Raw genomic sequence first — 57,545 nt, 5'->3', positions numbered from 1 at the left:
CCGGTGGCCTTGCCGTTCTTTGCCAAGAGGCCCATCAGCGCCAGCACAGTTTGCGATTTGCCGGAGCCGGACTCGCCGACGATGCCCAGCGTTTCACCGCGGCCCAGCGAGAAGTTCAGATTGTTGACGGCAAAGACCGGACCATCGTTGGTCTGGAATTGCACGTTCAGGTCCTTGACCTGAAGAAGTTTGTTGGTTGTGTTCATGGCGGGCCAGTCTTAACGGTCTTTGGGGTCCAGCGCATCGCGCATGCCCTCGCCGATGAAGTTGAAGCAGTACAGCGCAATCGACAGAGCGGCACAAGGGAAGAGGATCATCCAGGGCGTTGCGGCCATCACGGCGGCACCGTCGTGGATCAACACGCCCCAGCTGGTGTTGGGCTCTTGCACGCCCAGGCCCAAGAAGGACAGCACGGACTCGGTCAGGATCACGCCAGGCAGCGTGATCGAGGTGTAGATCACCACAATGCCCAGCAAGTTGGGAACCACGTGCTGGAAGATGATGCGCCAGGTAGGGACACCAATCGCACGCGCAGCTTCCACGTACTCCTTGGACTTGATCGACAGCGTTTGGCCGCGCACCACGCGCGCCATATCCATCCACGAGAACGCGGAAATGGTCAGCACCACCAGATAGAAATCGCGACCCAGGATGGTCACCATCAGGATGGCGATCAGCAAGTAAGGAACGGCGTACAGCATGTCGACCACGCGCATCAGGAAGGCGTCGATCTTGCCTCCCATGAAGCCCGCAGTCGCGCCCCAGACGATGCCCAGTGCGACCGACACCAGCGTTGCCAAGAGTCCGACCATCAGCGAGACGCGCCCGCCAATCAGCGTGCGCACCAGCAGGTCGCGGCCCAGTTCGTCGGTGCCGAACAGATGCCAGGAGGCCCAGGTGGGCGCAATGCCCATCAGTTCGAAGTCTGTGTCTTCATAGGAATGCGGCAACACCAGCGGGCCAAAAATGCAGGCCAGTGTGATCAACGTCAGGATCACCATGCTGGCGACCGCAGCGCGGTTGCGCATGAAGCGGATGCGTGCATCCAGCCAGGGGCTGCGGCCCTTGACTGGCGCGGCGGCCAGGGCGGCGCCCTGGCTCAGAGTAGCTTGTTTGGTGTTCATATCAATACCGGATCTTGGGGTCGAGCACGGCGTAGGCCAGGTCCACCAGCAAATTGAGCGTGACGGCCACGATGGTGACCAGAATCACCAGGCCCAACACCAGCGTGTAGTCGCGATTGGAGGCACCGTTGACGATCAGACGGCCTAGGCCGGGCAACTGGAACCACGACTCGGTCACCACCGCCGCGGTGATGGAAGAAATCGCCAGTGGGCCCAATACCGATACCACAGGCAACAGCGCAGGGCGCATCGCATGGCGCAGCACCACGGTGCGCAGCGGCAGGCCTTTTGCCTTGGCGGTACGAATGAAGTTGGAGCTCAGCACTTCGATCAGGCTGCCGCGCATCACACGACCGATGGTCGAGACGTTGATGAAGGTGAGCAGCGCGATCGGCATGATCATGTATTTGGTGTCAAAGTCGTTCCAGCCGCCCGAGGGCAGCCAGGGCAACCAGATGGCAAACACCAGCACCAGCACCGGGCCGATCACAAAGGACGGAAATGCGCTGCCGATGTTGGCGATCAACATCACCGCGTGGTCAAAGTGGCTGTTTTGTTTGAGCGCCGCGACAATCCCCAATGCAACACCTACCACGATGGAAATCAGCATGGAGACGCCGCCAATCAGCAACGACACGGGCAAGGCATCGGCCACCAAGTCATTGACGGACCAGTCGGCGTAGCGGAAAGAGGCGCCCAGGTCGCCATGGGCCAGGCTGTTGAGGTAATACAGGTACTGCTGCCAGGGCGGCAAGTCCAGGTGGTACTTGGCCTCCAGGTTGGCCAGCACCGCGGCCGAGACCTTGCGTTCGGTGTCGAACGGGCCGCCCGGCGTGGCGTGCAGCATGAAATAGCAAATCGTGATGACCGCCAGTACCGTCGGTATGGTGGCGAGGATACGGCGTATGGTGTAGGACCACATATTGGGCTCCGTTAAAAAAGCGGCAAGACAAGGCTGCAGAACAAGGCCGGGCAATCCGGTTGGAATTGCACGGCCTGTTTGCGGGAAGCAGCCAGCCTGGACTAGGTTTTAGTCAGGCTTAGTGCTTGATGATGTACATGTCCTTGCTGCGGAAACGGTCCATCGGGTTGGACTCGTAGTAGCCGCCGACATAGGACTTCAGCAGGCGCGGCAGCGTGTACTGCACCAGCGGGATCATGGGGTAGTCATCCATGATCAGCTTGGCGGCCTGGGTCATCAGCTCGGTGCGCTTGGCCACATCCTTGGCATTGTTGGCCTGGTCGATCAGGGCTTCGCCCTTGCGGTTGCAGTTCTTGTTGTCGTTGGCATCGTTGTCGCACTGGATCAGTGCGAGGAAGGTGGTCACGTCGTTGTAATCGGCAACCCAGCCATGGCGGGCGATCTGGTAGTCGGCGTCATGGCGCTTCTTGATCAGTACCTTGAATTCCAGGTTTTCCAGTTCGGTGTCCAGGCCCAGCTTGGTCTTCCACTCGGATGCGGCATAGATCGCCATCTTCTTGTGGTATTCGCTGGTGTTGTAGGTCAGCTTGACCTTGGTGCCGGGCTTCACGCCAGCGTCGGAGAGCAGCTTCTTGGCTTCGGCGATTTTCTTGGCCATGGACCAGTCGGCCCAGTCGTAGCGGGTGACATTGCCGCCAAACAGTCCCTTGACGATCACGCCGTACGCTGGCACTTGGCCATCGGCAGTGACCTTGTCGGCCAAGATGTCGCGGTCAATCACCATCGACAGCGCCTTGCGCACGCGCATGTCCTTCATCAGGGCATCGTTGTTGTTCAGTGCAAAGAAACGCAGACCCAGCATCGGGCCGTTCTTGATTTCCTTGGGGTTGGATTTTTTCAGCGATTCGAAGGTGCCCGGGGGCAACTGGTACACCATCTCGTTTTCACCAGACTGGAACAGCTTGATGTCGGCATAGCCGTCTTCGACGGGCAGATAGGTCACCTTGTTCAGCGTGACATTGCCTGCATCCCAATACTTGGCGTTCTTTTCAACAACGATCTTGCTGTTGACTTGCCATTCCTTGATCACATAGGCGCCGTTGCCGACGTTGTTGGCGACCTTGGTCCAGTCTTTGCCGAACTTGTCGACGATCTTCTTGTTGATGGGCGCAAACTGGGTGTTGGACATCAGGTCGGGCATGAAGGCCACCGCGCTGGGCGACTTCACTTCCACGGTGTACTTGTCCAGTGCCTTGATGCCCAGCTCGCTGGGCGGTACCTTGCCTTCGGTGACCTTCAGGCCGTTGACCAGGAAAGGTGCGTAGGTGGTGGCGTACTGGGAGCCGGTCTTGGGGTCCAGGAAGCGGCGGGCGCCGTAGACGAAGTCATCGGCAGTGATCGGGTCGCCATTGGAGAACGTGGCGTTCTTGCGCAGCGTGAAAACCCAGGTGGTGGGGCTGGTCTGTTTCCAGGATTCCGCAACACCGGGCACTACCTTGCCTTCGGTGGTTACAGCCGTCATACCTTCGTACAGGTCACGGCAAATCTGGTTGGCGGGCACGGATTCGGCCAGGGCCGGGTCCAGAGAGTCGGGCTCAGAGCCGTTGTTGCGTGTGAATTCCTGCTTGGCGTGCAGTTGGACGCCCGGTGGGACGGCCGCTTGCGCGAGCGTTGCAAGCCCTAGGAGGATCACCCCTGCGACGGACAACGGTTTGAATTGAATTTTCATGGTGGGAAAGTTCCTGGTCGGAAAGCGAGAAGGCGCGATTTTACTGCCCGGGGTGGCCCGGTCAGCCGCGGTGAAACCCTTGCTCACAAGCAAAAACCCCGCCAGCCAGGGGCTGCGGGGTTTTTGGAGCTTGAGGTGCTATTAAAAAAGGAGCTGCTTACGCACATTCTGCGGGCGTTTCAGCCCGATTTGCCCCTGAATTTAGGCCAGCAAAGCGTTCACCCTCTTTACATAAGCCGCCGGATCGGCTGGCAAACCGCCTTCTGCGAGCAGGGCTTGGTCAAACAGGATGTGGGCCAGGTCGTTGAAATGCACTGAACCGTCCAGCTTTTTGACCAGCGCGTGTTCGGCATTCACTTCCAGTACGGGCTTTACTTCCGGCGCGGCCTGGCCAGCCTGCTTGAGCATGCGCGCCAGTTGGGTGCTCATGCCGTGGTCTTGCACCACCAGGCAGGCGGGGCTGTCGACCAGGCGTGTCGTCACGCGCACGTCTTCGGCCTTGTCCTTGAGCGCTTCCCTCAGCTTGGCCAACAGCGGCTTGAAGGCTTCGGCCGCCTCTTCAGCCGCCTTCTTCTCAGCCTCATCTTGCAGACTGCCCAAGTCGACCGCACCCTTGGCAACGGACTGCATCGGCGTGCCGTCAAAGTCGTTCAAGTAGTTCAGCGCCCACTCGTCCACGCGGTCGGTCATCAACAGAACTTCAATGCCCTTTTTCTTGAACACTTCCAGCTGCGGGCTGTTCTTGGCGGCGGCCGCGTTGTCGGCGGTGATGTAGTAGATGGCCTCCTGGCCTTCCTTCATGCGGGCCTTGTAGTCGGCCAGCGACACGCTCACGGTGTCGGTGGTGCTGCTGGCAAAGCGCAGCAGTTTGGCCAGACGGTCCTTGTTGGTGAAATCTTCACCCAAACCTTCTTTGAGCACGGCGCCAAATTCTGCGTAGAACTTGCTGTACTTTCCGGCGTTGGCTTCCTGTTCGGCCTTTTCTTCGGCGCTGAGAACGTCTGTGACCCCTTCGGTAGTCGCATCGGTCACGGGAGCCTTGTCGTTTTTGGCCAGTGTTTCCAGCATGGACAGCACGCGCTTGGTATTGCCTTCGCGGATTGCTTTCACATCGCGGCTTTCCTGCAGCAACTCGCGCGATACGTTCAGTGGCAGATCGGCAGAGTCGACTACGCCTTTCACAAAGCGCAGGTAGGTGGGTAAGAGCGCCTCAGCGTCGTCCATGATGAACACGCGTTTGACGTACAGCTTCACACCCGCCGACTTTTCGCGGTTGTACAGGTCCATCGGCGCTTTGCCGGGGATGTACAGCAGTTGCGTGTACTCGGTGCTGCCTTCGACGCGGTTGTGCGTGTGGGCCAGCGGTGCCTCAAAGTCGTGGCTGATCTGTTTGTAGAAGTCGTCGTACTGCTCTTGCGTGATGTCCTTCTTGGCGCGTGCCCAAATGGCATTGGCCTTGTTGACCGTTTCCCATTCGCCGGTCTTGACCATGGCGCCGGGCTGGCGGCCGCCATTCTCGTCGCCGGGTACCAGCAATTCGCCGTCTTTCCACTCTTCCTTTTCCATCTGGATGGGCAGGCTGATGTGGTCGGAGTACTTGTTGATGATGCCCTTGACCTTCCAGCTCTGGGCGTAGTCCTGTGCGTCGTCACGCAGGTGCAGGATGACACTGGTGCCGCGTGCTTCGCGGGTGATGCTTTCCACCTCAAACGCACCGCCGCCACTGGCACCGCCGTCGCTCACCCAGCGCACCGCCTGGTCCGCAGGCAATCCGGCACGGCGCGACTCGACGGTGATCTTGTCGGCCACGATAAAGCCGGAATAAAAGCCCACGCCAAACTGGCCGATGAGCTGGGAGTCGGCCTTCTGGTCACCGCTGAGCTTACTTACAAAGTCCTTGGTACCGCTCTTGGCGATGGTGCCCAGGTTGTCGATGGCTTCCTGTTGGGAGAGCCCAATGCCGTTGTCGGTGATGGTCAGCGTCTTGGCGTCTTTGTCGAAAGTGACCTTGACCTTCAGCTCAGGGTCGTTTTCGTACAGGCCGCTGTTGTTGATGGCCTCAAAGCGCAGCTTGTCGCAGGCGTCGGACGCATTGGAGATCAACTCGCGCAGGAAAATCTCCTTGTTGGAGTACAGCGAGTGGGTTACCAGGTGCAGCAGCTGCGCGACTTCGGCCTGGAAGGAAAGGGTTTGTTTGCTCATGGGTCAGGGGGTATCTAAAAGGGGGATCGCACCTATTTGGGGACGATCCGGGACATTTCAAGAAATGGGGATTGTGCACAAGGGAATTCCGCGGTCCGTCAGTTGCGTGTCATGGAATTCCCGTTAGTATTGAGGCAAAGAGGGATGTCGCAACAATGAAGCCGGAAAAACCGCAAAACCCAGGTGCGCCCAAAACCAGTTCAGGAAAGCCGTACGACGCTTTGCTGGATCCCTTGCCCCTGCCCGATGTAGTCGAGAGCGACTCGGACACCGCCTGGGGTCTTTGGCAGAACAGTCTGCAAACGGACGATGGCGACGATCTTCCTGCACCACCCCCCAAGGATCCGTCCTACGACGACACCGTGCCCATGGATCTGACCGATCCGGATACCAAGATATAAATAAAAAACCGACCCTAGGGTCGGTTTTTTATTGGGGCGTCGTGCCCGTTCAGACCGGGGCCAGGCCCTTGCGGCCTTGCACCTTGTTCCACAGTTTCATGACCATGCGGAACCCGAAGCGCAACAACAACAAGGTCGCGATGGCTTCGGCAAAGGTGAGTGCGAAGGCCACCAGCACATTGAGGCGTTCCGCGCGGCGGTGGAACTTGGCCACCATGCGGTCGCGCTTGATTTCAATACTGTCGTAGAAGGTCGGCACCATCAGCAGCGTCAGGATCGTCGAGGTGATCGTGCCGCCGATGATCGCGATGGCCAATGGTTGGTAGAACTCGCCGCCTTCACCCATGCCGATGGCCACTGGCAACATGCCAGCGATCAGCGCAAAGGTCGTCATCAGGATAGGCCGCAGACGCACCCGGCCCGCATGCATCAGCGCATCTTCGCGGTCCACACCTTCAGCTTCCTGCTTGCGCGCAGCGTCCAGCAGCAGGATCGCGTTCTTCGCGACCAGACCCATCAGCATGATCACGCCGATCATGCTCATCAGGTTCAGCGTGCTGCGGGCAATGATCAGGGCCACCACCACGCCGATCAGCGACAGCGGCAGCGACAGCATCACTGCCAGCGGCGCGGTGAACGAGCCGAACTGCATCACCAGAATCAGGTACATCAGGCCAATGCCGGAGATCAGCGCAATGCCCATTTGCTTGCCCAGTTCGGCCTGGTCCTGACCAGCGCCACCCAAGTCCATACCATAGCCTGGTGGGTAGGAGAAGCTCTTGGCCAGCTTGACGGCGTCATCGGTGACTTCACCGTTGGAGCGGCCCTGCACGTTGGCCGACACGGTAACCGTGCGCTTGCCATCGGTGTGGTCGATGCCGGAGGGGCCCTTGCCCATGGTCACGGTGGCGATCTGCTCCAGCGGCACCATCTGGTTGGTGCCGGTCACATTGACAGGCAGCCGTTCGATGTTTTCCTTGCTGACACGGTCATCCGGGTGCAGGCGCACCGCGACATCGCGGGTTTCGCCGCTTGGGTCGACCCAGTCGCCGACTTCAATACCGGCAAAGGCCACGCGCAGAGCTTGCGCCGCGTCATTGGCGGTAATGCCCATGGAGTTGGCCAAGCCGCGGTTCAGTTCGATCTGCAGTTCCTTCTTGGGCTCCTGCTCGGACAGGCCCACGTCCACCGCACCAGGGATCTGGCGCAGCTTGTCCATATAGGCATTGGTGATCTCCAGCAGCTTGCGCGAGTCAGGTCCGGTGAAGTCGATCTGCACCGGTTTGCGGGCGCCGTTGTTCAGGTCGTCCAGCACCGTGTATTCGGCACCGATCAAAGGCCGGATCTTTTCACGCAGGTCGGAAGCGATCTGTTTGGCGCTGCGGGCCCGCGTATTGCGCTTGCCGATATCGATATATATACGGCCGCCGCTTGGGCTGATGTTGACGTTGGTTTCCTTGGTCTCGGGCAGCGTGTGTGCAATATCGGCGGCCCGCATCATCTTCAGGCGGGCGTACTCGACTGACGACGAAGCCGGTGTGCGCACTTCAATCATGATGTTGCCGGAGTCGGATGCTGGCAGGAAGGCGGTTCCGCCCACGGTGGCTTGCAGCACGATGGCGCCGACAAAGCTGGCGATCGCAATGACACCCATCCAGATGCGGTGGTGCAGTGCCCAGGCAATCACATTGCCGTAGCGGTCGGCCTGGTGGTCAAACCAGTCGTTGAAAACCTGCAGCTTTTTGGAGATGCCTGTCTTGGGTGCAGTGTGGTGGTCTGCCGGGTCACCCCAGTAGGCCGACAGCATCGGATCCAGCGTGAACGAGATCGCCAGGCTGACCAGCACCGAGCAGGTCACTGTCAGCGCAAACGGTCGGAACCATTCGCCGGACACGCCGGGCATGAAGGCCACGGGAATGAACACCGCAATGATGGAGAACGTCGTGGCCGCCACGGCCAGACCGATTTCCGCCGTGCCTTCCAGTGCCGCAGTGCGGCGGTCGGAGCCATTTTGCATATGGCGCACGATGTTTTCCCGCACCACGATCGCATCGTCAATCAGCACACCAATCGCCAAAGAGAGGCCCAGCAGCGTCATGAAGTTCAGCGTGAAGCCGCATAACCAGACCGCAATGAATGCGGCAATCACCGATGTCGGCAGGGATAGCGCAGTAATCAGGGTGGAGCGCCAGGAGTTCAGGAAAGCGTAAACCACAAAGATGGTCAACACGGCGCCCAATACCAGCGATTCGATCACGTTGTTCAGGCTGCGCTGCGCATCCTTGCCGCCATCGCGGGTGATTTCCAGCTTGGTGCCCTGGCCTTCTTTGTCCAGGTCCTTGTTGATTTCCTCGACCATCTTGCGGATGGAGTCGGCAACACTGACCGTGGAGGCATCGCGGGCCCGGGTGATCTGGATACCGACGTTGGCTTTGCCGCTGCGCACGCTGAAAGAAGAGATGTCCGCATAGGCGTCTTCAATCGAAGCGACCTGGGCCAGGCGCACGATCTGCCCGCCCATGCGTTTGACTACTACGTTCTGGAACTCTTCCGGCGTTTCGATGCGACCAATCAGGCGAATGCTCTCTTCATCCAGCTTGCCGGTGACCTTGCCGACCGGCGCATTGGTGTTTTGCGCACGCAAAGCAGCCACCACATCGCTGGCCGAAATGTTGAATTCGCGCATCTTCTCGGCGCGCAACAACACCGACAGTTCACGCTTCAGAGAGCCGTTGATGATGACGGTGGCAACACCGGGTACAGCGCGCAGGCGATCCGACAACTGGTCCTCCGCCAGACGTGAAATCGCGGCGTGGCTTTGGCTGTTGGACGACAGCGCCATGTTCATGATGGGCTGGGCGGAAGGGTTGAAGCGGCGCAGCACCGGTTCACGCATTTCGGTCGGCAGCTTGTAGCGCAGATTGGAGATCACGCCACGCACTTCGTCCGAGGCCTCGATCATGTTCTTGGAGAACGAGAACTCGATCCAGAACGAGGCATTGCTTTCGTTGCTACTGGAGTAGACGTGCACCGCACCGGGCACGGACAGCAGCGATTTTTCCAGCCGGTTGACGATTTCGCGTTCGACCGAATCAGGCGATGCGCCGGGGTAGAGCAGCGAAACCTGTACGCCGGGCACTTCGACATCCGGGTTCTGGTTGACGCGCAGCTTGGAGAGGGCCAAGAGGCCCATCGCCATCAGCGCGATGATCAGGACGATCGTCGCGACCGGCTTCTTGATACTGAAATCTGAGAGGAACATGCTTACTTCCCTTCAGCTGCAGGAGCGGATGCGGGCTGGGCCGGCTTGGAGGTTGCCATTTCAACGTCCTGGCCGGCCTTGAGGCTGGAGCTCGGCGAGCGCATCACGACATCGCCAGCAGTCAGACCGCTCTTGACTTCGTAATAGCCGGTGCGTGCATCACGCGGGCCGACAGTCAAATCCACCTTGGCCAGCTTTTGGTCCTTCACGCGCCAGGCCGACGTCTTGTCGCCCGCCTTGACCAGTGCGCCTTCTGGCAGCGTCAGGGCTGCCACCTTGGTGGTTTCGATATTGCCTTCGGCATACAGACCGCTGACGCGGGGCTGGGCCGCATCGTTGAATGCCACCAGAATTTCCACCTGGCGTGTCACATCGTTGGCGCTGGGGTTCATGCGCATGACCTTGCCGCGGAAGTCCTGTGTGTAGCCGTTGATACGGAAATTGACGGCCTGACCGAGCTTGACTTGGCTGACCTTGTCAGCCGAGATGCGGCCTTCAAAACGCATGCTGCTGGGGTCCAGCACCTTCAGCAATTCCTTGCCGACGGATGCGGTGTCACCCGCGGAGACTTTGCGTTCGCCGACGACACCGTCAAACGGTGCGCGCACTGCGGTGCGGTCCAGCTGCTGGCGGGCGCTGGCAGCGCGGGCGTTGGAGGCGGACAGCTCACTTTGTGCGGCATTGCGGCGCACTTCGGCGTCGTCCAGTGCCTGCATGGAGGTCATGCCGGACTCACGCAATGTCTTCAGACGTTGCAGCGTACGTTCGGCCTGGTCCAGCGCCTGGGCGGCGCTGCGGGCATTGTCTTCCGCCGAGCGCAGGTTGTCGCGGATCGCGGTTTCGTCCAGCCGCACCAGCACGTCGCCCTTGCGCACCACATCGCCGTTTTCCTTCATGACCTGCAGCACGACGGCAGACACTTCGGCGCGCAAATCGGCTTTGCGCTCGGGCTGGATGGAGCCGGTGATGACCGGGCCGCTGGCCACCGTGCTGTCCTGGGTGGTGATCAGGTCTTCCGGTGCCACGACGATTTTGGTCGGCGCATTGTCACCGTCCTTCTTGTCGCTCTTGGCAGACGATTTATTGCAGGCGGACAGGCTGACGGACAGCGCGAGAATCAATATCAGGGGCAGAGTGCGCGACATCGGGGAATCTCCAGAAAGGAAGCGGTTTTTCGGCAGCATGGCGGCAAATAGGAGCAGAAGTCGCCTGCAAGGGGCCAATTATGGCGTCAGGGTGCTAATGTAAAGAAGCTTAATGACCAGCACATCCAATTTGCGACCAATTGCTGATTGGCCGGATATTTGGTGGTTTTTGGGGTGTTTTTGCGTATTGAACGGCACGCGCTCCGGACAGGCTTGGTCTAGCGGGCCAACCAATCCCGCAGTTTCTCCGCCACCGCCGTGCTGTTCAGTAATGCCATGTGGTGGGTTTGCCACGCGATCCATTGGTTGGGTTTGGGGAAAACCAGATGGAGTTTGGGGTCGTCGTGTTGCCCCAGCGCGCTTTGCAAAGGCACCAATCCGTCCCCGATCAGGCGATCCGCCAAAGCGCCGCGCCGCGCGGCAGTGGTGGCCGCGACCGTGTAACAGGCCACGCCCGCGGGCAACGGCAGGCTCTGGCGCCGGTCCGGGCTGCGTCGGAAACGGTCTTGACCCTGCCAGTCAGCATCCATTGCAAGGCCAAAGCGCAGATCGGTAATGCCTGCGCTGCGCAACTGGCCCAGTTTGGCGAACGGACGGGAGTACGGCGTGGCGCCCAGAATCACATCGACCCAGTTGCCCGCGCGTTCCAGCGGAGCGCCGTGGTGGGGCGTGCCCAGAAAGACGATGGTTTTCAGGCTTTGCGGCCATTGCATACCGGATTGCCGGGCCGTGTGGACCGCACTGCGGGTAATCAGGCCGCCCATGCTGTGGGCCACGATGGTCAAGTCTTCAATTGGCACGGGCCACAGCCTGCGCAGTTGCTCAAGCTGCTCGGCCAGTTCCTGGCCGTTGGTCGAGGTGTGCAGGCCGGTGTTGTAGCGCAGGTAGACCGGCGTGTAGCCCAGGTCTTGCAACGGCAAATCCCACGACAACTCGTTCATGCATAGGCCGTGGATGGACAACATCACTTTGCCGTTCACCTCGGTTGCGCTCGGTTTGTCTTGCGGGCTCAAAACCCGACCCGACCAGCGCAGCGTCATCGGTGTGGCCAGCGGGTTGTTGGTAGCCGCCAGCCGGTCACCCAGTACGCCATTCAGTGCAGCCAGAACGGCTGCGCGCTGGTAGGACTCGGGCGCAGATTGCTCGGCAAGCTCCAGCATCGGTTGCAGTTTGGCCAACAACACGTCCACGCTTTTGCCCACCAGCTGGGTGACGCCGCGCACGCACTGGTAAACCAATCCTGTGAGGCCACGGGTTTCGCCAGGCGCTTTGCCGCCGGGCACGCCCATGCTGCCCCAGACCGACTGGTGCACGCCCTCGGCGATGCGGGCTACACCCACCGTCGCCTGGGTCGCTAGTTGCGCTGCGCCGCGGATGTCAGTGGGGCGCAGGTGCTGCATGGGGCGTTTCAGGAGAGGTCGGGCGAAGCTTTGAGCGTGGAGAGCGGCAAGTCGCTCACTTCGGCGAGCAGCTTGGCCAATTGCACGCCCGCCGCATCCAGCAGCGCCTGGCCCTTGGCCGCGGTCGCCGCTGCGGCATTGCCGGCTGCGCCCTGCGTGTTGTAGTCCTGCATTTGCCAGCCCAGCTTCGCACTCTTGCCGTTGCCCAGAATCGGATATTTCGCGGCGCGGTCTTGCGAGCTGCTGTGAAAATTCTTGGCTTGTGCCATGTCCACGCGTTTGGATGCGAGGGCCAGCATCATCGACGTTTCCATATCACCCGCGTGCACGCCAAAGCGGTGCTCTTCCGCAGGGAACAAGCCGTTGACCGCATCGCCCAGCGGCAGGTTGTACCAACTGCTGCTGTACACAATCATGTCGTGCGCGGTGCGCAGCTCGCGCGCGACGATGTCCATCAGGCTGACCTGACCGCCATGGCTGTTGAATAGCACCAGCTTTTTGATACCGGCGCGCGCCACACTGGCACCCAGCTCGGTCCACAGCGCAATCAGCGTGGGCGCGGAAAGTGTCAGCGTGCCGGGAAAGCGGATGTGCTCGGGGCTATAGCCCACGGCCTGGGTTGGCAATACCAGCACGGGTAACTCAGCGGCCAAGTGCGGCAGGGCGGCGGCAATTACGCCGTCCACCAAAGTGCCGTCTACGCTTGTGGGCAGATGCGGGCCATGTTGCTCGGTCGCGGCCACTGGCAGGACTGCCACCGCCTTGTCCAACAACGGGCTGGCCGCCAGTTGCGCGAAGTGGTGGGTGCTGAGGTCAGCCCAGAAGCGGGAAGGGAGTTGCATTTCAGAATCGCTCATGCGGCTGCAGGTAGCGCCACTGGCCCACCGGCAGATTGCCCAGCATCACCTTGCCGACACGCACGCGCTTCAAGCCCACAACCTTCAGGCCGACCATTTCGCACATGCGGCGGATCTGCCGCTTCTTGCCTTCGGTCAGCACAAAGCGCAGTTGCTCGGGGTTTTGCCATTCGACCTTGGCGTGCTTCAGCGCCTGGCCGTCCAGGCTCAGGCCATGGCGCAGTTGTTTGAGTTTTTCCATCGGGAAGACGGACTGCACATCCTGGCTCACCGGGTCGTCGTCGTCGATGCGGCTGAGTTGGGTGACTTTGCCGCCGTACGTGGCGGCAGCCGATGTCGCCGCAGCGGCGTTTTCGTTGCCGGTGTAGACGACGCGCACCAGATACTCTTTTTCCATCACCGAGTCTTCGCCGATCAACAGGCGCGCCACTCGGCCATCCTGCGTCAGCACCAACAGGCCGGTGGAGTCAATGTCGAGCCGCCCGGCGGGCACCAGACTCTTGAGCTGGCTGCCGTGGAAGAAGAAGCGCGCGTTGTCCTCGGCCCAGCGGTTACCGGGCTGAATCAGCGTGATCGCCGGTTCGTGGCCGTCTTCGGCCTGGCCGCTGACGATGCCCAGCGGCTTGTTGAGCAGGATGGTGACTTGTTTGGCCTGTTGGCCCTCGGCCAACTTGTGGATTTCGATCTTCACATCGGGCAGGACCTGCATGCCCATCTCGGCGACGCGGCCGTTGACGGTAACCCAGCCCTTGCCAATCCACTCATCGGCCTCGCGGCGCGAGGCCATGCCCAACTCGGCCATGCGCTTGTTCAGCCGTACCGTGCCATTGGCGCCGTGGGCTGCGGTGTTGGATTGCCCGGCGGGAATAGGCGCCTTGGCAGGCGGAGGCGCTGCGCGGCGGAAGGTGGGGGTCGGTTTGGGGTCGGTCATGCGCTATAAATTTGAGAGCTGGTTGCGCACATTTTACGGGCGTTGGAGGCCGATTTTGCTCTTAACGCAGCAGACGCCCGCTCTGAGAGTGGCCGCCCACGTTGAACACGGAAACCACTTTGGACAGATGTTCGGCCTGATCGCGCATGGAAGAGGCTGCCGCAGCCGACTCTTCCACCAATGCAGCGTTTTGCTGGGTCATCTGGTCCAGGTTGGCAACGGCCTGGTTGACCTGGGCAATCCCGTCCCGCTGTTCGCCGGACGCTGCCGTGATCTCGCCGATCAGCTGCGTTACGCGCTGCACGCTGCTGACGATTTCGCCCATGGTCTTGCCGGCTTGTTCCACCTGCTGGGAGCCGGATTCCACGCTGCTGACCGACGCGCTGATCAGTCCTTTGATCTCCTTGGCCGCTTCAGCCGAGCGCTGGGCCAGGCTGCGCACCTCGGAGGCCACCACGGCAAACCCGCGACCCTGTTCACCCGCGCGAGCGGCTTCGACCGCGGCATTGAGTGCCAGGATGTTGGTCTGAAATGCGATGCCGTCAATCGTGCCGATGATGTCGCCAATCTTGCGCGATGAATCGGTGATGTGCTGCATGCTGACCACTACCTGGCCGACGACGGCGCCGCCGCGTGCCGCGATTTCTGCCGCAGCAGTGGCGAGCTGGTTGGCTTCGCGTGCGGTGTCCGCCGACTGGTTCACGGTGGCGGTCAACTCTTCCATGCTGGCGGCGGTCTCCTGCAAATTCGAGGCGGTTTGCTCAGTGCGCGCTGACAAGTCGTGGTTGCCCGATGCGATTTCGCCGGAAGCGGTGGTGACGGACTCCACGCCCGTGCGAACGTCCGAGACCAGGCTTCGGAGCTTGGTGACCATGTCAGACAGTGCGCGCATCAGCACGCCCAGCTCATCCTTGCGGTCGTCATGCACTTCGCGGGTCAGGTCTCCGTCGGTAATGGCCTGGGCCACCTTGACGGCACGGTCCAGCGGGCCAGTGATTGAGCGCACCAACAACAGTGTGAGGAAAATGCTCAACGCAAACACGGCCACGATGCTGACGATGGAAACCAGTACCAACTTTTGCCGCACTGCCTCCAGCGCGGTGACGGCCTCATCACGCTGCTTTTCCTGCACGGCCACGTATTTGTCGATAGCGTCCAGGTAGGCAGTTGCCAGCGGCTTGTATTCCTTTTCAGTGAAAGCCTGCACCCCGGCCATATCACCGGCGGCGCGCAAATCCTTGATCTTCGGCCCCACAGCCCGCAGCTCGGTGCGCGTTTTGGCGACATAGGCCAAGGCCGCCTTGTCCGCTTCCGTCACGGCGGTCTTGTTGACCTGTTCCTGCACGGGTGTGATGCGGGCTGTCAGCGCGGCAACGCGGGCGTCAAAGTCTTTTTTGAGATCCAGATCGCTGGTGCCCGCGCTGCTCATCGACATCGTGACTGCCAGTTCACCCAGGCCGCGCCAGCGCACCGCGGTGGTAATAGCCTCTTCGAATTTGGCCACGACGCGCTCAGTGTCGTCGGTTGCCTGGCGGGAGCGCAGCTGGCCCCAGATCGCTACCGAGAGCATCAGGAGCAAAAGCCCGAGGATCACTAACCACAGTTTGTGTGCTACCCGCAGATCGTTGAACATTTTGTTCGTTCTCACTTGTTATTGATGGCCCATGCGCGCGGCAAGAGCATGTATGTCAGACGATAACAAACGCCGGGCGCAACGGCAAGGTCGCGCAAGACAGCCGTAGCTATACTGCGCCGGAGCCCCGCGGGGTAGTTTTGAATTGAATAGTTGCCAACCATGGAAAAACAAACTCTCAAGCTTTTCCCGACACCGGTCAATTACTACAAGGAGGTCTTGTCGCCCGCGCAACTCAGCACCATATGCAAGCACTGTCTGGACGTGGAGGCGGGGGAGCACGGTGCATTCGTTGGAGAAACCAAGTCCTCTTTTGGACTGAATTCCCATCTGATCGAGGAATTGGAAGCCCGCTATCCGATCCTCAAGGGGCTTACGAATGGCCTATCCGCGTTGTTGAAAGATTACGCGCGTGAGTTGGGATTCAATGACGTCACGATGACCAACTCCTGGTTCAATGTGCAGTACCCCGGCAGTGTGCTCAAGCACCATGTACATCCCGAGTCCAAAGTGTCTGCGGGGCTGTATGTCCAGACAGACGAAAAGAGCAGCGATCTGTACCTTGAGAACCCAAATCCATTTTTGAACTTCGTTCGGCCAGATACCTATACCGAATACACCTTTGAGTTCGCAAAGTTCCATCCGGCGCCTGGAGATCTGGTGCTTTTCCCGTCCTGGATCAAGCACGGTTCCGGCTTTGAAACGAATCAGTCGGCGCAGCGGGTCGTTATTAGCATGAACGCCTTCTGAGGCGACAGGGGCGCACGCCCGAACGCGCGGGTCCCTATCGCGCGCTTCTTTGCGCTTACAAATTTGGTATCGGCATACAGGTTCCGGGGCGCTATAGTCACCCTACCTCTGCCAGATCAGAGGACTAAAACGTTGGCCATCCCTGTTCGTGAGGTGCGGGTTTGAAGATTCTTATCGTTGAAGACGAAGCTGATATTCGTGAAAATCTGGCGCTGCTGCTGCGCATGGAAGGCTACGAGCCGCTTGAAGCTGGCAACGGATTGACCGGCCTGGCGTTGGCGCGCCAGTATCTGCCCGATCTGATCCTGTCGGATGTGCTGATGCCCGAGCTCGACGGCTACGGTTTTCTGGAGGCGCTGCGGGCCGATCCCGTCACAGCCTCCATCCCCTTCATCTTTCTGACGGGCAAAACCGACCGCGCACAGCGTCGCCGCGGCATGAACCTGGGCGCGGACGACTATCTTGGCAAGCCCTTCACCCGCGACGAAATTCTGGATGCCGTCAATGCCCGCATGAAGCGCGTGCAGGTGATGGAGAAAACCGGCCCCAAGGCTGCTGCACAACCGACCGGCGTGCCTCCGGTCATCAAAGGCTACCGCATGCTGCGCCGTCTGGGTGCGGGCGGCATGTCAGAAGTGTTCCTGGCCAAGCGCGAGTCCGACGGTCTGGAAGTGGCCGTGAAGCTGCTCGACACCCGCATCAACCAGGACGCCAATCTGCTGGAGCGCTTTATCCAGGAATACGCACTCCTGGAACAAATCGAACACCCGAATGTGGCGCGGATTTTTGCGCACGGCTTTACCGATACGCATGCCTTCATCACGATGGAGTATTTCGCGCACGGCGACATCAAGCGCCGCCTCGCGGCGGGATTCTCTCCATTTGAGGCGCTGTCGATCGCGCTACAGGTGGCCTACGCTCTGTCGCAAATCCACGCCCTGGGCATCGTGCACCGCGACGTAAAACCCGACAACCTGATGGTGCGCGAAGATGGCAGTGTTGCGCTGATCGACTTTGGCGTGGCCAAACACGCCACTCAGAATTTGGAGCACACACAGCAAGGCGAGATCGTCGGATCGCCGTATTACCTGAGCCCGGAACAAGCGGGCGGCAAACCGGTCAGCCAGGTCAGCGATATCTACAGCTTGGGCGTGATCTTCTATGAGATGGTGACCGGCAAGCGGCCGTATGTGGCCGACAGCATGGAAGCGCTGCTGTACCAGCATGTGCATTCACCGCCACCGCGCTTCGAGCCCAAGTTCGGCGAGTTCCAGAATCTGTTGGACCAGATGATGAACAAGAACCCCAAAAAGCGCTTCCCCAGCGCGCAGGCGCTGGCCGACTACATCGTCAACATGTGGCCGACGATGCTGCGACTGATGCAGGCCCGCTCGTTACAGCACGGCGCCAAAGCGCCTTGAGGCTATAAAAAACGTAGCTTCTTGCGCACGTTCTGTGCGCTCTGCAGCCATTTTCACCACATGATGACGCGCTGCTCGGGCAGCAGATACATCTTATCGCCGGGCTTGATGTCAAACGCTTCGTAAAAGCCGGGCTGGTTGGCCACGGTGCCTTTCACGCGGAACTCGCCGGGCGAATGTGGGTCGGTCTTGATCTGCATGATGGCGGCGTCTTCGCGCTGCAGGTTGCGGTACTTGATGCCAAAGCCGATGTACAGGCGCTGCTCGCCAGTCATTCCGTCGATCACCGGCGAAGGCTTGCCACCCAGTGACTTCTTGTACGCCTTGTAGGCAATCGCCACGCCGGAGTTATCGCCAATGTTTTCGCCCAGCGTCAGCTTGCCGTTGACGAAGTAGCCCGGCACCGGGCTGAACAGCGAATACTGCTGCACCAGGCCCGCGGCGCGCAGCGTGAAGGCCTTGCGGTCTTCCGGAGTCCACCAGTTGCGCAGATTGCCCAGGCCGTCGTACTGGCTGCCCTGGTCGTCAAAGCCGTGGCTGATTTCGTGGCCGATGCTGGTGCCCACAGCGCCATAGTTCACCGCGTCTTCAGCCTTCACATTGAAGAACGGCGGCTGCAACAAGGCGGCAGGGAAGGTGATCGCATTCCTTAGCGAGCTGTACTGCGCGTTGACGGTCTGTGGCGTCATCGACCATTCGCCACGGTCCACCGGTTGGCCCAGCTTGTCGATGCCGCGCTGGTAGGCGAAGTTGCGCGCTGCGCGCACGTTGGCAACGAGGTTCTTGCGCTGGGTCTTGAGCGCCGAGTAGTCACGCCATTTGTCGGGGTAGCCAATGTTGGGGCGGAAGGTGGCCAGCTTTGCCAGCGCTTCCTTCTTGGTCTCGGGTCCCATCCACTCCAGCGTGTTGATGCCTTCGCGGAAGGTGGCGAGGAAGTTGTCCACCATGGCCTGCACGCGGGCCTTGTTCTCCGGTGGGAAGAATTTGGCAACGTAGAGCTTGCCCACTGCTTCGCCCATCGCACCGTCGACAAAGCGCTGTGCCAATTGCCACTGCGGCTCGTTCTCGGGTACGCCGCGCAGCGTCTTGCCGGTGAAGGCAAAGCGCTCGTCGACTATGGTCTGCGAAAGATAGGGCGCGTAGCTGGCGACCAGATGTGCGGTGAAGTAGCTGCGCCAAGTGTCCAGTGGTGTGGAGTCGATCAGGCTCGCCATGGCGGTGAAGTAGCTGGGTTGGCGCACCACGAGGTAGTCGGTCTTGCCTGTCAGTCCGACTGCGTTCACATAGGCATTCCAATCAAAACCGGGCGCCAGTTCGCTTAAGCGATTGAAAGGTATCGGGTTGTAGGCCTTGATCGCGTCTCTGCTTTCCACGCGTGTCCATTGGATCTTTGCCAGGGCCGTCTCCAGCGCGAGGACGGCGTCCGTATGGTCGGCTGTCAGTTTTTTGTCCCCGCCAATGGTCAGCAGCTTCTTCACATGCGCCCGGTAGGCCTTGCGTGCCGCCATCAGTCGGGCGTCATCGTCCTGCAGGTAATAGTCGCGGTCCGGCAGCCCCAGCCCGTCCTGGCTGGCGTACACCGCATAGCGCGTCGCATCCTTGGCATCCTGGGCGACGCTCAGCGATATCGGCGTGGTCACACCGATGCGGCTCAAATGGGCCATCAGCGCAGGCAAGTCCTTCTTGTCGCGCGTCGCGGTAATGCGCACGATGTCCGCCAGCAATGGCAATACGCCCTGTTGATCACGTGACTTCTGATCGAAAAACGTCTGGTACAGATCGGCAATCTTGCGCGTCTCGCTACCCGCAGGGCCTGGGTTTTTGACTGCCTCATCCAGAATGGTGCGAACCTGCTCTTGCGCTGTTTCCCGCAACTGCAGATAGGTGCCCCAGGAGGCCTTGCTGGCCGGGATCTGCGTGGACTGCATCCACTTGCCGTTGATGTAGCCGTAGAAGTCGTCCTGTACGCGCACCGACGTGTCGAATGCACTGGTGTCGATGCCGGAGGTCAGCGGCGTCGTGGTTTGGGCAAAGGCGGCAAAAGTAGTAAATGCCAGCGCGAGGCTGGCAGCGCAGATGGATTTTTTCATCTGCGAATCTTAATACTGCGGATTACTCCGCCGCGCGTACGCTGCCAATGCCCTCGGCCGATTTGATTACCCGCGCTGGCCTGCCGTAATACGACAGCGAGCCAATGCCTTCCACCTTGGCGTTCAGCGATTCAGTGGCGCGCACCTTGGCAGAACCAATGCCTTCCAGGCTGGCTTCGACAGTCTTGGCGTCCAGCTCACGCGCATCCACGCTGCCCACGCCCTCGGCCTTCAGGACGAAACGCTGCACCTTGCCATTGGCAGTCAACGTGCCTACGCCCTGGTAACGCAAAATGAATTCCTCGCCTGCCAGCTTGTTAAGCGTCGTATCGCCAACGCCCTCCATCTGAAACTTGTTGAGTTGTGCCACGCCAATCACGATGGTCAACTTGTCTTTCCAGCCGGATCGTTTCTCGTCGGGCATGGAAATAACGAGATCGTCGCCCACCACCTTGGTACTCAGCTTCGCCATCAGATCCTGCTCGCCTGACACCACCACCGATTGCGTCTGACCGGCGGTGACCACCAGCTTGTACGCGCCTTGGGTGGTGATGGATTTGAACGCCGGAAGCTCGCGCGTTTCCTGCGCCGCCATGGCCAGAGGCGCTGCAGCCGCGATCATCATTGTTATCAGTAACTTGTTCATGGTTTTCATCCTGCGTGTTTAGGTTGATGTCACTGCCTGCAGTGTGGCGCGGTCGGCTGGCTGGGCATAGTGCGGGGCGACACACTGCAGAAATGGGGGGATGGATTGCAGGATGCTCTCATTCAAGTACGCGGCGTACTCAGAGACTGTCAGTCGGAGCTCTGAGTCGTCGTTTTCTGCGATGGTTCTGCCGCTTTCCGAGGGGTAGCGATGCTTTGTGCTTCTGCCAATAGGGCAAGAACTTTGTCTCGAAACATTGGGGCCAATGCCATCGCGTCCTGTACTTTGGAAGAATTAAACAATTCATGCAGTGGGCTGCCATGAGAGGTTGCCTCCATTAAACGCAATGGAGGCTCCTCCAAGCGCGTTAGAGATGAACCGAAAAGCCTCGCAGTGAATTCCGGGTCAAGTTTTGCAGCTTCTCGACGGTAGCCTTCGTAGGCTTTTGCAATTGAGGCCTTGTAGCTATAGTCTTCTGCAAGGCGAAAGCGCTGACCAATCTGCTTTGTCGCCACCCAAGCGAACCAAAGCGGGCCTCCAACGCTCAAAAGTGACAGAGCAAAATTCAACCAAATCACACCCCACTTTGGATCGGCATCTCCCAGGTTCTTTGAAAGTAACTCGACCCGCTGTGCCCCCATGAATGCGGCACAACCTAGGGCGACTACAAGCGCAACAACCCAAAGTTGCATAGATCGACTAAGCCCAGTTGCCCGCTGGTCGAATGCCCCTGCAAGCCCCTTTGATGTAGTAACTCGGTAGGCTTCCTCGCATTGAGCAACTAGCTTTTCAGCCTCTACACGAAAAGAATCCATGACCGCGACTGTGCTAATGGCAGCTGACTGTTGTTTACTAATTTCCTCCGCGTTCTTGGATGCTTCCTTTGTTAATTCATCCAATTGGCCTTTGGCTTCATTTAGCGAAGCCAAAGTCTCGGGGAGAAGCTCCGCAGTTTCGTACGCTTCATTGATTTGCTTCATGCGATCTGTCAGCGTGTCGCGATCCACTACAACAGCGTCAAGTTCGGCAGCCACGCGCGCGACCCGTTTGGCTAGTTGAACAGGCAATGTTCGCTGATCAACCGGTGCGTACTTCGGCATTAGATGCCGAACTCGCTCTCTCATACCCTGAATTGTCGCAACGTAAGCGGGAACAGCTTGGACACCGTTCCCGCCCCAGAACTGCGGCACTGCGGTACTTCGGAATTGATCCATTTGGGCTGCAGCGGTAGTCAGCAGCACTTGCCCCTTGCTATCAACTGTGTCTGAACCGCACTCCTGAATATCCGTCGCCAATCTAGAGGCGAAACTTGCAAGATCACTTAAAGTGAGTCCCACTTGATTCCATCCGTGAGTTGCATTGAGCGTATCTGCGTGCGTCGGGCCAATTGCAGTGATTGCGGCAGCCGTCGCGTTCAGCGAATTGACAAGCGGATCGAAGGCTTTGTCCATGAACTCTCTCCCTGAGTATTTTGTAGTGTTAACTATATCGAGGGATCATCTTTCGCGTTGAGAATTTTGCATTCGAGGCAGGTGGTTCGGGTATCCGGACGCAGGCCCCATTTGCAGCTGCCACAGAGCGCGTGTGGGCCGGAGAACGGATACCCGGGCCGCATGCTTCGTCTACCCTGCAGAGCTAATAGCTATAAAAATAGTAGCTGCTTGCGCAATTCAGATGCGCTCTGCGGCCCTATTCCGCTTGAAACACCTGTGACCGCAGCGCTTGCGGATCGAGGATGCGCAGGCCGCCATACTCCACGCGAATTGAACCCTGCGCGGCCAGGTTGGTCAGTGCTTCGTTGACTCGCTGGCGTGACAGGCCGACCAGATATGCCAGCTCCTGTTGCGTGATGCGCAGTACTTCGCCCACGCCGGGGTAGAGCACCGGGTTGAACAACGCGGCCAGGCTGCGGGCAACGCGGATGTCGGGGTTGTTGAGGCGGTCGATCTCGCGCGCGGCGATGAACTGGCCCAGGCGTTCGTTGAGCTGGTTCATTACAAAGCGATTGAAGCCAATCGAGTGATCGAGCAGCCAGTGGAAGGTGTCTACATGCAGCCCCGCGACCAGGCTCTTGCGCAGCGCCTGGATGTTGTAGCGATAGGCTTCGCGCTTCAGCGCCGTGCCTTCACCAAACCAGCCGCCAGGGGGGACTCCGGTGTGCGTCATGGTCTTTCCCTGTTCGTTGTCTGCACTCATTTTCAGCAAGCCATCGACTACGCCAAACCAGTAGGTCACCGGGCGGCCGATCCGGCACACGTACTCGCCGGCGCCGGCTTCGGCCACTTGCAGATCGTCGACCGCGCGCTCGCGCTCCGCAGGCTCCAGCACGCGCAGCCAAGGAATCGTGGCCAATTCGGCCTCAGTGAGTGGGCGTCGTCGCTGGTGCAGGGGGCTGGTCGTCAGCATGGAGAAAGGCGCTCGTAAGGTAGCGATAAGTGAAGGGAAAACACCTACCGAGAAACCGTTGAATTGTCGTCCAAATGACAACTCGACGTCAAATGCGGAACTACCATTTGCGCCATACAAGAGCCCTGCCATTGATGCGGAGGCATAACGAGGTGACATGACAACTGGCGCGCAAACCACTTTTCCGCAACTGCTTCTGGGGCACGCCAAGGCGCGGCCACAGGATGCAGCCATGCGCGAAAAGGAATACGGCATCTGGCAAACGCTGACTTGGGCTGACCTGGCGACCATGGTGGAACAGCTCGCCGCCGGACTGCACCAGGCGGGTTTGCGTCAGCATGACCACATGGTGGTGGTGGGCGCCAATCGCCCCCGGCTGTACGCCACGATGCTGGCGGCGCAGTCGTTGGGCGCAGTGCCGATCCCGCTGTACCAGGATGCGGCCGCGCCGGAGTGCGTGTTCCCGATCAACAACGCTGAGGTGCGCTTCGCGTTTGCGGAAGACCAGGAGCAGGTCGACAAGCTGCTGGAGATTCGCGCACAGTGCCCGCAGTTGGCCAACATCTACTTTGACGACCCGCGTGGCTTGCGCAATTACGAAGAGCCGGGCCTGCAATCAGTCGACGCCCTGCTGGAAACCGGCAAGGCCTTTGCAGCAGCGAACCCCAGCTTCTTTGCGCAAGAGGTGGCGAAGCTCACGCCTAACGATGTGGCAGCAATGTTCTTCACGTCGGGCACCACTGGCAACCCCAAGGGCGTGGTGCACACCCACGATTCGCTGCTGGACCGCGCCCGCGCCGGTGCCGCATTTGACCACCTGACGCACGCCGAAGAAGTATTGGCTTTCATGCCGCCGGCCTGGGTGGGGCAGAACATCTTCTCGTACGCGCAATGGCTGTCGTGTGGCTATGTAGTGAGCTGCCCTGAGGCCACCGCAACGACGACGATTGATTTGAAAGAAATCGGGCCAACCTATTACTTCGCACCACCGCGCATTTTTGAAGGCCTGCTGACCAATGTGATGATACGCATGGAAGATGCGGGAGCGATCAAGCGCTATATGTTCAACGCCTTCATGGCAGTGGCCAAAAAGGTGGGGCCTGCGCTGATGGATGGCAAGCCGGTAGCCTTGGGCGACCGCGTGTTGTACGCGCTGGGCAACGCGCTCGTCTACGGGCCGCTGCGCAACAACCTGGGTTTCAGCCGCGTGCGTGTGGCCTACACCGCAGGCGAAGCGATAGGGCCGGACCTGTTCAGTTTTTACCGTTCCATCGGCATTAATCTGAAGCAGCTATATGGCTCGACGGAGACGGCAGTCTTTGTCTGCTTGCAACCCGATAACCAGGCGTGGTCTGACACCGTGGGCGTGCCCTGCGCGGGCGTGGAAATCAAGGTCGCCGACAACGGCGAAATTCTGGTGAAGTCTCCGGGCTTGCTGAAGGAGTACTACAAAAACCCCGAAGCAACGGCCGAGGTGCTGACGGCCGATGGCTGGTACCACACCAGTGACGCCGGTTTCATCGATGCCCACGGCCATTTGAAAATCATCGACCGCGTGAAAGACGTGGGTCGCATCAAGGGCGGCACGTTTGACGCGGCGATGTTTGCGCCCAAGTACGTGGAAAACAAGCTGAAGTTTTTTCCGTATATCAAGGAAGTCGTGGCCTATGGCGATGGCCGCGAGAAGGTTTGCGTGCTGATCAACATCGACATGGACGCGGTCGGCAATTGGGCCGAGCGCCGCAACCTGCCGTATGCGGGCTACACCGATCTGGCGCAAAAGCCGGAGGTCTACCAGCTGATCAAGGATTGCGTGGAAAAGGTCAACGCCGATCTGAGTGCCGATGCGCTGCTAGCGGGCAGCCAGGTCAGTCGATTCCTCGTGTTGCACAAAGAGCTGGACGCCGATGACGGTGAGCTGACGCGCACCAACAAGGTTCGTCGCGGCTTTATCGCCGACAAATACAACGTGCTGGTAGATGCGCTGTACGGCGGCAAGACCGAGCAATTCATTGAAACCATGGTCAAGTTTGAAGACGGACGCACTGGCAGCGTCAGCGCCACGCTGCGCATTGAAGACGCAAAGATCTTCGCACCGGTGAAGGCAGCAGCATGACGAAACGCAAAATTGGCGACGTCATCCTCGACGTCAAAAACATCTCGCTGAACTTCGGCGGTGTCAAAGCCCTGACCGACATCAGCTTCGATGTGCGGGAGCACGAGATCCGCGCCATCATTGGCCCGAACGGCGCGGGCAAGAGTTCGATGCTGAACTGCATCAACGGTGTCTACACGCCGCAGCAAGGTTCGATTGCATTTCGCGGGCAAACCTTTAAACACATGAACAGCCACCAGGTGGCCGTGATGGGTGTGGCGCGCACGTTCCAGAACCTGGCGCTGTTCAAAGGCATGAGCGTGCTGGACAACATCATGTCTGGGCGCAACCTGAAGATCAAAAGCAACATCCTGATGCAGGCCTTGCGCATAGGCCCGGCGCTGCGCGAAGAAATCCAACACCGCGAGGCTGTGGAGCGCATCATCGATTTTCTGGAGATTCAAGCGTATCGCAAGACGCCAGTCGGCCAGTTGCCCTACGGCCTGCAAAAGCGCGTGGACTTGGGTCGCGCACTGGCGATGGAGCCGCAGGTGCTGCTGCTGGACGAGCCCATGGCGGGCATGAACGTTGAAGAAAAACAGGATATGTGCCGCTTTGTGCTGGACGTGAACGACGAGTTCGGTACGACGGTGGTGCTGATCGAGCACGACATGGGCGTGGTGATGGACATCAGCGACCGCGTCGTCGTGCTGGACTACGGCAAAAAGATCGGCGACGGCACGCCGGACGAAGTGCGCAACAACGAAGACGTGATTGGTGCTTACTTGGGGACTTCTCACTGATGGCATTTTTCCTTGAGACATTGCTAGGCGGCCTGATGGCTGGCATGCTGTATTCGCTGGTCGCTTTGGGTTTTGTGCTGATCTACAAGGCCTCGGGTGTCTTCAACTTCGCGCAGGGCGCGATGGTGCTGTTTGCGGCGCTGGCGATGGCGCGCTTTTCGGAGTGGATTCCGGCGGGTCTGGGCATTACCGATCCGATTGCGGCCAACGTGATGGCCTTTGTCGGCGCCGGCGTTGTGATGTTTGTCGTGGCCTGGGTGATCGAACGGCTGGTGCTGCGCCATCTGGTGAACCAGGAAGGCACGACGCTCTTGATGGCCACGTTGGGCATTGCCTATTTTTTGGAAGGCCTGGGCCAGACGCTGTTTGGTAACAGCATCTACAAGATCGATATCGGCATGCCCAAGGACCCGGTAATGATTCTGGAGAGCGCGTTTGAAGGCGGCATCCTGATCAACAAGGAAGACTTCTACGCCGCCCTGATAGCCGCAGCGCTGGTGGCATTGCTCAGCGTGTTCTTTCAGAAGACCTCGACAGGCCGCGCGCTGCGCGCCGTGGCCGACGACCACCAGGCTGCGCAATCGATCGGCATTCCGCTGAACCGCATTTGGGTCATTGTCTGGTGCGTGGCGGGGGTCGTCGCGCTGGTCGCCGGAATGATTTGGGGCAGCAAGCTGGGTGTGCAGTTTTCGCTGACCACGGTGGCGCTGCGCGCGCTGCCGGTTGTGATCTTGGGTGGCCTCACCTCGGTGCCAGGTGCGATTGTGGGCGGCTTGATCATCGGTGTTGGTGAAAAGCTGTCCGAGGTCTACATTGGGCCGATGGTGGGTGGTGGTATCGAGATTTGGTTTGCCTACGTACTAGCGCTTGGATTCTTGCTGATCAGGCCGCAAGGCTTGTTTGGCGAAAAAATAATTGATCGCGTATGAAATACGCGATCAATTATTTTTCAGCGAAGACTCACTTTTGCGAAGCAAAAGTTATGTCGCAGCTAAAAGATTATTGAGATTCTTATGTTTTACAGAGAAAACGGCCAATTCAAAACCACCTACCGGGCGGATCAGCAAATCCTGCCTATCGCGCAGGATCGGCTGGCGATGCTGATCTTGCTGCTGGTGGCCTTTGTCGCCGTGCCGCTGGGCGCCAGCGACTACATGTTTCGCGCGATCCTGATTCCGTTTCTGATCTTCTCGTTGGCAGCGGTGGGTGTGAATATTCTGGTCGGCTACTGCGGCCAGATTTCGCTGGGCTCGGGCGCGTTCATGGCGGTGGGCGCCTATGCGGCCTACAACTTCTTTGTACGCATCGACGGCATGCCGTTGCTGATCGCGCTGATTCTGGGCGGCGTCTGCGCGATGCTGTTTGGCATGGTGTTTGGTCTGCCGAGCTTGCGCGTGAAAGGCTTGTATCTGGCGGTTGCCACATTGGCCGCGCAGTTCTTTGCCGACTGGATGTTTTTGCGCGTCAACTGGTTCACCAACAACTCATCCAGTGGATCGGTGTCGGTCAACAATCTGCAGGTGTTTGGCTTCTCGCTGGAAAGCCCGGTAGCGCGGTATCTGTTTTGCCTGAGCGTGCTGGCGGTGATTGCGCTCCTGGCCAAAAACCTGGTCCGCGGCGCCGTGGGGCGTGAGTGGATGGCGATTCGCGACATGGATGTGGCAGCGGCGGTGATCGGCATTCGCCCGATGTACGCCAAGCTCAGCGCGTTTGCAGTCAGCTCGTTCATCGTCGGCGTAGCCGGTGCGCTGTGGGCCTTTATCTACCTGGGCGCCTGGGAGCCTGCGGCGTTCTCGGTGGACCAGTCGTTCAAGCTGCTGTTCATGGTGATCATCGGCGGCATGGGCTCCATCATGGGCAGCTTCTTTGGCGCGGCCTTCATCGTGGTGTTGCCGATTGTGCTGGCGCGCGCGCTGCCGACGCTGGCCGGTCTGTTTGGTTTCGAGATTTCTACCGCTGGCGTGTCGCACGCCGAGCTGATGACGTTTGGCGGATTGATTGTGTGGTTCCTGATCGTCGAGCCGCATGGCTTGGCCAAGCTGTGGGCGGTGGGCAAGCAGAAGCTGCGCTTGTGGCCCTTCCCGCATTGATTCCGCATTGATGTTTTTTCCCTGTGCTTCAACAACTAACTTTTAGGAGAGACAAATGAAGCTTCGTACTTTGGTGAAAGCAACAGCGCTCGTGGTCACGGTGGCCGCTACGTTGGCGAGCAGTCCGGTATTCGCGCAAGCGAAGGAGCAGTTTTTCCCGCTGCTGTCGTACCGCACGGGTCCGTATGCGCCGAATGGCACGCCGTGGGCCAACGGCAAGCAGGACTACATCAAGATGATCAACGCCCGTGATGGCGGCATCAACGGCGTCAAGCTGACGTTTGAAGAGTGCGAGACCGGCTACGCGACCGACCGCGGCGTCGAATGCTACGAGCGCCTGAAGAGCCGCCCTGGCGTCGCCCTGTTCGATCCGCAAGCTACGGGCATCACGTTTGCGCTGACCGAAAAAGTGGTCAACGACAAAGTACCGCTGATCACGCTGGGCTACGGCCTGTCGGTGGCGCAGGACGGCATGGCCTTCAAATGGAACTTCCCGCTGATGGGCAGCTACTGGACGGGCGCCGACATCCTGATCCAGCATCTGGGCAAGAAGGAAGGCGGACTGGAGAAACTCAAGGGCAAGAAAATTGCCTTGGTCTACCACGACAGCCCGTTCGGCAAAGAGCCGATTCCGCTGCTCGATGAGCGTGCGCGTCAGCTCGGCTTTGATCTGCAGAAGATTCCAGTCACTGCGCCTGGCGTAGAACAGAAAGCCGCCTGGCTGCAAGTACGCCAGAGCAAGCCCGACTATGTGCTGCTGTGGGGCTGGGGCGTAATGAACTCCACCGCGCTGAAGGAAGCGCAAGCCACGGGCTATCCGCGCGACAAGATGTATGGCGTGTGGTGGGCCGGCGCCGAGCCGGACGTGAAGGATGTGGGCGAAGGCGCGAAGGGCTACAACGCGCTGGCGCTGAACACTTCGGGCACGCAGCCCAAAGTGATCCAGGACATCCTGAAGCTGGTGCACGAAAAGGGCCAGGGCACTGGACCGAAGGACGAAGTCGGCCAGGTGCTGTACACCCGTGGCGTGATCATCCAGATGCTGGGTGTGGAAGCCGTGCGCCGCGCGCAAGAGCGCTTTGGCAAGGGCAAGGTCATGACCGGCGAGCAAGTGCGCTGGGGTCTGGAAAACCTGGCGCTGGACCAGAAGAAGCTCGACGCACTGGGCTTCTCCGGAATCATGCGGCCGCTGTCCACCAGCTGCTCTGACCACATGGGTTCGACCTGGGCGCGCGTACAGACCTGGGACGGCAGCAAGTGGGGCTTCTCGTCCGACTGGTACCAGGCTGACGAGCAAATCATCAAGCCCATGGTCAAGGCCGGTGCAGAGAAGTACCTGTCTGATAAGAAGATGACGCGCCGCGCCCCAGCGGATTGTCAGTCTTGAGCGAACGGCGGCTCCTCGTGAGCCGCCAATCCACAGGGTTGCAGCGCAGCCTTGTCGATTGGTAAACACATAGACCTATGGAACCGAAAAACATCGTTCTCAACGTGAATGGCATCGAAGTCATTTACAACCACGTGATCCTGGTGCTCAAGGGCGTGTCGCTGCAAGTGCCCGAGGGTGGCATCGTCGCGATCCTGGGCGGCAACGGCGCGGGCAAGACGACGACTTTGCGCGCCGTGAGCAACCTGCTGGCCGGTGAGCGTGGCGCGGTGACCAAGGGCAGCATCGAGCTGCGCGGTGAGCGCATTGAAAACCTGAGCCCGGCAGACCTGGTGCAGCGCGGTGTGGTGCAGGTGATGGAGGGGCGGCACTGCTTTGCGCACCTGACCATTGAAGAGAATTTGCTGACCGGCGGCTACACGCGCAAGAGCAAGGCCGAGGTGGCGGCGAATCTGGAGAAGGTCTACACCTACTTCCCGCGCCTCAAGACCCGTGCGTCCAGCCAGGCGGCGTACACCTCCGGCGGCGAGCAGCAAATGTGCGCGATTGGCCGCGCACTGATGGCGAGCCCCAGCATGGTGTTGCTGGATGAGCCGTCGATGGGCCTTGCGCCGCAGATCGTCGAAGAAGTATTCGAGATCGTCAAAGACCTCAACACACGCGAGAAAGTCACCTTCCTGCTGGCCGAACAAAACACCAACATGGCACTGAAGTACGCCGACTACGGCTACATCATGGAAAGCGGCCGCGTGGTGATGGACGGCGCGGCGGACTACTTGCGCAGCAACGAAGACGTCAAGGAGTTCTACCTGGGCGTTGGCGGCGGCGAGCGCAAGAGCTTTAAGGACGTGAAGAGTTACAAGCGGCGCAAGCGCTGGCTGGCTTGATTTTGGAATAAAAAATGCCTGCAAGGCGCATAAAACGTGCGTAAGCAGCTATAAATTTAGTAGCAAATGGTTTGATGTGTGGAGGCTTGCCATGACTTCTCGGTATGACGCGCTGGAAACCCGCAGCCCTGCAGAGCGCGAGGCAGGGCTGCTGGCGGCCCTGCCTGCGCAGATTGCGCATGCGCAAAAGTCGTCTGCGGCGTTTGCGGCTTTGCTCGCAGGCGTAGATGCGGCGAGTGTCACAACGCGCGCTGCGCTGGCCCAGTTGCCGGTGATCCGCAAGTCCGAGCTGCAGGAGCGACAGCAAGCCGCGCGTGAAGCGGGAGGCGATGTATTTGGTGGCTTCAGCGCGATTGGCTATGGTGCGGCGATGCCACGCATCTTTGCGAGCCCCGGCCCTATCTATGAACCCGAAGGCACGGGCAAGGACTACTGGCGCATGGCGCGCGCGATGTACGCGGCGGGCTTCAGGCCCGGCGAGTTGATCCACAACTGTTTCAGCTACCACTTTGTTCCTGCCGGCTCAATGATGGAAACCGGCGCGCACGCGCTGGGTTGCACGGTGTTTGCCGGCGGTACCGGCCAGACCGAGCAGCAGGTGCAGGCGATGCGCGAGCTGCAGCCTGCGGGCTATATCGGCACGCCCAGTTTTCTGAAAATCATTGTGGAGAAAGCTGCCGAGATGGGGGTGAAGATCCCCAGCGTCAGGAAGGCCCTGTTTGGCGGCGAGGCGTTCCCGCCATCCCTGCGCGACTGGTTTGCGGAGCGCGGCATTGCGGGCTACCAGTGCTACGCCACAGCCGATCTGGGTTTGATTGCCTACGAGACCGAAGCGCGCGAAGGCCTGGTGCTGGACGAGGGCGTGATCGTGGAGATCGTGCGGCCCGGTACCGGCGATCCGGTGGCGGAAGGTGAAGTGGGGGAGTTGGTCGTTACCAGCCTCAGCCCGGCCTATCCGCTGATCCGCTTTGGTACCGGCGATCTGTCGGCCATCCTGTCCGGCGCCTGCCCAACGGGCCGCACCAATACGCGCATCAAGGGCTGGATGGGCCGCGCGGACCAGACCACCAAGATCCGCGGCATGTTCGTCCACCCCAAACAGGTGGACGCCATCGTCAAGCGTTTCCCCGAAGTCGCCAAAGCGCGCTTGGTGGTCAGCGGCGAGATGGCCAACGACGTGATGACACTGCAAGTGGAAACCGCCTGCAGCGGGCCTGATGCGCTCGCCGCAAAAATTGCCGAAGCGATCCGTGATGTCACCAAACTGCGTGGCGAAGTCACTATCATGCTGCCAGGTTCCTTGCCCAACGATGGCAAGGTCATAGAGGACGCCAGAAGCTATAAATAAAGGGATTCACCATGGTGTGGTTGAAGCGTTTGGGATGGTCGCTGGCCGCACTGTTGATACTGGTGTTCCTTGCTATAGCGATTTATGTGCAGCGCAGCATGCCCACGCTGGACGGGGCGCTGCGCGTGGAGGGCTTGCAAAAGACCGTGCAGGTACAGCGTGATGCATCCGATGTCACCCATATCAAGGCCCAATCCACCCACGACGCGCTGTTTGCGTTGGGCTACGTCCACGCTCAGGAGCGGGGCTGGCAACTGGAGTTCAACCGCCGCGTGATGCACGGTGAGCTGTCCGAAATCTTTGGGGACGCCACGCTGGACACCGACAAGCTGATGCGCACCTTGGGCATCGTTCAGGCGGCGCAAAAGCAGTGGAATGGGTTGCCGCAGAACGCAAAAGACGCTTTGCAGGCCTACGCCGATGGCATCAACGCATTCCACAGCCAGGGCAACCAGGCTCTGCCACCCGAATTCCACATCCTGCGCGTAGAGCCTGGCACATGGTTGCCGCAAGACAGCGTCGCCTGGACGCTGATGATGGCGCTGGACCTGGGTGGCAATTGGGGCACGGAGTTTGCGCGCCTGTCCGCGGCGCAGGTGATAGACACGCAGCGCGTGTGGCAGTTGCTTCCGCCCTATGCCGGAGAAAAGCCCGCGGCCACAGCCGATCTGGCGGAGATGTACCGCGAACTGGGCGTGTACCGCGATGACGGCGCAGAGCGTCCCAAGGTCATTGCTTCCGCCAAGGCGATCAACGACTCCGTGGCGCAATGGTCAGACGCATTTGCCAACCAGATCGGCAATGTGGAAGGCAAGGGCAGCAACAACTGGGTGGTGTCGGGCTCGCGTACGGTCAGTGGCAAGCCTTTGCTGGCGAACGACCCGCATCTGGGCCTGGGCGCACCGGCCATCTGGTATTTCGCACGCATCCAGTCACCCGAGTTCGACACCATAGGCGCGACGCTGCCGGGCTTTCCGTATGTGGTGCTGGGGCGCACCGCCAAGGTGGCCTGGGGCTTTACCAATACCGGGCCGGATGTGCAGGACTTGTATCTGGAACACATCCACCCCGATGACCCCACGCTGTACCAGGTGCCCGACATCAACGGCAAGATGGCCTGGCAGAGTTTCCAGACGCGCAACGAGGTTGTGAGGGTCAAGGGCAAGCCGGATGTGGAGATAGTGGTGCGCGAGACGCGCCACGGCCCAGTGCTCTCCGACGTGCAGAAGTCGCACGCAGACATTCTGGACACCAGCAGCTTTGTGATCGCATTGCGCTGGAGCGCGCTGGATACTGACAACCGCACCGTGCTGGCGGCCATCGAAGGTAGTCGCGCGCAGTCAGTGGACGATATCGTCAAGGCCTACGCTCATTACCACTCGCCGATGCAAAACCTGGTGGTGGCGGATGTCAGCGGGAAGATACTCTACAAGGCGGTTGGCAAGGTGCCGCTGCGCCGAGCCGACAACGACATCATGGGAATGGCGCCATCCCCCGGTTGGGACCCGCGCTACGACTGGTCTGGCTGGCTGGACATCGCACAAACGCCTCAGGACACTGGAGCTAAGGGTTGGGTCGCCACTGCGAACCAGCGCATCACGCCGCCTAACTACAAGCCCTTCATGGGGCAGGACTGGGCCGTGTCGTACCGCTTTGATCGCATCGAAAAACTGCTGGCAGCCACGCCACGCCACGATGTACAAAGCATGGAGCGTATCCAGGCCGACACCACATCGCAAGCCACACTGCGTTTGTTGCCCTTTCTGCAAAAAACGCAGAGCAGCCATCCCTTGGCGGCAGCGGCGCTGGCCAGTGTGGAAAAGTTTGACGGCGTGATGGGTGCGGACAAAGTTGCGCCGCTGATCTTCTCGGCGTGGGTGGATGAACTGACGCGCGGTGTGCTGGCGCCTAAATTGGGCGAAGCCAAGTTCAAGTCGCTGTACGGCAAGCGACATTTCCGCACGGCCATCGAAGGCATTCTGGAACATGACAACGCTTGGTGGTGCGCGCCTATGCGCTGCGAAGAGCAGTCGTCTGCCGCGCTGGACCGCGCGCTTGCGCGGCTGCAGATTCAGTACGGCCCCGACGTAGCGGCCTGGACCTGGGGGGGCGCACATTTTGCCAAGAGCAGCCACCAACCGTTTGACAACGTGCCGTTACTGGCGCCGTATTTCGATGTGATGGTGCCTACGGGCGGCGACTCCAACACTGTCAATGTGGGCCACTACTGGCCCAACGACAGCAAGACGCCGTTTGCCAACCGGCATGCGGCATCGATGCGTGCGGTGTACGACCTGGCGGATCTGGAGAAGTCACAGTTCATCTACCAGACAGGGCAAAGCGGGCTGGTGTGGTCAGATCGTTACCGCGACATGCGCGATACGTGGGCACAGGTGCAGTACCGGCCCTTGCAGATGAACCCCCAACAGTGGACCCATACACAGACCTTACGACCCTGATTTTCAGGAGTGAGCAGGGGTTTACCGGATGCGTAAAGCGGCGATTCTGGATAGACTTTGTTTTGCCTTTAAAAAACTACAGGAGACATCCATGAAAAAGTTGCTGGTCGTTGCAGCCGCTGCGCTGTCCGTTTTATCTGCGCATGCGGATACGTACCCCTCCAAACCCATCACCATCGTCGTGCCGTTCGCCGCCGGTGGGCCGACCGACCGCGTCGCGCGCGATCTGGCCGAAGCATTGCGCAAGCCACTGGGCGGCGTGAGCATCATCGTGGACAACTCTGCAGGCGCCGGCAGCGCGATCGGCGCCGGCAAGGTCGCCAAGGCCGCACCCGATGGCTACACGCTGCTGTTGAATCACATCGCAATGGCAACCATGCCCAACCTGTTGCGCAACATGCAGTTCAAGATCGAAACCGATTTTGAATACCTGGGCATGATCAATGACGTGCCGATGACCGTGATCACCCGCCCGACCATGCCTGCGAAGAATTACAAGGAATTTGCCGCATGGCTTGCCGCCAACAAAGGCAAGATCAACCTGGGCAATGCTGGCATCGGCTCGGCCTCGCACCTGTGCGGCCTGATGTTCCAGAACGCGCTGCAGATTGAAATGACGGCCGTTCCCTACAAAGGCACCGCGCCTGCGATGACAGATTTGATCGGCGGCCAGATCGACCTGATGTGCGACCAGACCACCAACACCAGCACGCAGATCGAAGCCAAGAAGGTCAACGCCTATGCCGTCACCACGGCCAAGCGTTTGACGACACCGGCACTGAAAGACCTGCCGACGCTGCAAGAGTCCGGCCTGAAGGGCTTTGAAGTGACGATCTGGCACGGCCTGTACGCGCCCAAGGGTACGCCAGCCGATGTGGTCGCCAAGGTCAACGCTGCACTGAAAGTCGCGCTGAAAGACCCCGAGTTCCTGAAGAAGGAAGAAGCGCTGGGTGCTGTGGTGGTCACCGACAAGCGCATGGAGCCGGCTGAACACAAGAAGTTCGTTGCTGCCGAAATCGCCAAATGGGGCCCGATCATTCAGGCCGCCAAAGAGTACATCGATTAAATGTGGCCCCCACGCTCCGCCGCAGTGCGGGTCGCTGCCCCCCGAGGGGGCTAATTTTCCTTGGGGCGGCCCTGCGGAAAATTGCCCCTTACGCTATGGCTACACCCCCCAGACGATTTCCTTGTCCGCCTGGTGGCAGCGCTTCAGCATGTCGATGAACGGCACAGCGCGCTGGCGCAGGGAAATGCCTTCTGCGCGGGCCGGGGCTTCTCCCCGTTCCTGCGCGTCCCGCTGGGCCTGCTCTTCCTGTGCCACGGCGGCCTCCAGCGCAGCGATGGCGGCTGGCATCTCGGCTGGCAGCAGAATGCCTTTGCTGCCTGACGCAGAATCAGCTTTGCCGATGATCTGGAGCACCTGGCGCCCGTTGGGTTCCAGCATGATGAGGTCACCGGCGGCTTTGGATTTGAATTTGTAGAGGCTCATGTTGGCAACCTTGAGGAGTTAGGAAGTGGCAAATCTTCATATTCAGCGGGAGCACGCTTTGGGGCTCGCCGCTGCAAGAAAAATAGCGTACCAGTGGGCCGAACAGGTAGAGCAGGAGTTTGGCATGGAATGCACCTACGAGGAAGGCAAGACCAGCGATACGGTGAGCTTTACCCGATCCGGCGTCAATGGGACGCTTGCGGTGACCAAAGACGCATTCGCGCTCGACGCCAAGCTGGGCTTCTTGCTGGGCGCGTTCAAGGACAAGATCGAGGGCGAGATTGTGAAGAACCTCGACAAGCTGCTGGCGCCTAAGGCGGGCGCCAAGGCGGCGCCCAAGAAAAAATAGCACCTTCGCGGGAGCGAGGTGCTATTGCCAAGTGCTACTAATTTAATAGCTGCTTACGCACGTTTTGTGCGCCTCCTGGCCGTATTTAGCTCAGAGATTCAATCAGATCGATGTACTGCTGCATCGCGTCTTTGTCTGACGTGCCCTTGAACCCATTCCACGCGTCCCACTTGGCGCGGCCCACCATGTCGGTGAAGCCGGGCTTCTTTTCAGTGTTGTCGCCGCTGGTAGCCTGCTTGTACAGTGCATAGATTTTCAGCAGCGTGCTGTTGTCTGGGCGTTCGGTCAGCGATTTGGAATTGGCAACGGCGGCTTCGAATTGTGCTTTGAGAGTGGCCATGGAAATCTCCTGTGGGGTTGAATGTTTCTTTGGGCTCTATCTTACGGTGCCTTTTGCCTCAAAATAGAAAAGCCCTACCCAAGCCCAGGGTCGGCAATCCTCACTGAAACCAATCCCATGGTCACCCGCGTCCACAGCCAGAATGCAGCGCCGCAAGAGCGCATGAGCAAGGTCGACACGGCCTGGCTGCGCATGGACTCGGCCACCAACCTGATGATGATTGTCGGGGTCTGGGTGATACGCCCTGGCATCCACCGCCAGGATTTGGCAGAGCGCGTGCAGGAGCGGTTGCTGAAATACCCGCGCTTCGTGCAACGCGCAGTGGAAGATGCCACGGGCGCGAGCTGGATGACGGATGCGAACTTTGATCTGGCGCGCCATCTGGTGGTGGAGACCTTGCCCACCGGATTGCCTGGGCAGGAGCAGCAAGCCTTGCAGGAACGGCTTGCGCAACTGTGTATGGAGCCACTGGACCATAACCATCCCCTATGGCAAATGCATCTGGTGGAAGATTACAAAGGTGGCTCGGCCTTGATGGTGCGGATCCACCACTGCATTGCCGACGGCATCGCGCTGATTGCGGTGATGCAGTCGCTGGTGGATGGCGGCGCGCCGCCACCTGTGCGTCCCAGGCGCATGCCGCGCGAAAGTGGAGGCGGTGCGGAGGAATGGATTGCGGAGTCGCTGCTCAAGCCTTTTGCGAACCTCGCGGTCAAGGCGCTGGCGATGGCCGGTGGTGGTGCAGCCAAATCGCTGGACATGCTGTCCGACCCGCAGGGGGGCGCCGATGCGGCGCGCATGGCCTACCAGTTGCTCGGAGATATGGCGGCGCTGGCGCTGATGCCGGACGACTCACCCACCAGTCTCAAAGGCATGCCGGGGCTGACCAAGCGCGTGGCCTGGTGCGCGCCTTTGCCACTGGATGAAGTGAAAGCCATTGGCAAGGCGCTGGGTTGCTCCATCAATGACGTACTGCTGAGTTGCGCTGCCGGGGCGATTGGCGAGTACCTGCGCGCGGGTGGTGAATCGATTGACGGCAAGGAAATCCGCGTCATGGTGCCGGTGAATCTGCGCCCGCTGGACCAGGCCCACAAGCTGGGCAACCAGTTTGGCCTGGCGCCGCTGGTGCTGCCGATTGGGCTGGACAACCCGGTAGAGCGGGTGCTGGAGGTGCGCAAGCGCATGGTGGGCCTGAAAGACAGCATGCAGCCCCTGCTCGCGTTCGGTTTGCTGGCGGTGGCCGGTGTGCTGATCAAACCGGCGCAAGAGGCGCTGTTGAATCTGTTTTCGAAAAAAGCCACCGCAGTGATGACCAATGTGCCTGGGCCGCGCGAGAAGTTGAAGATCTGCGGATCAACGATTGAGGAATCGCTGTTCTGGGTACCGCAAAGCGGCACGGTGGGGCTAGGTGTGTCGATCTTGAGTTACGGCGGCGGCGTGCAGTTTGGCATCGTGTCCGATGCGGTGCTGTGCCCCGATCCGCAGCAAATCATTGACCGGTTTGAGCCGGAGTATGCGAAGTTGTCGCTGGTGACGCTGATGCTTCCGTGGGGAGAGTAATCACACCGTGGTGGCAATTTCCCGCCGGGCCACCCCAAGGGTTCTCGAAGAGCGGCGGAGCGTGGGGGCGATTTAACTGGCGAGTTCGGCCTGTGCCATATCGACATCAAGCCGCTCCATCGCATCCATAGGCGCGGCAGCGGCAGCCCGTTCATACAGGGCTGTGGCCTCCGCGTGGCGGTTTTCGCCTTCCAGGATGGTCAGTGCGTTGGCGTATTCCATCATCGCAATCGGCGACGTGGGTTTCAGTGCCAGGCCTTGCTGGAACAACTTCAGGCTCGTGTCTTTCTTGACGCCATAGGTCATGTTGCCAATCATCGCGCCGACCTTGTCAATCACCTCCGCGTGAAACGTTCCGAGGGCGATGTGTGCATCGCCGTGTTGTGGTTCCAGCCGAATCGTGGTTTCAAACGCCGTTTTGATTTTGCCGCCGAGGCCTAGCGCCAGAGCGCGTGCCACGCTAATGCCCTGGCTGAAGCGGCCCAAGGCGTAGCCCTGCCAGTAGTGGGCATTGGCATGTTCCGGGTTGTCTGCAATCTGCTGTGCCGCGCGCAGGGCCACCTCGTTGAAGATCTCGTGCTTGAGCTTTTCCTTGGGCTCCAGGTAGTTGGCGTACATGCACGCGGCCTTGTTGGCCACGGTGATGCCATCTGGTCCGGCCTTCAGCCCTGCCTCAAAAGCCTCCTGGAACTCGCCGCGGTGGAAATGCACCCATGCCGCCAGCACCTTGGGGTCTTGGGGCAAAGGTTCCTGGTCGCCCAGGTGCAGCTTCGACCATTGCTTGCGCACAGAGTCCGCATCGAACGGATATGCGCTCACATGGGGGAATGGGGTCCAGCGATGCATGGGTTGTCAGACGGCGGGGCCATAGGCCCCCGCCAATTGCAGCAGGTGGGTGCGCTGTTCGTTTTGCAAATAGGGCACCAGCAGGTTCAACACGTGGTGCGCACCGCGCATCAGTGCAGCCTGGGCACTTTCGGGTTCCAGTGCGCGGCGCGGGTCACGCACATATTCGAAGCTCAGCCAATAGGTCAACACCACCACCATGCTGGTGGCCGTGGGCTCCATCTGGCGTGCTTCCATTTGCAACGCGCCGGAGCGGGCCATGCTTTCCAGCAAAGCGGTGATGGCGCGGGCCTTGTTCTTCAGCACGAACTGGAAATGGGTTTCCAACCGGCGGTTTTTGCTGAGCAGATCATTCAGGTCGCGGTACAGGAAGCGGTACTGCCAGATCAGTTCAAACAGCGTGTGCATGAAGAACCATGCGTCCTCAACATCGCGCACACCATCGCTGGCATTGAGCAGTTCATTGAGCGCCGCTTCGTACTTGTCGAACAGCGAGTTGATCAGCTCTTCCTTGGCAGGGTAGTGGTAATACAAGTTACCCGGGCTGATGCCCATTTCCGCAGAGATCAGCGTGGTGGAGACGTTGGGCTCGCCAAAGCGGTTGAACAGCTCCAGCGTCACCTCCAGGATGCGTTCGGCAGTGCGGCGTGGCGCTTTTTTGACCATGATGGGCTCAGTGTGCCTTGGGTCGGTTAGCGGCTTCTACTACGTCGCCCAGGTCGTCCATGACTTCCTGCAGCGTGGCTATTGCGCGACCAAGGCGGGTCGGCGCTTTTGCGGGTGCGGACAGGTGGCGTTTGGGGTCGTCCAGCACCGCGTGGTTCAGGCTGATGCCGTGGCGCGCCAGTTTGGCGGACAGACCGGTCTTGCGCGAGCGCAGCATCTGGCGGGTCTGTTGGTAGGCGTGTTCGGCCAGCTGGCGGCGCTGTGCGTAGCTGAAGGTGTTGGCGAGGTACAGCTCGGGATCACGGTGGTCGGGCTCGATCAACACGATGTCGGTGTCCGGGTAAGTGTGCTCGTAATGCTTCATGCCCAGCTCCATGCGGGAGTGGATCATCGAGCGAAAGGTTTGGGAGAGCACCGAGGTCAGTCCGCCATCGGCGATGCGCGGGATACGACGCTTTTCGGACGACAGCCCGCGCTGCATCACTTTGGCAACCTGCGGCGAGGTGGCGTTGAATGGCACCAGCGGGTTCAGGCAAATCATCAAGTCCACACCGTCGTCCAGCGCGACCGACGCGTGCATGGTCTTCTTCAAGGCGCCGTCCACGTAATACTGGTCGTCAATCTCGACGGGCGGGAACAGTCCCGGCAACGCGGAGCTCGCTTGAACGGCCTGCGAGATAGGCACGTGATCCCACCCGGGGCGGCCAAACAAGGTGGCTTCGGCGCTGTCAAGGTTGGTGGCGACCAGCGTCAGCTTGGTCTTGAGTTTGCGAAAGTCGTTGGTGCGGCCTTCGCGGCTGAACAGACGCGCCAGTTGGGTATCAATCGGCTTGTTGGAGAACATGCCGGATGGCAGCACTGGTGCCAGCTTCTCCAGCGTGCCCATCAGCGACTTGCGCCCCAGCGCCATGCCCCACAGGGCGGAGAGCAACAGGCCGGGCAGCATGATGCCGCGGCGCACAAATTCGCCATAGGCCGGCTCCATTAGCCAGGACGGATCAAAGGTATCTGCCGGAGGCGCGTCGTTTTCAATAAACGAGGCACACAGTTCGCGCGGCGTCATGCCATTGGCCAACGCAGCGACGATAAAGCCGCCCGCCGAGACGCCGATGTAGTGGTCCAGCTTGGTGAAATCCAGACCTTCCAGCGATTCCTCCAGTGCGCACATCGCGCCCACTTCATAAATCGCACCCAGTGGCCCGCCGCCAGCCAACGCCAGCGCAATCTTCGGGGGGCGATGTGTCTTTGCTTGCATAGGTGGAAAGTGTAGATGGGGGAGGATGCTGAAATTGGTGCAGCGCAGCACGAGCGGGCAGCCGGTCTGTGCAGCACAGTTGCCCAGTTGGCAAAAAGGGCGCCATTGCGCCCTTTTGTGGATGGTCGGCTAAAGCCTCAGGCCTTGCGAGCCGTGCGTTTGGCGGCAGCCTTGCGGGGTGCCGGTTTTGCTTTGGTGGTCTTGGCGGCTGCTTTGGGAGCGGCCTTAGTAACGGTGCTTTTCGCAGCAGGGGCCTTGGCCGAGAGCTTTTGCACCGCCTGGTTCAGTGCATCAATGCGAGCGATCAATGCGCTGACGTCCTTGGCAGACGGCACGCCCAGCTTGTTCAGGGCCTTGGCGACACGCTCTTCAAAGATGTTTTCCAGCTTGTCCCATTGGCCCGACGCCTTGGAAGAAATATCGGTCGCCATATGCGTCATCTTGGACGTAGCTTCGGTAATCTTCTCCTCAGCCACAGCCTGTGTTTTGCGCTGTATGCTCACGCCTTCCTTGACCAATGCCTCAAACGCCTTGGAACCCTCTGCCTGTGCTCGGGTAAATGCGCCCAGACCGGCTTGCCAGATCTGTTGTGCCGAGTCTTTGACGGAGGCGGACATGTGGGCGGTGTCAGCTTTGTTGGCGTTGTCTTTATGCAATTTTGTGACCATGGGTGCTCCAATAAGTGTGGTGACGAATACACGCAACTTTACGCGCAACCGTTCCCGCGATGTAGGGGTTGGTTTCTAATGGAATGGTAGCCAACTCCAATCCAAACCAGAAATTGCGCCGCTGGCTGTCGATTGCTGGCGTGGATTTCCACGTGCTGACAACGTTGCTGTTGCGCGGCTGGTCCATTCTGGCCGGCGGCATCACGATCCTGCTGTTGCCGCTGTACCTGAGCCCGGCGCAACAGGGCTATTACTTCACTTTCGCCAGCGTGCTCGCGTTGCAAATTTTCTTTGAATTGGGCCTGAGCCAGATTGTGATGCAATTGGTCAGCCACGAAATCGCCCACTTGGAGCCCACCGCCGATGAACGCCTTAAGGGGGGTGATAGCCACATCGGGCGGCTAGGTTCATTGGTCCGCTTACTTAGCCGCTGGTACGGTTTCGCGGCTGTTTTGTTTGGTGTTTTCGCCACGCTGGCGGGCTGGTGGTTCTTTGCACACAGGGGTTCGGAGCCTGCATCAACATGGCTTGGGGCATGGCTGTTGGTGACAACGGCGACGGCGGTCAACTTGTGGCTCAGTCCGGGCCTGGCTGTACTGGAGGGCTGCGGTAAGGTCGGCCAGGTAGCGCGGCTGCGACTGGTCCAGTCGCTGGTGGGGATGTCGATTTTTTGGGCGCTGCTGCTTTGTGGCGCGGGGTTGTGGGCCGCCGCCGCGGTACCACTGACGAACATGCTATGCACTGGGTATTGGATTCATGGGCGCGGCAACCTGCTGCGCTGGCTGGCAACACGCGAGGTGGTGCAGCAACACCGCATGCAATGGCGTCGCGATGTGCTGCCGCTGCAATGGCGCATGGCTTTGAGCTGGGCCAGTGGTTATCTGATTTTTAACTTGTTCACACCGGTAGTATTTTCCCGCTACGGTGCGATTGAAGCTGGACGGCTAGGCATGGCGCTCAACGTGTTTTCTGCAATATTGGCGGTCGGTATGAGCTGGGTTTACGCCAAAGCGCCCAACTTGACCATGCACATTGCACGCGGCGAACGCAAGGAGTTGAACGGCCTCTTTCGAGGGCTGTTCATCCGCTCCACGCTAGCAGTCGCGCTGATGTCGGCCGCCTTGGTCTTGTTGGCTTGGGCGCTCCGGCAATCTAACTTTTCAATGATTGAGCGGATAGCCTCGATCGACGTGCTGGTGGTGCTGGCTATTGTCACCGTGCTCAACGCTATGGCGTCGGCGTTGGCCACCTATATGCGCGCTCACCGCGAGGAGCCAATGATGGCCCCATCGGTGGCGATGGGGGTATTGGTTGCCAGCATCGTTTACTGGAGCGCCGGCGCTGGTATCTTCATGATGATGTTGAGCTACTTGCTGGTGGCCATTGCCTTGCTGCCCTGGACAATTCATCTTTTCCTGCGTTACTACAAAAAGGGGGGGTGATGCCCAGCCCGTTGTTGACCATTGCAATTCCCACGTTTAACCGCGCAAAGCATTTGCGCCTGTTGCTGACTGCGCTGGCCCAGGAGCTGCGCGGCCTGCAGGGCAAGGTGCTGGTGATCGTGGGCGATAACGCTTCGCAAGACGACACGCCGTTGGTTACCGCGGAATTTCTAACAGCCTGCCCGACTGCAGTCGTCGTGCGGCACCCGCACAATCTCGGTGCCGAAGAGAATTTTTGTGACTTACAAACGCGAACGCACTCTCGCTACTTCTGGATCTTTGGCGACGACGACATGCCGCAACCGGGTGTAGTTGCTCAGGTTGTCGGGCTGCTGGAGCGTGAGCGCATTGATTTGCTGTATTTGAACAGTGAATGGATGCGCGATATTTCTCTGGCAAACCCAGTCGCTGCTTATGACCATATCAGTGCACAGGCGATTGCGCGGGCCGACTTTGCAGGTCGCGTTCATGTGTGGTTTACTTTCATCTCGTCGATGGTCGTCAATCTGGAGCGCCTTCGTGAATTGAACCCCGACCTCAAGCCGGAACGCTATTTGGGATCAAACCTGGTTCAACTTGGCTGGGTGCTGCCGCTGCTGATGAAAGGCGAACAGTTTCGGTACGTGGAAAACCGCTGTGTGCTGGCAACCGCCGCAAACACCGGCGGCTATCGACCCTGTGAGGTATTCGGCACCAACTTCCCTGCAGTGGTGCGTGCGATTTGCGGACCCGATTCTCCTGAATGTAAGCAGATACTCAGAGGTTTGGCGTGGGATTACCTGCCCAAACTGTTGTGGAGTACACGATTCCAGCAGGCCGGGGCGTTCACTAAGGAAAATCCACTGCTCAGTTTGGCGCCCCTGAGGAGCAGCCTGGCATATTGGATGGTCTTTGTACCGCTTGCCAAACTACCGCGTCTGCTTGCTACGCCTTTTCTGGTGTTCTCAATGGTGATAGCGCGAGGACGCCAGGTTTGGCAATGAAGGGCAATTTGAGAGACATCGCCAAGCGATCAAGTCCACTATCAGGTGTTTGGAGTTGCGTGACTGTTGACAAAGTTCTTCTTCGAAATTTCTCTGGTGTCGGCATACACTTTCAGGGTGCGGCACAAGTCCGAAATCACCATGAAATTTATTGTGCGACTACTTCATAAACTATCCGACATTGTTCAGCGTGCGCGCCATGAGCGGGCGGTCGCTGCGGTAGTCTTTGTTGTGGCCGAGTTGGGTCGCTGGGTGGGTGGTCGCTCTGCTGCGCTGCTGGCAGGCTTTCCTTGCTCCCTGCTCGGGCCAGGCGCGCGGGTCATTGGCAGCCAGCATATCGCTGTAGGTCGCAATGCCTCTATTAAACGTTACGCGTGGATAGAGGCGGTTAACAGTTTTGGCCAGCAGCGATTTAATCCCTCCATACAGATTGGTGAGCGCTTTCTGGCCTTTGACCGGCTACACATTTCGGCCATAGGAACGGTACAGATTGGCGACGATTGCCTGTTCGGAAGTGGCGTCTATATATCCGACCACAACCACGGCGTCTATGCCGGCGCGAACCAGAGCTCCGCCAGCGAGGCGCCTGCGTCTCGGCGACTGCATGCAACTGGTCCGGTGCGTATTGGCAATCGGGTCTGGCTGGGCGACAACGTGGTCATCGCCGGCGCAGTCACCATAGGCGACGGCGCGGTGATCGGCGCCAACTGCGTGGTTACGCGCGACATTCCAGCTGGCGCTATGGCCGCTGGTTCGCCGCTGAAAATCATCAAGCAATACAACCCACAGACGCAAGTCTGGGACAAATTGTCGAACGAACTTTCCGTATGAGTCAGCGACATACCTATGAATACCAGGTCGAGACCGCCGCCGACAGCGGGCCGGCGCGAGTGGTGCGTCTGGTTGGCTGCGACAAGACGGTGCTGGAAGTGGGCTCCGGCCCGGGCTCTATCACCAGGCTGCTGTCCTCGCAGTCGCAATGCCGCGTCACCGCGCTGGACTACGACGAAAAAGCCCTAGCGCTAATCGCGCCATTTTGCGAACGCACCTTGCAAGCCGACCTGAACCAAGCCGATTGGCCATCCGTGTTGGGCAGCGCGGCGCAATTTGATGTGGTCGTGGCCGCCGATGTGCTGGAGCATGTGTATGACCCGCTGACGGTGCTGAAGACGATGTCGGGTTTGGTGGCGGACAACGGTTACGTTGTGCTGTCGCTGCCACACGGCGCGCATTCGGTATTGCACGCCTGTCTGTTGCAGGAGGATTTCGAGTATGGCGACTTTGGCCTGCTGGACCGTACCCATATCCGCTTCTTTGGGCTGAAGAACATGCAGCGCCTAGTGGCAGACGCCGGGCTCAAGATCGCCCACGCCGAGTTCGTAGTGCGCGCGCCTGAAAGCACCGAATTTGCCAACCGCTGGGCCCAGCTGTTGCCCGAAGTGCAAGCTGCGCTGAACAGCAATCCGTTTGGCCATGTCTACCAGGTCATTTTGAAGGCTGTGCCGCTGACCAGTTCCGAGGCTGCGGTGGATCTGATGAAGATGCAGGTCGTAGTTCGCCCGGCCAGCTTACGTGATCACGTGCGTGCCAGCCTGCGCCGGTTGTTGCCCGCCTCTGTCTATACCCGGCTGCGCGCCATCGCTGCGAAGTTCGGCGCGTCATACAAGGCTTGAACCGATGATGGAATCCAAGGTCAAGCCTATCGCCATCTATTTCCCGCAATTGCACGCGATTGCAGAGAACGACCAATGGTGGGGCGCCGGGTTTACAGATTGGGAAAACGTCAAGTCCGGAGAGCCGCAGTACCCGGGCCATCACCAGCCGCGAATTCCCCTGGGTGGCGTTTATTACGACCAGTCACAGCTGCAGACGCTGCGCCGCCAGACTGCGTTGGCCAAGCAATATGGCATCTACGGGTTTTGCCATTACCACTACTGGTTTGATGGCAAACAATTGTTGGAGACGCCGACCAACCTGATGCTTGCGCACGCTGATATCGATATGCCGTTTTGCCTCTCATGGGCCAACGAGACCTGGTCGCGGCGCTGGGATGGACGCGATCACCACATCCTGATTCAGCAAACCCATCCGCCACTGCCGGAACGTTGGAAGGCCCACTACGATTACCTGATTCGGGCCTGGTCCGATCCGCGTGCAATCAAGGTGGATGGCAAGCCCGTCTTCGTGATCTACCGCCCACAGCGCATTGACAAGGTTGACGAGATGCTTGCCTATTGGCGCCAGTTGGCCATTGCCGATGGCTTGCCTGGGCTGTACTTCATATTTCAAAAGCAGTACGAGCTGCCGAACCGAGCCTGCCTTCAATCTTTTGATGCTCAGTTTCAATTCCAGCCATTTGAGGCGATCAATTCACCGTCTTACGACAAAGATTCGATCAAACATTCGGTGCTGTTCAAGTTGGTGCGCAGCCTACCGGAGCGGTATCAGGATATTCTTAGAGGTCTGAGGGCTAAATTTGTCAACGAACTGACTTTCCACTCCTACGAGTCTGCTTGGCGACAAGCCGTAGAAGTGCGCGAGCAGCCTGGGCTGACAACTTTCCCCGGGGCTTTTGTAGACTGGGACAATTCATCACGCTATAAACGTCGTGCAACTATCTTCAAGGGCGCCTCGCCCGAGGTCTTTGGTAACTGGTTTACCAAGTTGATAGAAAGCATGCCGCAGAGGAATTTGCCGGAAAATTTTGTTTTTTTGAATGCCTGGAATGAATGGGCCGAGGCGGCCTACCTGGAGCCGGACGACAGGCGCGGCTACCAATACTTGGAAGCGCTGCAGCGCGCGTTGCAGCCGGATGACGCACACTAGAGGCCACAAAATGGAAAGACGATGGAACAGCAGATAGAAAAGTTTGAGAGCTACTTCCGGCACCTGAGCAAGATCTCGGTGCGGGGGCGGCTTTACAAGCGGCTGTTTGCGTCGCAGATCATCTACGTCTGCGCGCGCCGCTTTGGGCGTCGCATTGTGGAGGTTGGCTTTGGCACCGGCAGTGGCGTGATTGGCGCTTTTCCTAAAAGTGTCAGCGGCCTGGAGATTAACCAGCTCGCAGTCGCCCATTGCCGTGCGATGGGTATGCGGGTTCAAGTGATTGGCGATGACGGAGCCTACCCAGAGGCCGATGCTTCCTTCGATGCCTGTGTGCTGGACAATGTGCTGGAACACATTCAAGAGCCCCAAACCACGCTGGACGAGTGTCACCGGATCACCGGTCCGGACGGGGGCTTGGTCATCATCGTGCCTGGCCAACGCGGCTATGAGCTGGACGGCGACCATAAAAAGTTTTACGGTGCCGATGAATTGCGCGGTCTTGATCCCCGCTGGGAGATGCGCAGCCTGTTCTCGCTGCCCTTTGGGGCGGTCAACGAAGCCATGTCCAGAAGCCTGAAGCAGTACTGCCTGGTTGCGGTCTATACCAAGCGGGCCGTATCCAGCGCGACTGCGGGATAACACGCGGTGACCGTGTTGCCCGCCAAGGTTTCCATCTCCATCGTAAGTCACCAGCAGGCCCCACTTGTAGGTTCACTGCTGGGCGACTTGGCGAGGCACTGCGATCCGACACAACTGGAGGTGCTGCTCACGCTGAATTTGCCCGAGTTGCTGGACTTTGATCTGGCGCAGTTTCCGTTTCCCGTCGTGCTGATCCACAACCCGCAGCCGCTAGGTTTCGCGGCCAACCATAACCAGGCCTTCGCCCGCGCCAGCGGACAGTACTTTTGTGTACTGAACCCAGATATCCGTTTTTCCCATGACCCGTTTATGCCGCTGCTCACCGCGCTACGGCGAGAGCCTGCTGTTGGGGTGGTCGCGCCGCGCGTACTGGACGGCAACGGTCAGACCGAAGACAGCGCGCGGCGTTTTCCGAGCCCGCTGACCATCCTACAAAAGGCGTTGGGCCTGGGTGGACGCGGCATCTATGCAATGGACGATCAGCCTATCTACCCGGACTGGGCCGGAGGCATGTTTTTGCTGTTTCCGCGCGTCGTGTTTGCTAGCTTGCATGGTTTTGACACGCGCTACTTTCTGTACTACGAAGATGTGGATCTTTGCGCACGGTTGCGGCTGGCCGGCTACCGCGTGCTGGTCACGCCCGCCGCCACGGTGGTCCATGCAGCCCGGCGCGACAGCCATAGAAAGTGGCGCTACTTGCGTTGGCATGTCAGCAGCATGCTGCGCTTCTTTGCTTCACCGGTGTATTGGAAGGTCCGGGCATGAGGGTTTTGGTGACTGGGGCGAACGGCTTTGTAGGCACCGCTTTGTGCACAGCACTGCAGGCGCGTGCCGTTGCCTGTACAGCCGCGACACGCCAGAATGTCGGCAATGTCGGCCCGGCGACGAACTGGAGCCAAGTGCTGCAGGGCTGCGACGTGGTGGTGCATCTGGCCGGGCTGGCGCATCAGCCCGTGGGCGGCGATATCTCGGCCTTGCACGCGACCAATGTCGCGGGTAGCGTGCATTTGGCGCGGCAGGCAGCGGCCGCCGGCGTCCGGCGCTTCGTGTTCTTGAGTTCCATCAAGGCCTGGGGTGAGGTGAGCTTGCCCGGTGCCGCCGCCCGTGAGAGTGACGATTGCCATCCGCAAGACGCCTATGGCCATAGCAAGCGCGAAGCCGAACAGGCCTTGCAACAGCTAGCGCGGGAGACTGGTATGGAGGTTGTCATCATTCGCCCGCCGCTAGTCTATGGCCCTCACGCCAAAGCCAACTTCGCGTTGCTGATGCGTACCGTGCTTCGTGGCTGGCCGCTGCCCTTTGGCGCGGTGCGCAATGCGCGCAGTTTTGTCGCGCTGGACAACCTGGTGGATTTCGTGATTTGTTGTGCACAGCATCCTGCCGCTGCGAATCAGATTTTCCATGTCAGCGATGGCGCCGACCTATCCACTGCCGAATTGGTAAAGGGAATCGCACATGCGGCAAACGTTTCTACCCGTTTGCTGCCGGTACCCGCTGGTGTGCTGCGGGCGGCCGCTTGGATGATAGGTAAGTCGGACGTTTTGCAGCGGCTGACTGCCAATTTGCAAGTTGACATTTCCAAGGCCAGAACCCTGCTGGGCTGGACGCCGCCGTTAACAGTGGAGCAGGGCCTGCGCCAGGCAATGGCTGGGATGGAGCGGCCATGAAGCGGTTGTTTGATGTCGTGCTGGCCCTGGTGGCGCTGATCCCGTTGGCGATTCCGCTGCTGGTCGCTGCCCTCTTGGTGTGGCTGACCTCCAGGGGGCCGATGATCTACTGGTCGGACCGGATCGGCAAGAGCAACCGCATTTTCAGAATGCCCAAGTTCCGCACCATGCGGGTCGATACGCCCGCCGTGGCGACGCACCTGTTGGGCAATGCGCAAAGTTACCTGACGCCCATCGGCAGTTTTCTGCGCAAGTCCAGTCTGGACGAGTTGCCGCAACTGTGGAGCATTCTGAAGGGTGACATGAGCTTTGTCGGGCCGCGTCCGGCACTGTTCAATCAGGATGACCTGATTGCCCTGCGCACCAAGCACGGTATTGAGCAACTGACACCGGGCCTGACAGGTTGGGCCCAGATTAATGGTCGTGACGAATTGCCGATTCCGCAAAAAGTGCAACTGGACCTGTATTACCTGAAGCACCAGTCGCTGGCGTTGGATGTACGCATCATTTTCCTGACTGCCTGGAAGGTGGTACGCCGCGACGGCGTCAGCCATTAGCGACAATCAGGCTTATGCAATTGCGCGCCCCCTTCACCGTGATCAGCGAGATCCTCAACTGGCCGCGTTCGGCCAAGCGCCTAATCGTCATCGCGCTGGACATCCTGCTGGCGCTGGCGGCAACCTGGTTGGCCTTTACGCTGCGCATGGATGCGCTGCACGAACCCAGCGGTAAACAGTGGCTGGTCTATGCGTTGGCGCCTGCGCTGGCGATTCCGGTGTTTGTCCGCTTTGGTCTGTACCGCGCGATCTTCCGCTACACCGGTCAGGCCGCACTGATGGCCACTGCCAAGGCGGTAGCCGTATACGCGCTGGTGTTGTCTTCCATCCTGCTGTGGGCCGAGTGGTATCTGGTGCCGCGCAGCCTGGGTCTGTTGCAGCCCATCATCTTTTTGCTGATGGTCGGCACCAGTCGGGCCATGGCGCGCTTCTGGCTGGCGGGTCTGTCGGCGCCGGTCGGCCATACGCAGTCGCGCCTGTTGATCTACGGTGCCGGCACGGCGGGTGTGCAGACTGCAACCGCGCTGGAAGTGTCACGCCAGTTTCAGCTGATCGGTTTCGTCGACGACGACGCGGGCAAGGCCGGCCAGAGCATCAACGGCGTCTGGGTCAAGAGTTCCGAGCAGTTGCGTGAACTGGTACAGCGGGAACGCATCACCGACATACTGCTGGCCATGCCCAGCGCCGCCCGGGCTAGGCGCAACCAGATCATTGCATCGCTTGAGGGCCTGCCGGTCCACATTCGGACCCTGCCCAGCATGGGGGATCTGGCCAGTGGTCGCATCACCGTGCAGGATTTTCGGGAGCTGGACGTTGAGGACTTGTTGGGCCGCGAGCCCGTACCGCCCCGGCAGGATTTGCTGGCGCGAGACTTGTCCGGGCAAGTCGTGTTGGTCACCGGGGCCGGGGGCAGTATTGGCAGCGAGCTTTGCCGCCAGATCGTGTTGCAACAACCGCGGCAGTTGCTGTTGTTGGACCACAATGAATTTGGCCTCTACAGCATTCACCAGGAGCTGGCGGCGATCTGCACAGCGGCGGGCTTGTCTGTGGAGCTGGTGCAATTACTGGGCAGCGTGCTGGACGCCACGCGCTTGAAAGACATTTGTGGCCGCTACCGCCCTGTCACGGTTTACCACGCCGCCGCTTACAAACACGTGCCCCTGGTGGAAAGCAATGCTGGCATCGGAATCCTCAACAACGTGATCGGCACCCTGCAGATGGCGCAGGCGGCAATGGCGCACGGTGTTAGGCGCTTCGTCCTGGTCAGTACCGACAAAGCGGTGCGCCCCACCAATGTGATGGGCGCCAGCAAGCGCATGGCGGAGCTGGTGTTGCAGGCGTTGGCGGCAACGCAAAGTGCAACTGTTTTCAGTATGGTGCGCTTTGGCAATGTGCTGGATTCCAGCGGCAGCGTCGTACCACTATTTCGTCGGCAACTGGCATCGGGTGGACCGCTGACAGTGACGCACCCCGAAGTCACGCGCTACTTCATGACCATACCTGAGGCAGCGCAGCTGGTGCTGCAGGCTGGTGCGATGGGCACGGGCGGCGATGTGTTTGTGCTGGACATGGGCGAGCCCATCCGCATCATGGATTTGGCGCGACGCATGTTGCATTTGTCAGGGTTGGTCGAGCGCAACACCACTCACCCCAGCGGCGATATCGAGATTGCGATCACCGGGCTGCGCCCCGGTGAAAAGCTGTACGAAGAGCTGTTGATTGGTGACAACCCCCAGCCAACAGAACATCCGCGCATCATGAAAGCGCATGAGCCCTTTTTCCCATGGACGCAACTGGAATCTGAATTGAGGACGCTGGAGCTGGCGGCACGCAACAATGACGCCAATGCGATCCGCAGTTTTCTGTTGGCCCATGTGCATGGTTACCAGATCATCGAATCCGGCACAATTTGACACCTACCCATTTCGAGAAGCCCATGTCCTCTCCTGCACCCGCCAAGCCCGAAGTCGACTCCGGTATCAAGGCCGATATCCTGGCCCAAGCCCTGCCGTATATCCGCAAGTTCCACGGCAAGACCATGGTCATCAAGTACGGCGGCAACGCGATGACCGACCCCAGCTTGCAGAAGGCCTTCGCCGAAGATGTGGTGTTGCTCAAACTGGTGGGTATCAACCCGGTGGTGGTGCACGGCGGCGGACCTCAGATTGAAAACGCGTTGAAGCGCCTGGGTAAAACCGGCGAGTTCATCCAGGGCATGCGTGTGACTGACGCTGAAACCATGGAAGTGGTGGAGTGGGTATTGGGTGGCGAAGTGCAACAGGACATCGTCGGCCTGATCAACCAGGCCGGTGGCAAGGCCGTGGGTCTGACCGGACGCGACGGCGGCATGATTCGCGCGCAGAAACTCAAGATGGTCGACAACGCCGACCCAACCAAGGAGCATGATGTCGGCCAGGTCGGTGACATCGTTTCGGTGGACCCCAGCGTCGTCAAGGCATTGCAGGACGATGCCTTTATCCCGGTCATCAGCCCGATCGGCTTTGGTGAAAACAACGAGAGCTACAACATCAATGCCGACGTCGTCGCGGCCAAGCTGGCCACGGTGCTGAAGGCCGAGAAACTGTTGATGCTGACCAATATCAGCGGCGTGTTGGACAAGGCAGGTGCCTTGCTGACCGACCTCACCGCACGCCGCATTGACGAACTGTTTGTTGACGGCACGATCAGCGGAGGCATGCTGCCCAAGATCGCCGGCGCGCTGGACGCAGCGAAGAGTGGAGTGCAGTCCGTGCACATCATTGATGGCCGTGTACCCCACGTGTTGCTGTTGGAGATTCTGACCGACCAGGCCTACGGAACGATGATCCGCAGCCACTGAGAATATGGCCCCCACGCTCCACCGCTGTGCGGGTCGCTGCCCCCCAAGGGGGCTAATTTTGCTTGGGGCGGCCCGGCGCAAAATTGGTTGCTACATAATTCATAGCTGCTCACGCACATTCCATAAGCCCCGGATGCAAAAAACGTCATGAGAATCCTACTGGTCGAAGACGACGTGATGGTGGCCAGCGGCATCAAGCTGGGACTCACCGACGCGGGCTATGCGGTCGATTGGGTCGGCAGCGCCGAGCGGGCGCTGGAGGTGACCCGGGCCGAAAGCTTTGATCTGGCGGTGGTGGATATTGGCTTGCCCGCTATGGACGGGCTGGCCTTGACCCAACAGTTGCGCAGGAATGGTCACACCATGCCGGTCCTGATATTGACAGCGCGCGATGCGCTGCAGGACCGTGTGCAGGGGCTGGACATCGGCGCCGACGATTACATGGTCAAGCCGTTTGAATTGCCAGAGCTGCTGGCGCGCCTGCGCGCCTTGCTGCGACGCTCACAGGCCGCCACCTCGGCCATCCTTTCCTTTGGCCCGCTGGAGCTTGACACTGCGCTGCGCCTGGCCAGTGTGCGCAGCGCGTCGAATCCGTCGACTGTGCAAGCGATCGAGCTTGGGCCGCGGGAGTGGACGGTTCTGGAGTACATGCTGTTTCAGGCGCCCAAGCCGGTCAACAAAGATAAGTTGTTGCAGGCATTGACGGGCTGGGACCGTGAAATCACACCCAACGCGGTGGAGGTCTATATGTCCCGACTGCGCGGCAAGTTGGAGCCCCATGGCATTGCGCTACGGGCCATTCGCGGATTTGGCTACCGGCTGGAGCTGGTTGCGGATAGCTCAGGCAACGTATGACCTCGGGCCTGCAGCGCCGCTTGCTGGTTCTGCTGCTGGCGCCGTTGTTGCTGTTGGCCAGTCTCAACACTTGGTTTGATTTGCGCTCCGCTGACAGCGCTTCGCTGCAACAGGACAGCAGTTTGCGCAGCCTCGTCCCGCTGCTTTCCGACTCGCTGGTGTTTCGCAGCAACGCGGCAAATGATCCGCCTGTATTGCTGATGGCACCCTCGGTGGAGGAGTTTTTGAGTTCGCGGGGCGCATCTGCTGCCTTCGCGGTGGTGAGCGGCGAGGGGCGCGTGCTGTTTGGCGATCAATGGCTGAACGCCTTGCCTCCGGACACCTTCGAGACGGACTTTTCCAGCGAGGAGCATGGTGGCATCACCTTTCGCATCGTCAGCCAGCGGGTCAAGACGCCTGCTGGTGACATGGCCGTGCGGCTGGCTGATGGGTCAGACCCGCGCCAGCAGTGGTTTCGGCTGTTGTTGGTCAAGGCCATCCTCCCGAATATGGTGCTGGTCATCGCCGCGTTCTTTGCCGTCAACTGGGCGGTACGCCGCGCACTCAAACCCCTGCTGGATTTGAAGGAGGCAGTGGAGCACCGCTCTCCGCATGACTTGACGGCCCTGGACCCCCAGGCCTCGCCCGACGAAGTGCGTCCGCTGGTGCTATCACTGAACCGTCTATTTGATCTGGTCAATGCCCAGTCAGAAAATCAGCGCCGCTTTGTGGCGGATGCGGCCCATCAGCTGCGCACGCCGTTGGCGGCGCTTCAATCTCAAATTGAAGCCTGGGCCATGATGCTGGAGGCACCCACAGGAAAAGCGCCCGCTGCGATCACCTTGGAGGCAGAGCAAATACTGCGATTGCGCCACGCCGTGCGCCGGACCTCGCAGCTGGCCAACCAGTTGTTGGCCCTGTCGCGCGCCGACGCCCGCACGGTAGAAGCGCAACCGCTGCAGCGCGTCAATATGCAGGCCCTGTGCGAAACCATGCTGGAGACGCACCTGGACGCGGCGGCCCAAAAGGGCATTGATCTGGGGCTGGACACGGTCCCGGTCCATGTGTCGGGCCACGAATGGCTGCTCCGAGAAATGCTGGGGAACTTGCTGGACAACGCGATCCGCTACACACCGCCGGGCGGCCACGTCACGCTGCGTTGCGGCCGGCGGCCCCATCCCAAGAGCGGGCATCTGGCGGTGTTTGTCGAGGTCGAAGACGATGGCCCCGGAGTCCCTCTGGCCGACCGTGAGCGCGTGTTGGAGCGTTTTTACCGCGTCACAGGGACGCAAGGCGAAGGCAATGGTCTGGGGCTGGCGATTGCCGCCGAAATTGCCCGGGTGCACCAGAGTCAGTTGCAGTTATCCGACGGTTATCAGGGGCGCGGGCTGCGGGTTTCCATGTGCTTCCTCGAATAAGCAAAAACCCTCGGTGACCCTGTGCGAGAATGTTTCAACCCCACGATATGCGCACCATGTCTGACACCGATTCAAGCCTTTCTGCCGATTCGATCTCCCAAGACACACCTGTGCGCAAGCGGCCCAAGCCGGGTGAGCGGCGGGTGCAGATTTTGCAAGCCTTGGCTAGCATGCTGGAGCAGCCCGGTGGTGAGCGGGTGACAACGGCCGCATTGGCCGCACGCCTTGAAGTCAGCGAAGCCGCCCTGTACCGACACTTTGCCAGCAAGGCCCAAATGTTTGAGGGGCTGATCGAATTCATTGAGCAGTCGGTGTTCACACTCGCCACCCAAATCGTTGAACGCGAAACCGCAACCGGTGGCGACGCCATCGACGTCGCGCGGCGCCAGTTGGCCAAGATCACCGGTATGGTCGTGCAGTTCGCCGAGAAAAATCCCGGCATGGCGCGTGTGATGGTCGGCGACGCGCTGGTTTATGAAAACGAGCGTCTGCAACAACGCATGAACCAGTTTTTTGACAAATTGGAATCCATCTACCGGCAGTCTCTGCGCGATACCTCGCTGACAGTTGGTTCTGCGACACCCACCGTCGATGCCCAAGTGCGCGCAACTGCCTTGACGGCATTTGTGATGGGCCGCCTGCAACGCTTTGCCCGCTCGGGTTTCAAGCGCTTGCCGTCCGAGCATCTGGAACCCAGCTTGCAGCTTTTGTTGGGTTAATAACTCGCCGCTGGGCCGCCCCAAGGCGAGTTGGCCCCTCGGGGGGCCGCGACCCGCGTAGCGGTGGAGCGTGGGGGTAGGGTTTTCCCGACATCCTGTTAGAAAAATACCTCTAGATCCAGGGGTATTTAGAGGGTGGGTTGCGACTTGGTGCAAAATAGCACGATCGTTCTATTTTGTAGCCTCGCATGTCCACAATCCCATTGCCCTCCAGATCTACACGCAAGCCTGCCGAGAGCAGCGCGCGCGCGTCCGGCGGACGGGCCATGCAAAAAGGCCAGCAGACCAAACTGGCGATTGTGGAAGCGGCCCTGGGGCTATCCACCCAGATTGGCCTGGAAGGCCTGAGCATAGGCGTACTGGCTGAAGTCACGCAAATGAGCAAGTCGGGCGTATTCGCCCACTTTGGCTCGCGCGAAGAACTCCAGATCTCCGTGATCCGCGAATACTTCAACCGCTTCGAGCAGGAGGTGTTCTACCCCGCGCTGCACGAGCCACGTGGCTTGCCGCGCGTCAAGGCACTGTTTGCCAACTGGATGAAGCGCGTTGCCGTTGAAATCCACTCCGGCTGTATCTTCATTAGCGGTGCGGTCGAATTTGACGACCGGCCCGGCCCTGTGCGCGATGCACTGGCCAACTCGGTACAAACATGGCTGCACGCACTGGATCGCGCTGTGCTGATGGCCAAGGAAATTGGACATCTGAAGCCGGATGCCGATGCACACCAAATGGCTTTCGAAATCCACGGCCTGATCCTGGCCCTGCATTACGAAGCCCGCTTTCTGAAGAACCCTGGCTCTATCGAGCGCGCCAACCAGGGTTTTGCCAACATCCTGGCGCGATTCGGTGCCAGTCCCCAAATTTAGTTAACCCAAGGAGCCTTTTCATGCCCACCTATAACCCCCCACTGCGCGACATGCAGTTTGTGATGCACGAAGTGCTCAATGTTGTTGACGAGCTGAAGCAAATTCCGCGGCATGCGGACATGGACGTCGACACCATCAATGCCGTGCTCGAAGAAGGCGGAAAGTTCGCCTCCGAAGTGATTTTCCCTCTGAACATTTCGGGCGATGCCGAAGGCTGCACGCTGGATTCCAAGACCCACGCGGTGACCACACCCAAGGGCTTCAAGGAAGCCTACAAGACTTATATCGACGGCGGCTGGGCCGCGCTGGGTTGCGACCCGGAGTTCGGTGGCCAGGGCCTGCCTCTGGTGGTCAACGGCATGTTCTACGAAATGCTCAACAGCGCCAACCAGGCCTGGACCATGTACCCCGGCTTGACGCACGGCGCTTACCACGCGCTGCACACCTACGGCACGCCTGAGCAACAGCAGACCTATCTGCACAAGATGACCAGCGGCGAGTGGACTGGCACCATGTGCCTGACCGAACCCCATTGCGGTACCGACCTGGGCCTGATGCGCACCAAGGCCGAGCCACAAGCTGACGGCACCTACAAGATCACCGGCAACAAGATCTTCATCAGCGCCGGCGAGCACGACATGGCCGACAACATCATCCACCTCGTGTTGGCCCGCCTGCCCGATGCGCCTCCCGGCATCAAGGGCGTCAGTCTGTTTGTCGTGCCCAAGTTCAATGTGAACAAGGACGGCTCCTTGGGTTCGCGCAATGGCATTTACTGCGGCGGCCTTGAGCACAAGATGGGCATCAAGTCCAACGCGACCGCGCAGATCGTCATGGAAGACGCCATCGGCACCATGATCGGCCAACCCAACAAGGGCATGCAAGGCATGTTCGTGATGATGAACTCCGCCCGCCTGGGCGTGGGCAACCAGTCGCTGGGTCTGACCGAAGTGGCGTACCAAAACGCGCTGGCTTACGCAAAGGACCGCATCCAGATGCGCTCGTTGACTGGCCCCAAGGCCAAGGACAAACCCGCCGATCCGATCATCGTGCACCCCGATGTGCGCAAGATGCTGCTGACTGCCAAGGCCTACGCCGAAGGCGGCCGCATGCTGCAGGCCTTCTGCGCAATGCTGCTGGAAAAAGAGCATTACCACACTGACGAAAAAGTGCGCAAGGATTCCGGCGAACTGCTGGCCATGCTGACACCGATCGCCAAGGCCTTCCTGACCGACAACGGCCACGTTGCCACCAATGCCTGCATGCAGGTGTTCGGCGGCCATGGCTTCATCAAGGAATGGGGCATGGAGCAGTTCGTGCGCGACAACCGCATCAACATGATCTATGAAGGCACCAACACCATCCAGTCGCTGGACCTGCTGGGCCGCAAGATCCTCGGCAACAACGGCGCCACGCTGAAGAAGTTCGGCAAGCTGGTCGGCAAGCTGGTCGAAGAAGAAGGCACCAACGAAAAAATGTCTGAATTCATCACACCCATCGCGGTGCTGGGTGAGCAGATGACCAAGTTCACCACTGAAATCGGCTTCAAGGGTTTCCAGAACCCCGACGAAGTGGGCGCCGCTGCGGTGGATTA

51 protein-coding genes (2 of these 51 running past the window's edge) are annotated in these 57,545 nt (G+C 59.8%); 30 read left to right on the top strand and 21 right to left on the bottom strand.

Annotation, left to right across the window (positions count from 1 at the left end; translation table 11 throughout):
• The 5 genes from AC1DV6_RS02165 to htpG form a co-directional block, all read right to left on the bottom strand.
• A protein-coding gene (locus AC1DV6_RS02165; protein WP_477974676.1) for an oligopeptide/dipeptide ABC transporter ATP-binding protein crosses the window boundary here: on the bottom strand, positions 1-206 show its beginning. Its footprint begins 811 nt before the window's first position; 206 of the gene's 1,017 nt are visible here — the first part of the coding sequence; its start codon is at positions 204-206; its stop codon lies off the left edge, out of view.
• A gap of 12 nt (positions 207-218) precedes the next feature.
• Positions 219-1,124, bottom strand: a complete 906-nt coding sequence (locus tag AC1DV6_RS02160; RefSeq protein ID WP_477974674.1) for an ABC transporter permease — start codon at positions 1,122-1,124, stop codon at positions 219-221.
• A gap of 1 nt (position 1,125) precedes the next feature.
• A complete protein-coding gene (oppB, locus tag AC1DV6_RS02155; protein ID WP_477974672.1) occupies positions 1,126-2,046 on the bottom strand; it encodes an oligopeptide ABC transporter permease OppB in 921 nt (306 codons plus the stop codon).
• 118 nt (positions 2,047-2,164) lie between these two features.
• A complete protein-coding gene (locus tag AC1DV6_RS02150; protein WP_477974670.1) occupies positions 2,165-3,775 on the bottom strand; it encodes a peptide ABC transporter substrate-binding protein in 1,611 nt (536 codons plus the stop codon).
• Positions 3,776-3,976: 201 nt separating this feature from the next.
• Positions 3,977-5,977: a molecular chaperone HtpG gene (gene htpG, locus AC1DV6_RS02145; protein ID WP_477974668.1), complete on the bottom strand. Its 2,001-nt coding sequence runs from the start codon at positions 5,975-5,977 to the stop codon at positions 3,977-3,979.
• A gap of 155 nt (positions 5,978-6,132) precedes the next feature.
• On the opposite strand from htpG, the gene AC1DV6_RS02140 reads away from it, so the two are divergent.
• Positions 6,133-6,378 (top strand): hypothetical protein, encoded by a 246-nt coding sequence (locus tag AC1DV6_RS02140; protein WP_477974666.1) that lies wholly within the window; start codon positions 6,133-6,135, stop codon positions 6,376-6,378.
• A 49-nt stretch (positions 6,379-6,427) separates the two neighbouring features.
• Here AC1DV6_RS02140 and AC1DV6_RS02135 read toward each other — a convergent pair whose 3' ends face one another.
• The 6 genes from AC1DV6_RS02135 to AC1DV6_RS02110 all read right to left on the bottom strand — a co-directional run bounded on the left by AC1DV6_RS02135 (position 6,428) and on the right by AC1DV6_RS02110 (position 15,621).
• The gene (locus tag AC1DV6_RS02135; protein ID WP_477974664.1) at positions 6,428-9,640 is read right to left on the bottom strand and encodes an efflux RND transporter permease subunit; all 3,213 of its coding nucleotides are present in this window, start codon (positions 9,638-9,640) and stop codon (positions 6,428-6,430) included.
• Positions 9,641-9,642: 2 nt separating this feature from the next.
• Positions 9,643-10,785, bottom strand: coding sequence for an efflux RND transporter periplasmic adaptor subunit (locus tag AC1DV6_RS02130; RefSeq protein WP_477974663.1), 1,143 nt, complete (start codon positions 10,783-10,785; stop codon positions 9,643-9,645).
• 218 nt (positions 10,786-11,003) lie between these two features.
• The gene (locus AC1DV6_RS02125) at positions 11,004-12,185 is read right to left on the bottom strand and encodes an esterase/lipase family protein (RefSeq protein WP_477974662.1); all 1,182 of its coding nucleotides are present in this window, start codon (positions 12,183-12,185) and stop codon (positions 11,004-11,006) included.
• Between the two features lie 8 nt (positions 12,186-12,193).
• Positions 12,194-13,027, bottom strand: coding sequence for a creatininase family protein (locus AC1DV6_RS02120; RefSeq protein WP_477974660.1), 834 nt, complete (start codon positions 13,025-13,027; stop codon positions 12,194-12,196).
• 1 nt (position 13,028) lies between these two features.
• The gene (locus AC1DV6_RS02115) at positions 13,029-13,973 is read right to left on the bottom strand and encodes a pseudouridine synthase (RefSeq protein ID WP_477974658.1); all 945 of its coding nucleotides are present in this window, start codon (positions 13,971-13,973) and stop codon (positions 13,029-13,031) included.
• 61 nt (positions 13,974-14,034) lie between these two features.
• Complete coding sequence (locus tag AC1DV6_RS02110) at positions 14,035-15,621, bottom strand: methyl-accepting chemotaxis protein (RefSeq protein WP_477974656.1); 1,587 nt, start codon at positions 15,619-15,621, stop codon at positions 14,035-14,037.
• Positions 15,622-15,768: 147 nt separating this feature from the next.
• Between AC1DV6_RS02110 and AC1DV6_RS02105 the strand changes: the two genes are divergently transcribed.
• On the top strand, positions 15,769-16,356 hold the full coding sequence (locus AC1DV6_RS02105; RefSeq protein WP_477974654.1) for a TIGR02466 family protein: 588 nt from the start codon (positions 15,769-15,771) through the stop codon (positions 16,354-16,356).
• A 161-nt stretch (positions 16,357-16,517) separates the two neighbouring features.
• Positions 16,518-17,777 (top strand): protein kinase domain-containing protein, encoded by a 1,260-nt coding sequence (locus AC1DV6_RS02100; RefSeq protein WP_477974652.1) that lies wholly within the window; start codon positions 16,518-16,520, stop codon positions 17,775-17,777.
• Positions 17,778-17,830: 53 nt separating this feature from the next.
• Here the strand turns inward: AC1DV6_RS02100 and AC1DV6_RS02095 are convergent, their stop codons facing one another.
• From AC1DV6_RS02095 to AC1DV6_RS02080, 4 genes are all read right to left on the bottom strand, one after another.
• On the bottom strand, positions 17,831-19,867 hold the full coding sequence (locus tag AC1DV6_RS02095; RefSeq protein ID WP_477974651.1) for a M13 family metallopeptidase: 2,037 nt from the start codon (positions 19,865-19,867) through the stop codon (positions 17,831-17,833).
• A 22-nt stretch (positions 19,868-19,889) separates the two neighbouring features.
• Complete coding sequence (locus AC1DV6_RS02090) at positions 19,890-20,513, bottom strand: head GIN domain-containing protein (RefSeq protein WP_477974649.1); 624 nt, start codon at positions 20,511-20,513, stop codon at positions 19,890-19,892.
• A 149-nt stretch (positions 20,514-20,662) separates the two neighbouring features.
• The gene (locus tag AC1DV6_RS02085; protein WP_477974647.1) at positions 20,663-21,964 is read right to left on the bottom strand and encodes a coiled-coil domain-containing protein; all 1,302 of its coding nucleotides are present in this window, start codon (positions 21,962-21,964) and stop codon (positions 20,663-20,665) included.
• 238 nt (positions 21,965-22,202) lie between these two features.
• Positions 22,203-22,919 (bottom strand): Crp/Fnr family transcriptional regulator, encoded by a 717-nt coding sequence (locus tag AC1DV6_RS02080; RefSeq protein WP_477974645.1) that lies wholly within the window; start codon positions 22,917-22,919, stop codon positions 22,203-22,205.
• 157 nt (positions 22,920-23,076) lie between these two features.
• Here AC1DV6_RS02080 and AC1DV6_RS02075 point away from each other — a divergent pair, with 157 nt between their 5' ends.
• The 9 genes from AC1DV6_RS02075 to AC1DV6_RS02035 all read left to right on the top strand — a co-directional run bounded on the left by AC1DV6_RS02075 (position 23,077) and on the right by AC1DV6_RS02035 (position 35,054).
• A complete protein-coding gene (locus AC1DV6_RS02075) occupies positions 23,077-25,035 on the top strand; it encodes an AMP-dependent synthetase/ligase (RefSeq protein ID WP_477974643.1) in 1,959 nt (652 codons plus the stop codon).
• Positions 25,032-25,817, top strand: coding sequence for an ABC transporter ATP-binding protein (locus AC1DV6_RS02070; protein WP_477974641.1), 786 nt, complete (start codon positions 25,032-25,034; stop codon positions 25,815-25,817). Before AC1DV6_RS02075 ends, AC1DV6_RS02070 begins: the two co-directional genes overlap by 4 nt.
• The gene (locus AC1DV6_RS02065) at positions 25,817-26,746 is read left to right on the top strand and encodes a branched-chain amino acid ABC transporter permease (RefSeq protein WP_477974639.1); all 930 of its coding nucleotides are present in this window, start codon (positions 25,817-25,819) and stop codon (positions 26,744-26,746) included. The genes AC1DV6_RS02070 and AC1DV6_RS02065 overlap by 1 nt, the downstream gene beginning before the upstream one ends.
• Before the next feature lie 84 nt (positions 26,747-26,830).
• The gene (locus AC1DV6_RS02060) at positions 26,831-27,907 is read left to right on the top strand and encodes a branched-chain amino acid ABC transporter permease (RefSeq protein WP_477974637.1); all 1,077 of its coding nucleotides are present in this window, start codon (positions 26,831-26,833) and stop codon (positions 27,905-27,907) included.
• Between the two features lie 55 nt (positions 27,908-27,962).
• The gene (locus AC1DV6_RS02055; protein WP_477974635.1) at positions 27,963-29,294 is read left to right on the top strand and encodes an ABC transporter substrate-binding protein; all 1,332 of its coding nucleotides are present in this window, start codon (positions 27,963-27,965) and stop codon (positions 29,292-29,294) included.
• Positions 29,295-29,371: 77 nt separating this feature from the next.
• Positions 29,372-30,181 carry an ABC transporter ATP-binding protein gene (locus tag AC1DV6_RS02050; RefSeq protein ID WP_477974633.1) on the top strand — a complete coding sequence of 270 codons (810 nt, stop codon included), beginning with the start codon at positions 29,372-29,374 and terminating at the stop codon, positions 30,179-30,181.
• 91 nt (positions 30,182-30,272) lie between these two features.
• Positions 30,273-31,529, top strand: a complete 1,257-nt coding sequence (locus tag AC1DV6_RS02045) for a phenylacetate--CoA ligase family protein (RefSeq protein ID WP_477974631.1) — start codon at positions 30,273-30,275, stop codon at positions 31,527-31,529.
• A gap of 11 nt (positions 31,530-31,540) precedes the next feature.
• Positions 31,541-33,988 carry a penicillin acylase family protein gene (locus AC1DV6_RS02040; protein ID WP_477974629.1) on the top strand — a complete coding sequence of 816 codons (2,448 nt, stop codon included), beginning with the start codon at positions 31,541-31,543 and terminating at the stop codon, positions 33,986-33,988.
• Positions 33,989-34,079: 91 nt separating this feature from the next.
• The gene (locus tag AC1DV6_RS02035) at positions 34,080-35,054 is read left to right on the top strand and encodes a tripartite tricarboxylate transporter substrate-binding protein (protein WP_477974627.1); all 975 of its coding nucleotides are present in this window, start codon (positions 34,080-34,082) and stop codon (positions 35,052-35,054) included.
• Between the two features lie 99 nt (positions 35,055-35,153).
• On the opposite strand, the gene AC1DV6_RS02030 is transcribed toward AC1DV6_RS02035, so the two are convergent.
• Complete coding sequence (locus AC1DV6_RS02030; protein WP_477974625.1) at positions 35,154-35,477, bottom strand: DUF1840 domain-containing protein; 324 nt, start codon at positions 35,475-35,477, stop codon at positions 35,154-35,156.
• Between the two features lie 25 nt (positions 35,478-35,502).
• Here AC1DV6_RS02030 and AC1DV6_RS02025 point away from each other — a divergent pair, with 25 nt between their 5' ends.
• Positions 35,503-35,826: a polyhydroxyalkanoic acid system family protein gene (locus AC1DV6_RS02025; protein WP_477974623.1), complete on the top strand. Its 324-nt coding sequence runs from the start codon at positions 35,503-35,505 to the stop codon at positions 35,824-35,826.
• 85 nt (positions 35,827-35,911) lie between these two features.
• Here the strand turns inward: AC1DV6_RS02025 and AC1DV6_RS02020 are convergent, their stop codons facing one another.
• A complete protein-coding gene (locus AC1DV6_RS02020; RefSeq protein ID WP_477974621.1) occupies positions 35,912-36,166 on the bottom strand; it encodes an acyl-CoA-binding protein in 255 nt (84 codons plus the stop codon).
• Between the two features lie 117 nt (positions 36,167-36,283).
• Between AC1DV6_RS02020 and AC1DV6_RS02015 the strand changes: the two genes are divergently transcribed.
• Positions 36,284-37,726 carry a wax ester/triacylglycerol synthase family O-acyltransferase gene (locus AC1DV6_RS02015; RefSeq protein ID WP_477974619.1) on the top strand — a complete coding sequence of 481 codons (1,443 nt, stop codon included), beginning with the start codon at positions 36,284-36,286 and terminating at the stop codon, positions 37,724-37,726.
• A gap of 72 nt (positions 37,727-37,798) precedes the next feature.
• On the opposite strand, the gene AC1DV6_RS02010 is transcribed toward AC1DV6_RS02015, so the two are convergent.
• The 4 genes from AC1DV6_RS02010 to AC1DV6_RS01995 all read right to left on the bottom strand — a co-directional run bounded on the left by AC1DV6_RS02010 (position 37,799) and on the right by AC1DV6_RS01995 (position 41,161).
• Positions 37,799-38,572 carry a tetratricopeptide repeat protein gene (locus AC1DV6_RS02010; RefSeq protein ID WP_477974617.1) on the bottom strand — a complete coding sequence of 258 codons (774 nt, stop codon included), beginning with the start codon at positions 38,570-38,572 and terminating at the stop codon, positions 37,799-37,801.
• A gap of 6 nt (positions 38,573-38,578) precedes the next feature.
• Positions 38,579-39,238 (bottom strand): TetR/AcrR family transcriptional regulator, encoded by a 660-nt coding sequence (locus AC1DV6_RS02005; RefSeq protein ID WP_477974615.1) that lies wholly within the window; start codon positions 39,236-39,238, stop codon positions 38,579-38,581.
• Between the two features lie 7 nt (positions 39,239-39,245).
• Positions 39,246-40,493: a patatin-like phospholipase family protein gene (locus AC1DV6_RS02000; protein WP_477974613.1), complete on the bottom strand. Its 1,248-nt coding sequence runs from the start codon at positions 40,491-40,493 to the stop codon at positions 39,246-39,248.
• A 137-nt stretch (positions 40,494-40,630) separates the two neighbouring features.
• Complete coding sequence (locus AC1DV6_RS01995) at positions 40,631-41,161, bottom strand: phasin family protein (protein ID WP_477974612.1); 531 nt, start codon at positions 41,159-41,161, stop codon at positions 40,631-40,633.
• A gap of 83 nt (positions 41,162-41,244) precedes the next feature.
• Between AC1DV6_RS01995 and AC1DV6_RS01990 the strand changes: the two genes are divergently transcribed.
• The 16 genes from AC1DV6_RS01990 to AC1DV6_RS01915 form a co-directional block, all read left to right on the top strand.
• Positions 41,245-42,603 (top strand): polysaccharide biosynthesis protein, encoded by a 1,359-nt coding sequence (locus AC1DV6_RS01990; RefSeq protein ID WP_477974610.1) that lies wholly within the window; start codon positions 41,245-41,247, stop codon positions 42,601-42,603.
• Positions 42,603-43,586: a glycosyltransferase family 2 protein gene (locus AC1DV6_RS01985; protein WP_477974608.1), complete on the top strand. Its 984-nt coding sequence runs from the start codon at positions 42,603-42,605 to the stop codon at positions 43,584-43,586. Before AC1DV6_RS01990 ends, AC1DV6_RS01985 begins: the two co-directional genes overlap by 1 nt.
• A gap of 153 nt (positions 43,587-43,739) precedes the next feature.
• Complete coding sequence (locus tag AC1DV6_RS01980) at positions 43,740-44,417, top strand: acyltransferase (protein WP_477974606.1); 678 nt, start codon at positions 43,740-43,742, stop codon at positions 44,415-44,417.
• On the top strand, positions 44,414-45,259 hold the full coding sequence (locus tag AC1DV6_RS01975; protein ID WP_477974604.1) for a class I SAM-dependent methyltransferase: 846 nt from the start codon (positions 44,414-44,416) through the stop codon (positions 45,257-45,259). The genes AC1DV6_RS01980 and AC1DV6_RS01975 overlap by 4 nt, the downstream gene beginning before the upstream one ends.
• A 4-nt stretch (positions 45,260-45,263) precedes the next feature.
• The gene (locus AC1DV6_RS01970) at positions 45,264-46,412 is read left to right on the top strand and encodes a glycosyltransferase WbsX family protein (protein WP_477974941.1); all 1,149 of its coding nucleotides are present in this window, start codon (positions 45,264-45,266) and stop codon (positions 46,410-46,412) included.
• A 21-nt stretch (positions 46,413-46,433) separates the two neighbouring features.
• Positions 46,434-47,051, top strand: coding sequence for a class I SAM-dependent methyltransferase (locus AC1DV6_RS01965; protein WP_477974602.1), 618 nt, complete (start codon positions 46,434-46,436; stop codon positions 47,049-47,051).
• 6 nt (positions 47,052-47,057) lie between these two features.
• A complete protein-coding gene (locus AC1DV6_RS01960; RefSeq protein WP_477974600.1) occupies positions 47,058-47,816 on the top strand; it encodes a glycosyltransferase in 759 nt (252 codons plus the stop codon).
• An 8-nt stretch (positions 47,817-47,824) separates the two neighbouring features.
• Positions 47,825-48,718, top strand: a complete 894-nt coding sequence (locus AC1DV6_RS01955) for a UDP-glucose 4-epimerase family protein (protein ID WP_477974598.1) — start codon at positions 47,825-47,827, stop codon at positions 48,716-48,718.
• A complete protein-coding gene (locus tag AC1DV6_RS01950) occupies positions 48,715-49,275 on the top strand; it encodes a sugar transferase (protein ID WP_477974596.1) in 561 nt (186 codons plus the stop codon). Before AC1DV6_RS01955 ends, AC1DV6_RS01950 begins: the two co-directional genes overlap by 4 nt.
• 14 nt (positions 49,276-49,289) lie before the next feature.
• Complete coding sequence (locus AC1DV6_RS01945) at positions 49,290-51,188, top strand: polysaccharide biosynthesis protein (RefSeq protein WP_477974595.1); 1,899 nt, start codon at positions 49,290-49,292, stop codon at positions 51,186-51,188.
• Between the two features lie 23 nt (positions 51,189-51,211).
• Positions 51,212-52,114 (top strand): acetylglutamate kinase, encoded by a 903-nt coding sequence (gene argB, locus AC1DV6_RS01940; RefSeq protein ID WP_477974594.1) that lies wholly within the window; start codon positions 51,212-51,214, stop codon positions 52,112-52,114.
• A gap of 147 nt (positions 52,115-52,261) precedes the next feature.
• On the top strand, positions 52,262-52,969 hold the full coding sequence (locus tag AC1DV6_RS01935) for a response regulator (protein ID WP_477974593.1): 708 nt from the start codon (positions 52,262-52,264) through the stop codon (positions 52,967-52,969).
• On the top strand, positions 52,966-54,366 hold the full coding sequence (locus tag AC1DV6_RS01930) for an ATP-binding protein (protein ID WP_477974592.1): 1,401 nt from the start codon (positions 52,966-52,968) through the stop codon (positions 54,364-54,366). Before AC1DV6_RS01935 ends, AC1DV6_RS01930 begins: the two co-directional genes overlap by 4 nt.
• 47 nt (positions 54,367-54,413) lie before the next feature.
• Complete coding sequence (gene slmA, locus AC1DV6_RS01925; RefSeq protein WP_477974939.1) at positions 54,414-55,085, top strand: nucleoid occlusion factor SlmA; 672 nt, start codon at positions 54,414-54,416, stop codon at positions 55,083-55,085.
• 188 nt (positions 55,086-55,273) lie between these two features.
• Positions 55,274-55,951: a TetR/AcrR family transcriptional regulator gene (locus AC1DV6_RS01920; protein ID WP_477974591.1), complete on the top strand. Its 678-nt coding sequence runs from the start codon at positions 55,274-55,276 to the stop codon at positions 55,949-55,951.
• A 20-nt stretch (positions 55,952-55,971) separates the two neighbouring features.
• Positions 55,972-57,545 carry the 5' portion of an acyl-CoA dehydrogenase C-terminal domain-containing protein gene (locus AC1DV6_RS01915; protein ID WP_477974590.1) on the top strand. 223 nt of this gene lie beyond the right edge of the window, so 1,574 of the gene's 1,797 nt are visible here — the first part of the coding sequence; the start codon lies at positions 55,972-55,974; the stop codon falls past the right edge of the window.

The organism is Rhodoferax sp. P2_H8_2 (assembly GCF_056403235.1).
Note: the sequence above shows the minus strand (reverse complement) of the source record. Positions and strands in the feature narration are given on the sequence as shown.

Excerpts from the sequence above, each read along its gene's own strand:
- AC1DV6_RS02085 (WP_477974647.1), bottom strand. The coding sequence starts at position 21,964 with ATGGACAAAGCCTTCGATCCGCTTGTCAATTCGCTGAACGCGACGGCT.
- AC1DV6_RS01965 (WP_477974602.1), top strand. The coding sequence starts at position 46,434 with ATGGAACAGCAGATAGAAAAGTTTGAGAGCTACTTCCGGCACCTGAGC.
- AC1DV6_RS01975 (WP_477974604.1), top strand. The coding sequence starts at position 44,414 with ATGAGTCAGCGACATACCTATGAATACCAGGTCGAGACCGCCGCCGAC.
- AC1DV6_RS02015 (WP_477974619.1), top strand. The coding sequence starts at position 36,284 with ATGGTCACCCGCGTCCACAGCCAGAATGCAGCGCCGCAAGAGCGCATG.
- AC1DV6_RS02065 (WP_477974639.1), top strand. The coding sequence starts at position 25,817 with ATGGCATTTTTCCTTGAGACATTGCTAGGCGGCCTGATGGCTGGCATG.
- AC1DV6_RS02030 (WP_477974625.1), bottom strand. The coding sequence starts at position 35,477 with ATGAGCCTCTACAAATTCAAATCCAAAGCCGCCGGTGACCTCATCATG.
- oppB (WP_477974672.1), bottom strand. The coding sequence starts at position 2,046 with ATGTGGTCCTACACCATACGCCGTATCCTCGCCACCATACCGACGGTA.
- AC1DV6_RS02055 (WP_477974635.1), top strand. The coding sequence starts at position 27,963 with ATGAAGCTTCGTACTTTGGTGAAAGCAACAGCGCTCGTGGTCACGGTG.
- AC1DV6_RS01970 (WP_477974941.1), top strand. The coding sequence starts at position 45,264 with ATGATGGAATCCAAGGTCAAGCCTATCGCCATCTATTTCCCGCAATTG.
- AC1DV6_RS01920 (WP_477974591.1), top strand. The coding sequence starts at position 55,274 with ATGTCCACAATCCCATTGCCCTCCAGATCTACACGCAAGCCTGCCGAG.
- AC1DV6_RS02010 (WP_477974617.1), bottom strand. The coding sequence starts at position 38,572 with ATGCATCGCTGGACCCCATTCCCCCATGTGAGCGCATATCCGTTCGAT.
- AC1DV6_RS02095 (WP_477974651.1), bottom strand. The coding sequence starts at position 19,867 with ATGAAAAAATCCATCTGCGCTGCCAGCCTCGCGCTGGCATTTACTACT.
- AC1DV6_RS01935 (WP_477974593.1), top strand. The coding sequence starts at position 52,262 with ATGAGAATCCTACTGGTCGAAGACGACGTGATGGTGGCCAGCGGCATC.
- AC1DV6_RS02060 (WP_477974637.1), top strand. The coding sequence starts at position 26,831 with ATGTTTTACAGAGAAAACGGCCAATTCAAAACCACCTACCGGGCGGAT.
- AC1DV6_RS02130 (WP_477974663.1), bottom strand. The coding sequence starts at position 10,785 with ATGTCGCGCACTCTGCCCCTGATATTGATTCTCGCGCTGTCCGTCAGC.
- AC1DV6_RS01985 (WP_477974608.1), top strand. The coding sequence starts at position 42,603 with ATGCCCAGCCCGTTGTTGACCATTGCAATTCCCACGTTTAACCGCGCA.
- AC1DV6_RS02140 (WP_477974666.1), top strand. The coding sequence starts at position 6,133 with ATGAAGCCGGAAAAACCGCAAAACCCAGGTGCGCCCAAAACCAGTTCA.
- htpG (WP_477974668.1), bottom strand. The coding sequence starts at position 5,977 with ATGAGCAAACAAACCCTTTCCTTCCAGGCCGAAGTCGCGCAGCTGCTG.
- AC1DV6_RS02050 (WP_477974633.1), top strand. The coding sequence starts at position 29,372 with ATGGAACCGAAAAACATCGTTCTCAACGTGAATGGCATCGAAGTCATT.
- AC1DV6_RS02090 (WP_477974649.1), bottom strand. The coding sequence starts at position 20,513 with ATGAACAAGTTACTGATAACAATGATGATCGCGGCTGCAGCGCCTCTG.
- AC1DV6_RS01930 (WP_477974592.1), top strand. The coding sequence starts at position 52,966 with ATGACCTCGGGCCTGCAGCGCCGCTTGCTGGTTCTGCTGCTGGCGCCG.
- AC1DV6_RS02135 (WP_477974664.1), bottom strand. The coding sequence starts at position 9,640 with ATGTTCCTCTCAGATTTCAGTATCAAGAAGCCGGTCGCGACGATCGTC.
- AC1DV6_RS02150 (WP_477974670.1), bottom strand. The coding sequence starts at position 3,775 with ATGAAAATTCAATTCAAACCGTTGTCCGTCGCAGGGGTGATCCTCCTA.
- AC1DV6_RS02070 (WP_477974641.1), top strand. The coding sequence starts at position 25,032 with ATGACGAAACGCAAAATTGGCGACGTCATCCTCGACGTCAAAAACATC.
- AC1DV6_RS01995 (WP_477974612.1), bottom strand. The coding sequence starts at position 41,161 with ATGGTCACAAAATTGCATAAAGACAACGCCAACAAAGCTGACACCGCC.
- AC1DV6_RS02080 (WP_477974645.1), bottom strand. The coding sequence starts at position 22,919 with ATGCTGACGACCAGCCCCCTGCACCAGCGACGACGCCCACTCACTGAG.
- AC1DV6_RS02075 (WP_477974643.1), top strand. The coding sequence starts at position 23,077 with ATGACAACTGGCGCGCAAACCACTTTTCCGCAACTGCTTCTGGGGCAC.
- AC1DV6_RS02045 (WP_477974631.1), top strand. The coding sequence starts at position 30,273 with ATGACTTCTCGGTATGACGCGCTGGAAACCCGCAGCCCTGCAGAGCGC.
- argB (WP_477974594.1), top strand. The coding sequence starts at position 51,212 with ATGTCCTCTCCTGCACCCGCCAAGCCCGAAGTCGACTCCGGTATCAAG.
- AC1DV6_RS02120 (WP_477974660.1), bottom strand. The coding sequence starts at position 13,027 with ATGCAACTCCCTTCCCGCTTCTGGGCTGACCTCAGCACCCACCACTTC.
- AC1DV6_RS01945 (WP_477974595.1), top strand. The coding sequence starts at position 49,290 with ATGCAATTGCGCGCCCCCTTCACCGTGATCAGCGAGATCCTCAACTGG.
- slmA (WP_477974939.1), top strand. The coding sequence starts at position 54,414 with ATGCGCACCATGTCTGACACCGATTCAAGCCTTTCTGCCGATTCGATC.
- AC1DV6_RS02125 (WP_477974662.1), bottom strand. The coding sequence starts at position 12,185 with ATGCAGCACCTGCGCCCCACTGACATCCGCGGCGCAGCGCAACTAGCG.
- AC1DV6_RS02020 (WP_477974621.1), bottom strand. The coding sequence starts at position 36,166 with ATGGCCACTCTCAAAGCACAATTCGAAGCCGCCGTTGCCAATTCCAAA.
- AC1DV6_RS02115 (WP_477974658.1), bottom strand. The coding sequence starts at position 13,973 with ATGACCGACCCCAAACCGACCCCCACCTTCCGCCGCGCAGCGCCTCCG.
- AC1DV6_RS02005 (WP_477974615.1), bottom strand. The coding sequence starts at position 39,238 with ATGGTCAAAAAAGCGCCACGCCGCACTGCCGAACGCATCCTGGAGGTG.
- AC1DV6_RS02035 (WP_477974627.1), top strand. The coding sequence starts at position 34,080 with ATGAAAAAGTTGCTGGTCGTTGCAGCCGCTGCGCTGTCCGTTTTATCT.
- AC1DV6_RS02160 (WP_477974674.1), bottom strand. The coding sequence starts at position 1,124 with ATGAACACCAAACAAGCTACTCTGAGCCAGGGCGCCGCCCTGGCCGCC.
- AC1DV6_RS02040 (WP_477974629.1), top strand. The coding sequence starts at position 31,541 with ATGGTGTGGTTGAAGCGTTTGGGATGGTCGCTGGCCGCACTGTTGATA.
- AC1DV6_RS01990 (WP_477974610.1), top strand. The coding sequence starts at position 41,245 with ATGGTAGCCAACTCCAATCCAAACCAGAAATTGCGCCGCTGGCTGTCG.
- AC1DV6_RS02105 (WP_477974654.1), top strand. The coding sequence starts at position 15,769 with ATGGAAAAACAAACTCTCAAGCTTTTCCCGACACCGGTCAATTACTAC.
- AC1DV6_RS02000 (WP_477974613.1), bottom strand. The coding sequence starts at position 40,493 with ATGCAAGCAAAGACACATCGCCCCCCGAAGATTGCGCTGGCGTTGGCT.
- AC1DV6_RS01950 (WP_477974596.1), top strand. The coding sequence starts at position 48,715 with ATGAAGCGGTTGTTTGATGTCGTGCTGGCCCTGGTGGCGCTGATCCCG.